Source organism: Kitasatospora sp. SUK 42, assembly GCF_015776785.2.
Lineage (GTDB): Bacteria > Actinomycetota > Actinomycetes > Streptomycetales > Streptomycetaceae > Kitasatospora.
This window is the reverse complement of record NZ_LFMD02000003.1, coordinates 113,434-169,976: the sequence shown is the minus strand read 5'-3', so window position 1 is coordinate 169,976 and position 56,543 is coordinate 113,434. Positions and strand designations below refer to the sequence as shown.

The following is a 56,543-nucleotide window of genomic DNA, read 5'->3' as shown; positions in this document are numbered from 1 at the left end:
TCGACAAGGCGGTGTTGACCGCCGCCCGGACCCTGAACCTGGACGTGCCCAGCCAGCCCTCGGCACAGCAGCAGGGCTGGCTCAAGCAGTTGGATGCCGCGCAGGGCGGGGAGTTCGACGAACTCTTCGCGAACCTCCTGCGCAGCGCCCACGGGCAGGTGTTCGCGGTCGTGGCCCAGGTGCGCGCCGGCACCCAGAACTCCACGGTCCGGGATCTGGCGAACACGGCCAACGGCACGGTGCTCGACCACATGAACGTCCTGGAGGACACCCGACTCGTGAAGTTCGACAAGCTCACCGCGCTGCCGACCGGTTCGGCCGCTCCGTCCGCGAGCAGCCCGTCGGCGCTCGCCGGATCGACCCGCTAGACGACGACCCAGATGACGGCTGTCCGCGGCCTGCTCGGCAGGCCCGATTCCGCCTGAGGAGTGCGAAGAACATGAAGTCTCATAAACGTGGCACGTCGAAGAGAAGGGCCGGCGCCCTGCTGTTGGCGGGAATCCTCGGTACCGGCGCTGCAGGGACGGTCGCGGCGGTGGCCTTCGCCGGTCAGCGTCCTTCGAGTGAGTGGTCGGCGTCCCCGCAGGTCGGTACCGTTGCCTGCGCCGACGCCGGGGTGGCCCTGAACGAGGTGCCGGAAGCGTCCCAGGACGCGGTGGACAAGAACCTCGCCGAGCTCGACGTCCAGGTGGCGGACGCGTACAACCGGCTGTCCGCGCCCCGGTCGGGTGACAACGAGGACCGTGTCCTGGGCGACCTCGCCAACAAGCGCGCGGAGACCCTGAAGAAGCTGTCGGGCAGCGCCGGCCCGGACTCCGGTCTGCCCCAGGACCTCTCGGGGATGGCGAAGTGCGTGGTCAGGCACGACCTGGTGGTCGAGGACTCGGCCACGGGGTACAGCGTCGACGGTGAGGGCGGGGTCCTCGCTCGGACCAAGCCGGCCGAGCAGGCGAAGTCCCTCCCCAAACGCGGGTTCGTCGACATACACAGCGTCTCCCCGAACGTCCCGACGACCGTCGGTAAGGGGCCGGCCACCGGCTCCTTCACCTCCCGGTGCGGGCGCAACGAGAACCGCCACCTCAACCCCGACAACGTGATCGTCGCCCCCGGCGTGAGCAACGGGGCGCACCACATGCACGACTACGTGGGGAACCTGGCCACGGACGCGTTCTCCTCCAACGCCAAGCTCGCCACCTCGGGCACCACATGCTCGAACGGGGACCAGTCGGCGTACTACTGGCCCGTGCTGCGGGTCTTCGACGGCACCAACGAGAAGGACGCCAAGGCTCCCGGCGGCGGCAAGGACCGGAACGTGGGACGGATCCTCACCCCGGCCGAGGCGGACATCACGTACACCTCCAGCACCGGGAACCCCGTCCAGCCGATGACCCGGTTCCTGCGCATCATCACCGGCGATGCCAAGGCCTTCACCAACGGGCCGGCGAACGTCCGGGCGTCGTGGAGCTGCACCGGCTTCGAGAACCGCCAGGTTGTCGGCAAGTACCCGATCTGCCCCCAGGGGAGCAGGGTCGTCCGGACGCTGAAGTTCCCGGACTGCTGGGACGGCAAGAACATCGACAGCGCCAACCACCGGACCCACACCGCGTTCTCCAACGCTTCGGGCGCGTGCCCGAAGAACTTCAAGGCGATCCCCCAGCTGGTCGAGCGCGTCGCCTACGACGTGCCGGTCGGAGTCCGGTACGCCGTCGACAGCTTCCCCGAGCAGCTGCACAACCCGATCACCGATCACGGTGACTTCATCAACAACATGAACAAGGGCCTGCTGGACCAGATGGTCAGTTGCATCAACCAGGGGCGTCGCTGCGGGTGACCCCTTCCGGGCCGGCCCGCGGCCCGCGCAGGGCAGGGCAGGGCAGGGCCCGGACCGGAGCGGAGCGGGGGAGCGATCGCGACTCCCCGTGCCGTCAGCGCCGGGATCCCGACATCCGATTCGACAGCAGGTTCAGGACGAGGCCGGAGGGCTCAGCAATGGTGAGAGGGCAGAGGCGGTGGCCGTCGCGGTTCGGCCCGGTACCGCGGGGCGTCGCGCGGGGCGTCGAGCGGGCCGGCCGGGCGCGCGCGGCGGCCGAGGGCGACCAGCCTGCGGAGGGCGGTCGCAAGCGGTCGAGCCCGTGGTCGCTCCTGCCGCCGCTGGCGGCGGGCCTGGGTGTGACGGCCGTCGTCGTCGACCCCAGACTGCAGTCGTTCCTGATGTACGCCGTCGGGGTGCTCGCACTCGTGTCGTTGACCTCCGCGGTCCTGTGGGGGCTGGCGGCGACCGACCGGCTGATCCTGAGCCCGGTCCACCGGCTCGTCGCGCAGACCGTCCACCGTGCGATGGGCGTCGCGGCCGTCGTCTTCCTGGTCCTGCACGTCTGGATGAAACTGATCATGGGACAGATCGGCGCGCTCGCTGCCTTCGTGCCGTTCGCCGACCCGGCCCGACCGCTGCTCCTGGGACTGGGGACCGTCGCCGGCTACCTGTTCCCCGCGGTGGCGCTCGCCGGGGCGGCCCGCGGGAGGCTCGCCCGCTCGGGTGACGCGCGCCGGTGGAGGGTCATCCACCTCGTCTCGTACCCGGCCTGGGGCGCGGGCCTGGTCCACGGGCTGCAGTCGGGCCGACTCGCGCCCTCCTGGGTGGTGCTGCTGTACGGCGTGGCCGTCGTGGGCGTGATCGTCGCGCTCACGCTCAGGCTGCTCCTCCAGGACCGCTCCGGCCCGCGCCAGGTCCCCGTCCGGCTGATCCCGCCGGAGGCCGGCGGCCCCGAGGTCGCTGTCCCGCGCCTGCCGGTGGTCACGAGCCCCGAGATCACCGTCCCGCGTGTTCCGGTGGCCGCCGGGCAGGCCATGGCCGCTGGTCCGGGCCTGGCCGTGGGGCGGGGCGTGGCCGCTGGTCCGGGCCTGGCCGGCATCGGACTCGGACGTCGGCGGCAGGACGGGTGAGCGCCTTCCCCCCACCCGTCATCTGGTTCGGACGGCCGGTCCTGTTCGCAGGCCTGGAGAGCCTGGAGCGGGTCGACTACCGCTCCCACCTCGTGGTCCACGGTCAGCTGCCGGCGCTGCGTGCGGAGGAGCTGGCCGAGCTGGCCGAGAACGTGGACCTGCGCGGCCGGGGAGGTGCCGGATTCCCCTTCGCCCGGAAGCTCAGGGCGGTCGTCAGGGCGGTCGCCCGGCGCCGCACCAGGCCGGTCGTGGTCGTCAACGGAACGGAAGGAGAACCGAGTTGCCTGAAGGACACCACGCTGCTCCTGCGGACCCCGCACCTCGTGGTGGACGGTGCGCTGATCGCGGCTGCCGCGCTGGACGCGGAACAGGTGGCGATCGGCGTCACGCGGACCGACACCGAGGAGTCCCTGCGCCGGGCGCTGGCCGAACGGAGGTCGGTGAAGCCGCCGGTGACGGTTGTGCGGCTGCCCGAACGGTTCGTCACGGGCGAGGGGAGCGCCCTCGCCCGCGGCATCACCAACGGGCTCGCCCTGCCCCGGGGAGGTGGCGTGCGCACCAGCGACAGCGGTGTCGGGGGAGCCCCCACGCTGCTGTCCAACGCCGAGACGTACGCTCAGCTCGCCGTGGCGGCCCGGTGGGGTGCGCTGCCCTACCGGGAGATCGGCACCCCCGAGGAACCTGGCACGGTGCTGCTCACGATCGCCGGCTCGACTGTGGTCGAGACCCCCACCGGTGTGCCGCTGGAGACCGTTCTGGCGGCGTGCGGCCTGGACGTCGGACAGGGGGTCCTGGTCGGCGGCTACCACGGGAAGTGGCTGACCCCCGAGGCCGCCCGCTCGGCCGTGGTGTCCCGCCAGTCCTTCCAGCGACTCGGAGGGGCGCTGGGCGCCGGGGCCGTCCTGCCGCTGCCGGAGACGACCTGTCCACTGTGGGAGGTCGTCAGGATCTCCCGCTGGATGGCGGACGAGACGGCAGGCCAGTGCGGGCCCTGCTACCTGGGGCTCCCCGACCTGACCGCGTCCCTTGAGGACCTGGTGCGCGGCGGTGGCCAGCGCGCGCTCGACCGGGTGCAGGCCAGGATGCGGGCGGTCACCGGTCGGGGGGCGTGCAGCCACCCCGACGCCGCCGCCCGTTTCGTGGCCTCGTCCCTGGCCGTGTTCGACGACGACCTGGTCGCGCACTCGTACCAGGGAGGGTGCGGACGGCCGTCGCAGGACGTCCTGCCGCTGCCGGAAGTCGAGAGCGCCGGCACCATCGTGGTCGACTGGACGCTCTGCGAGGCCCACGGCCTGTGCACCGGCGTCCTGCCCGACGTCATCCGGCTGGGCGCGGACGGATTCCCCGCCGCGGGCAGGATGCCCGTACCCGCGCGGTTGCTCTCCCGCGCGGCGCGAGCCGTCGACCGTTGTCCCGCGCTCGCGCTGCGGATCCAGTGAGGCCGGCGCGGCTCCGGGCGCTGCCGCTCCTTCCCGAGCGTGGCCCGTGTGGCCCGGGGCGCTCGTCGCCGCGACGGGCCGATCGAGAGGTTCCGGAGGGCTATCGACCCTGAAATCCACGTCCCGTGTCCGCGGACCGGCGTTCGACGCCGGACGGGATCACCGGAGACGCGCACATCCACGGAAGGCCGGATTCCACCGATGGAAAGGCAAGGAACATGTTGACGAAGCGATACGGACTGGTCGGGCTCTGCCTGCTGCTGGTCGGGCTCGTGGTGATGGCCCTGTTGAGCAGCATGAGCAGCAGCGCGAAGACGCCGTCCGGGTCGGGCTCCGACCAGCTGGTGGGCGCGCAGGACGCCGCGCCGGCCGGCAGCGGATCCTACGGCGCGTACGACTCCTACGGCGGTGGCGGAGCGTCGCCGTCCGCCGGAGGTCGCTCCAGCGGCGCGTCGGCGGTCGGGGGCCAGGGCGGGGGCCAGGGCGGGGGCCAGGCCGGGGGAGCGCTGACCGTGCGCAACGACGCCAAGCTCGGCATGGTCGTCACCGACGGCAATGGCTTCACCCTCTACCGGTTCGACAAGGACACCGCCAAGCCCCCGATGTCCACCTGCAACGACGGCTGTGCCAAGACCTGGCCGCCGGTCTCCACGGACGGCACGACCGCGGGGAGCGGGATCGACGCCGGCGCGATCAGCGAGGTCACGCGGGCCGACGGATCGAAGCAGCTGACGCTGGGCGGCTGGCCGGTCTACCGCTACGCGCAGGACACCGCGGCCGGCGACACCAAGGGCCAGGGCGTCGGAGGTACCTGGTTCGCCCTGGCGCCCGACGGCAAGAAGGCGGCCGCCGCGGCCACCGGTGCGTCGACCTACCCGTCGGACACGCCGACCGGTGCGGCGCCGAAGCCCGAGCCGGCGCAGCCCGCCCCGGGTGGGGCCCAGGTCTCCGTGACCGCCCAGCCGCAGCTCGGCTCGATCGTCGTGGACGCGCGCGGCATGACGCTGTACCAGTACGCCAAGGACCCGTCCTGGCCGATGCGTTCCCTGTGCGAGGGCCAGTGCGCGATGACCTGGAAGCCGGCGCCCGCCGTCGACCCGAGCCAGGTCAAGGGCGTGGACCCGAAGCTGATCGGCAAGATGCAGCGCTCCGACGGCACCTGGCAGTTGTCCGTCAACTGCAAGCCCGTCTACACCTACGCGGGTGACAACGCCCAGGGTGACGCCAACGGGAACGGCAAGGACAACCTGTGGTCGGCCATCAACCCCGCCGGAAAGCCGGTGACCGGTAAGTGACGGCCGGGGACTTCACCGTGGCGGCCGTCCGGTCGCAGAGGACCGTCCGTCGCGCGCTCCAGTGGCTCGCGCTGATCGTCCTGCTCGTCCTGGGCGTCGTCGAACTGCTCGGCGGTGCACAGGGGTTGCTCGCCCCGCCGCGGGCGTCGGCAGACGCCGCCCGGGCCTCGGTGGAGGACCTGGCCCAGCGGATCGGCTGTCCGGTCGACATCACCGCCGACACCGTGGACCTCCGCCAGGGGCTGTGCACCCTCGGCGACGACGAGGTCTGGATCGCCACCTTCCCGACCACCGGGGCCCAGACGGCCTGGACGTCGGGGGCCGAGGCGTACGGAGGCTCGTACCTGGTGGGCGACCGGTGGGTGGTCGTCCTGTCCGACACCACGGCGGACCTCCTGCACGCGAAGTTGGGCGGGGTGATCACGGGCGGCGCCGACCACACCGGGCACGCCGACCACGGCGATCGCGGCGACCGTACCGATGACACCGCCCACGACCCGTCCGGGGCCGACTGACCCTGGCGAGCGTTTGACCGATGGGGTGGTGGCGATGCCACGGAGACTCCCGCGGGCCCAGGCCCGCGGGAGTCTCCGTGGCATCGCTGTCCTGTCTCTGACGATCTGGTCCCTGTCTCAAATGATCTGGTCCGATTCGCTCGACGTCTCAGGTGATCTGGTCCGCCCGCCGGAGTCGCGGGACCGGCGCGACTCCGGCCAGGCCGGCCAGGCGATCCGAGCTGCCGTAGCGGGCTCATGTCGCCGGCGGTGGCGGCTAGGAACTCGCCGATGCCGGGCATGCCGGCGATCACCTCGGCGAGTCGGTGCCTGTCGCGTCGATGGTGATGAGTCGAACACGCCCTGGCTAAGTACTTTCTGACGATGCGACAGGTGACGGTGGCGGGTGCCGCCCTTCCGTCACAGTGTCATCGGTTGCGGTGCGCTGCCGATTCGGAACATGCCAAACCCGAACCGGCATTTCTGTTATGGCCATGGCGCCGGCCGTGAGGTGGGGACCGACGGGACCAGTGGGGTCTGCAAAGACACGGGCCGCCGAGCGACCCGGCGTCCTCGCGCACCGCCCGACGGGCGCCGCTCGCTATTCGGTTTGGGAATGGGCGGTTGGGCGGCGGGCAGGGAGACGTTTGCCCGAACGCCGCTCGGCTGGTGTGCTGTGGACCACTCTCCACCGCCTCCCGACGGCACGGCAGCCGTCCGGCACCGGTGTCGTCCAACCCGGTCAGGCCGAGGGCATCGACCGACGTCACGCCCGCCGCGACCGGATGCCCCCGCGCCCGTCCACCCAAGAGCCGCCAGGTGCAGTGCCGCGCCTGCCCGCCTCGCCGACAACCGAGCCACGCCCGACCTTCCCCGGCCCCGTGCTGCGGCCGCCGTACCCCTGGTGCGCGCGACCTGTCCGTCACGGGCAACCAGACCTGAGGAGAACACATTGACCGTGCGTTCCGACGACTACGGACTGGGTCTGAGTACCTTGAGCGACGTCGAGCTCTCCGCGGTCCTTCCCGCCACGACCGCCACCGACACCTCCCGTGTAGGAGAGGTGATGGCCGAGGCCTTCACCCGCCACCACGGCGCGGTGCTGGCTTACGCGCGCAGCTACTGCCGTGACCCGCAGACCGCGCAGGACCTCGCCGCCGAGGCCTACGCCCGTACGTACATGTCGGTGGCGCGTGGCCACGGACCGCGCCACGCCTGGCGTCCCTACCTGATGGCCTGTGTCCGCCGCACCGCGATGGAGTGGAGCAGGCACTTCGCCCGGCGCGTGTTGCTGCCGGAGGATTTCGAGACCTGGGTCGAACACCTTGCCGGGGACGCGGAGACCGAGGCCGCGCTGCTCGCCACCGAGGAGACCGCCCTGGTCACCAGGGCCTACCGCTCCCTTCCCGAGCGGTGGCAGGCGCTCCTCTGGCTCACCGTCGTGGAGGGGGAGCCGGCGGCCGCCGTCGCGCAACGGATGGGGATGACACCGAGCGGAGTGCGCTCCCTCGCCGCGCGGGCCCGGGAGGGACTGCGCGAGGCCTACCTGCGCGAGGACGTGGACGAGGCGGCCGAGCCGGCGTGCCGCTACTTCATCGCCCGCAGGGCCGAGGCCATCCGGTGCCCCGGCCGACGGCGCGGCCCCGAACCGGCCCGGCACCTGGAGAACTGCGAGGGCTGCGCCCGGGTGGCGGGGGAGGCCGACCGCGCCAACCACTGCGCGGTGGAGGCGGCGCCGACCGCCCCGAGCCCCGAGGCCGCGCGGCGAGGCCGGCGCCCGGTCCGGCGTCGGTGAGGAGCCGTCCTCGACACGCACGGCCAATGCGAGCGGTTCGACTGGAAGTCCCTCAAGGTCGACGACAGCCGCTGTGCCTGCCCGGACGGTGTAACTGTCCTCGCCGGTGCGCGTCCAGGTGACGCCTTCGTCGTTCGAACCAGTGCCATCGAGGCGAATCCGGAGGGCGAACTTCCAAGGCCGGCATCCCACCATGAAGTGACGGTTGGCCGGGGTCGGACCGTCGCTACGCCACCGCGTAGCACCCACTGAACTGCGAGAGCCGCACCGCGACCCGAGCCTGGTTCCCAGGAGTTGTGGTCATGGGCAACCATCACGGGCTCGGGTCGGACCAGCGCTCGGTGTGGGTGTCGGCCCGCGGCCGCCTGGGGTGACACCACCGCCCGGATCGGCAGGGAGGTCGGCCTGACCGCGGACGGCGTCAACCACCACCTCGCCCGGCTCAGCCGCCGGTGGCGCGTCCCCAACCGGACGGCGCTGGTGGGGCGGGCGTACGCGTTCGGCGTCCTCGTGGCCGCCGGCGCCTGCCCGCCGCACGTGACGGCTGTCAACCGGCCCGGCGCAGGTGTCGGGGCCGGACCGGGCGGGGTTGCGGACAGCGTCGGCGGCGCCGACAGCACGGGCTGCTCTCGCCGATCGCGGTCAACGGCAGGACCATCACGACCACCGCGGACGGCTGTTCGTCCACCTCCCCGGCGGCCGGCGTCTCGCGACGGCTCCCGTCCGGCTGATCGAGCCCGCTGCCGGGAACGGCTCGCGCGGCACGGAGAAACCATTCTAATCGCGAGGTCCCCAGGCCGAGCGCCTCCGCGAGCTGCTGGACGGAGCGGCGCTGTGGTCGGCGCACCCGGCCCCGCTCGATGTCGCTGATCGTCCTCACACTGACCTGGGAACGCCGGGCGAGTTCCTCATGTGTGAATCCCACTTCACGACGAAGCGTCCTCAGCATGCCCCCGAATGCCGAATCCCCTTGTTGTGCCTTCGACACGTCACCCCCAGAATCTTGGCGCGTGGGAGCGCTCCCACACCCATCGGGAGCGTAGCAGCACCTCATGCCCAGGTCAGCCGCGAAACGCGGCAGTGGCTCATACCGGAACAACGAAACGTGACGGACGTTCAGTTCGAAGCCGTCCGAGGCCTTCAGGCCGAGGCACGGACCGTCAGTTCGGTCGGAAGGATCACCTGGCGACGCGGCCGCCCGGGTTCGGCGATCTCGTCGAGCAGCAGCTGAACCATCAACCGCCCCATCGCCTCGGTCGGTTGGCGAACACTGGTGAGGGGCGGCTCGGTGCTACGGGCGATGACGGAGTCGTCGAAGCCGACGACGGCCACGTCTCCCGGCACGCGCCGCCCGGCCTCGCGCAGCGCCCGGAACGCGCCCACGGCCATCAGGTCGGAGGCGCAGAACACGGCATCGAGGGTGGGCATTTCGGCCAGGAGCTCGCACATCGCCGCGTAGCCGCCCGCCTCGGTGAAGTCGCCGTGGGCGACGAGCGCGTCCTCCGGAGCGAGGCCGGCCTCCGCGAGCGCCTCCCGGTACCCCGCCAGGCGTGCCCCGGCCGCCTCCATGGCGAGCGGCCCCGTGATGGTGGCCACTCTGGTGCGGCCGCGCCCGACCAGGTGTCGGACGGCCGCCCGGGCCCCGCCGGCGTTGTCGGCGTGGACGTAGCTCAGCGATTCGCGCTCGGACCGGCGACCGCCCAGCACGGCCGGCATCCCGAGCTGTTCGAGCAGGTCGGGCAACAGGTCGTCCTGGCGCACCGAGACCAGGAGCACCCCGTCGACCCGACGCGCGGTGAGGTAGCGCGTCAGACGCTCGCGCTCGTCCTCGTTGCGGACCAGGGTCAGCAGCAACTGAAGGTCGGTCGACGCGAGTTCGTCGGAGATCCCGGTGATGACGTCCGCGAAGTACGGCTCCGACCTCAGCCGCGCCAGGCTCTCCGGGACGACCAGGGCGACGACGTCGGTGCGCGAGGTCACCAGGGACCGTGCCGCCTGGTTGGGTACGTAGCCGAGCTCGGCGACGGCGTGCTCCACGGCCTCCCTCGCCCTGGCGCTCACCTTGGGCGAACCGTTGATGACCCGGGACACCGTTCCCCGGCTGACTCCCGCGCGGGCGGCCACGTCCTCCACCGTTGGTCGCGCGGCAGACCGGGCGTCTCCGGGGCCCGGCCTGTCAGTTCGGGTCATGATCACACTCCGGTGTGGCTCACTCTCGGGAGTGGCCATCCTACACGGAGTGAGAGCGCTCCCACCGGCGCTTCCACGGGCGCTTCCACGGGCGCTCCCACGGGCGCTCCCACGGGCCCGGCCCGTCGGCCGGTCGGGAGGGTGTCCGACCGGCCGACGGGACCGGCGGTCACAGGGGCATGCCCTGCCAGCCGCCGAGGTTGGTGGGCGTCGTGCCCGTGCGGTAGTAGACGCGGCCGTCCGTGCCGATGGCGAACACGTACAGGACGCCGCCGCCGTCGACGATCGTGGTCGGGTAGTCGAGGACGGTGCCGCCGAGGTCCTGCCAGGCGCCGTAGCCGGCGTTCGGGGCGGTCTGGGCGGTGGTGCTGACGCCGCCGCCGCCGTTGCGCTCGAACAGGACGACCCGCCCGCCGAGGTTGGCCATCGCCGGCTCGCCCACGCCCTTGTGGCCGCCGAGGGGTGCCGGGGACTGGCTCCACGGTCCGCCCGGCTGGGTCTGGTAGCTGACGAGCATCGCGCCGGTGCCGGCCTCGCGATAGGCGAGTTCGATGCGGCCGTCCTGGTCGAGCGCGGCCTTGGGCGGGCTGGCCGGCCGGGAGTTCGGGATCGGCCCCGGGCCGTTGATGGCGTCGTTCGGAGCGGTCTGCCACCAGTTGACGACCCCGTCGCGGGTGCTGGCGAAGACCTCGATCCTCCCGACGCCGTTGCGGATCGCGGTGACCGGGTCCTGGATGTCGGTGCCGTGCAGGTCATCCCAGGTGGTCGTCCAGGCGCCGTTCGGGCTGGTCTGCCGGATCGCGCTGAGGCCGCCGCCGCCGTTCTTGAGGAAGAGCTCCAGCCGGCCGTCCTGGGAGGCGACCACCGCGGGCACGCCGACCTGGCCCGCGTTGTTGAGCCCGGCGTTGGGGTTGCCGAGGTCGGCCCAGCTGTCCCGCCACACGCCGTTGGGCGTGGTCTGCGGGACGGAGACGATGTGGTGGTCGGTGAGGCGGCGGGCGAAGACCTCCATCCGGCCGTCCGCGTTGGTGCCGACGGCTATGCTCGGCGCCAGCCGCCCGCCCGGGTCGGCGAACGGTGCCGGGCCGCCCCAACTGCCGTCCCCCTGGCGCCAGTACGTGTAGAGGGAGCCCGCCCGGACGACGAAGACCTGCGGCCGGCCGTCCTGGTTCAGCCCGGCCCAGGAGGTGCCCCGCGACCAGCGGTAGTACATCCGGGAGAACCAGGCGGTTTCGTAGTTCCCCGAGTGGTCGTGGCTGGCGTACTCGGAGACGAACACGCCCTTGGCGTCGACCGTTGCCGGGTCGAGGTTCACCGGGCAGTCGCTGATGTTGTAGTCCCGGTAGTTCACCTGGATCAGCGAGCCGCCGTACTGGCTCGCCGCCACGCCCGCGAACTTCGCGGCGGAGATGTGGTCCGAGTGGTCGTCCTTGTAGCGGGTGTCCGGGAGTTCGTCCTGGGCCCGGAGCACGGTCGGCTGGTACGTCACCATGATCTGCCGCAGTACCTCGACGACGTCCGCCGCCGTGTAGGTCGACGGCCCGGACAGCGGGCTGTCCTTCGGGACGACCGTGGTGTCGGTGCCGCCGTTCAGCACGTTGGCGAGCCCGGCGTCGTGCAGGTTGAGGAAGATCAGGTGCACCGGCCGGTCCTTGAGCATGTACCGCTCGACCTGCTTGCCCGCGACCGTCCACGCCTCGACCGTCCAGTGCCCGATCTCGTCGGTCGCCGGGTCGTTGTCGCCGACCCCGGTCATCCGGGAGTAGGCGTTGACGGCGCCCATCTGGCGGTTCCAGGTGCGCAGTGGGTCGCCGGCGGGGTCCCAGCAGCCGCCCACGCACGGGTCACCGGTGATGTTCCCGGCGGTGACGAACACCGTGACGGACGGCGTGCCGTCGCCGAGGGCGTTGGACAGGTCCGGGTTCATGAACAGGATGTCGTCGTCCTCGTGGGCGACGACCTGCATGAACAGCGGCCCGGAGCCGGCGGCCATACGTGCGGCCGTACCCGTACCCGTACCCGTACCCGTACCCGTACCCGTGGCCGCGGAGGCGCGGGTCGCGGTCCCCTTGGCCAGGACGGGTGCGGCGAGGGCGGTCAGCGCGAGGGAGGTGAGGAGTTGCCGTCGTCCGATTGCCATGTGATTTCCCCTCATTCGAGATTCGAGGTCGGCAGGTGATCACGCCAGGAGGAGATTGGCGGATTGCAGGGCGGGAAGTGCCCGAGACGGTATATCGCAAATCCCGTCAGGCGCGACAGTCAACTGACGTGCAATCAAGTCACTCCGTCTGTTTCTCGCCGATCTTGCCTGTTCGGCACAGTTTCTGCTGGAACTTCCCCATGGTTTCCGCCTGATGTTCCTCCTGGCGAAATCCGGGGCGGCGGTGATTGCATGGTGGATGGCGAGCGGGCTCCGAGATTTCTCGGCGCATTCTCGGACCTCCTCCTTCGGGAAGCGGATCGCCGCCATTTCTTCGTCACCCGAGCCATGCGGGAAAATGGTTTTCCGTACCCGGCGAAAGGACTCCTGTGCACGTCGCCCACCGCCCACCGCGGGGCCGCCTGTCCGCCATGACGGCAGCCGCCGTCGTCCTCGGCGCGTTCGCCGCCCTGCCGCCCGCGGCCCCGGCGAACGCGGCCGCCGGCTGCGGGCCGGTCCCCGCCGCGCTCCCGTCGGGCCCGGGCGCGCCGCGCCCCGAGTCCTCGGCCTGGACGGGGAGTTGGGGTACCGCCATGAGCCTGGCCGGGCCGCCGGCATCCTCGGGCGTGACGGGGCAGCAGACCCTGCGCATGGTCGTCCACACCAGCATCGGCGGCAGCTCCGCCCGGATCCACCTGGTGAACACCTTCAGCCCGGACCCGGTGACCATCGGGCACGTCACCGTCGCGGCCCAGGACAGGACTTCCGCCCGGAACGGGAACCCGGCCACGGCGGCGGCCACGCCGGTCACCCTGACGTTCGGCGGTTCGGGCCGCACCGTCGTCCCACCCGGCGGCGAGGTCTACAGCGACCCCGTCGCCTTTCCGGTCACCGCAGACGAGAACCTGCTGGTCAGCCTCTGGCTGCCCGACGGGGTCACCACCGCGCCCTACCACCCGTACACGCTCACCACCTCCTACACCTCCGCCCCCGGCGACGGTGCCGACCGCACCCAGGACACGGGCGGCACCAACCTCTCCACCCCGTACGCCTACTGGGCCTTCCTCGGCGGCCTGGACGTCACGGCCGCCGGCAGCGGCGGGACGGTGGTCGCCCTCGGCGACTCGCAGGTGGACGGCGGGCACACCAACCAGGACTCCAACACCCGCTGGGCCGATGACTACGGGCGCGCCCTCAGCGCCCGACCGACGCCCGAGGGCATCGTCAACAAGGGCATCTCCGGCAACCGGATCCTCACCGACGGGACGGGAGGACGCGTCGGCTTCGGTCAGAGCGCGCTCAACCGCTTCGACCGGGACGTCCTCTCCCAGACCGGAGTGCGGAGCGTCGTGCTCTACGAGGGCATCAATGACATCACGATGGACGACGCCTCCGACTCCGCGCTCGAATCGGGGATCCAGCAGCTGGCCTCACGCGCGCACGCGGCCGGGCTGCGCTTCACCGTTGCCACCATCCCCGCCTTCCAGGGCTACACCGACTACACCGCCGCCCGCGACCGGGTGCGCCAGTGCGTCAACGACTGGATCCGCACGACGACGGCCATCGACGGCTTCCACGACTTCGACCAGGCGACCCGCGACCCGCTCAACCCGAGCGCCGCGTTCGCCGGTTACGTCTCCTCCGACCACCTGCACTTCACCACCAACGGGAACACGGCCCTCGCCGAGGTCCTCACCCCGCGGCCCGCCCCGACCAGCCCCTCCCACACCTTCTCCCAGACGACGGCCGGAGCCTTCCACGGCAAGGGCATCGGCGACCTCGTCGCCCGCGACGACTCGGACGGGCACCTGTACGAGTGGGCGGGGCTGGGAGACGGGTCCTTCACGGCCAGGACCGACCTGACGGCCGGCTGGGGCGCGTTCTCCCAGACCACCGCCGGCGATTTCCGGGGCACCGGCCGCGCGGACCTGATGGCGAGGGAGGACGCGACGGGCAACCTGTACATGTGGCCCGGTAACGGGGACGGTACCTTTGCCGGTCGCGTGCTCGTGACCGATGGGTGGGGTCCGTTCTCGCAGACGGTCGCCGGCGATTTCCGGGGGACCGGTCACGCGGACCTGATGGCGAGGGAGGACGCGACGGGCAACCTGTACATGTGGCCCGGTAACGGGGACGGTACCTTTGCCGGTCGCGTGCTCGTGACCGATGGGTGGGGTCCGTTCTCGCAGACGGTCGCCGGCGATTTCCGGGGGACCGGTCACGCGGACCTGATGGCGAGGGAGGACGCGACGGGCAACCTGTACATGTGGCCCGGTAACGGGGACGGTACCTTTGCCGGTCGCGTGCTCGTGACCGATGGGTGGGGTCCGTTCTCGCAGACGGTCGCCGGCGACTTCCGGGGCACCGGCCGCGCCGACCTCATCGCCCGCAACGACACCTACGGCGTCCTCGACGAATGGATGAACACGGGCGGAGCCTCCTTCTCCCACGCCTTCCGGCTCACCGACGGCTGGTGACCGGCCGGTCGGCCCGTCCAACTCGTCCAACTCGTCCTACCCGGCCCATGCGCTTGCGCGGGACCACCGTTCGCAGCGGTGGCCCACCGGGCGGGGCGGCTCGCCGATGGCGAGGAGGACGTCCAGCAGGTCGCCCGGGGCCTCGGCCGTGACGTCGTGTCCGGCGGGCAGGTCGTGCACCGTCCACCGCGGGTGATGGGCCAGGTGCCGGCCGCGGCCTTCCTGGGCAAGGGCCACCCGCCGACCGTCTGGAACCGCTCGGCCGGCAAGGCCGAGCAGCTCGTCGCCAAGGGCGCGACCCTCGCCGACCCGGTCAGGAGCGCGGTGGGTCCTAACAGAAGCCGCTGCGGGCGTGACTGTCGAGCTCGGTGCTCGTTGGTCGGTGCGTGGGGAAGAGGGTGTCTCGGCCTTCCTGCCTTCAGGGACGGGTCGGGAGAGACGGGGCCACGCGCTCTAGGGGCGGGTAGAGTTCGCCGGGCCAGTCAGCGTCGTCACGCAGCAGGGCGCGGGCCAGGCTGCGGTAGAAGAGCAGGACTCCGGGTTCCTTGGGGGAGAGGTGGCCGCGCTCGGCGAAGCGCGAGGCGGCGCCTCGTTGGACTGCCTCCAGGCCGTGTCGGTCCTCGCCGTTGATCCGGGCGGCATACGCCTCCGCTTCCTTGCGGACGGCCTCGCGGTCCTGGCCGTCGAGCAGGGCGGAGGGCATCAGCACCCCGCCGCGGACCAGGGTGCGGTCGATGGAAGTCGGAAGGAGGCTGAGCCAGATCACCATGTCACCAGAGGCGGCCAGGCTGCCCGACGGGAAGACGAAGAAGCCGTACAGGTGCGCGCGTTCCTCCTCGGTGAGGTCGAGGACCACCGGCTCCAGCGGCTCCGCGTAGCGCACCCGCATGCTGTCGGCCCACGGCGAGTCCGCGCGGACCGTCGTCCGCGCGCTCCCGGGCGTGGTCGGTTGCAGGGTCTCCGGGTGGAAGCCCATGACGTGGTAGTTCTCGTGCGCGTTCTCGACGGCGATCTTCCAGTTGCAGTGCCACTCCTCGGTCCAGCCGGCCACCTGGGTCAGCTCCGGCAGCCGGTAGTTGACCAGGTCCTCGCCGATCCGCCGCAGATGGGGCCCCAGCGGCTCGGCCGAGGCGTCCAGGTTGACGAACACGAACCCCTGCCACTCCTCCACTGCGAAGGCGGGCAGCCGGCACGCCGCCGGGTCGAAGGCCGGATTGCGCTTCATATGGGTGGCGCCGACCAGGCGGCCGTCCAGAGCGTAGCGCCACAGGTGATAGGGGCAGGTGAAGACGTCGGTCCGCCCCGTGCCCTCCTCCACCACCGGCATCAGCCGGTGCCGGCACACCGGCGAGAGCCCGTTCAACGCCCCGTCCTGGCCGCGTACCACCACCACCGGTTCGCCCGCCACCGACAGGGACACGTAGGACCCGGTCTCCGCCAGCTCGTCCACGTGCGCGACCAGCACCCAGGAGCGGCCGAACACCAACTGCCGCTCCACCTCCCACAACTCGGGCGACGTGAACGCCGCCGGCGGCAGGCTCAGATCTTCGGCGTCCGGCCCCAGATACCGCTCCAGCTCCGCCGTGATGTCCCCGATGTCCACGTCGGTCCTCCCTTCGGTCCGGCTTCGTCCGGTTCCGGCCGAGGGTGGCCGCGCGCACTCGTGAACCGGTCGGATCGCGATGGACCCGGCCTCGTCGCCGCCGCGCGCCGCCTCCATCCGCCCTGGGCGATTTCTCCAGCGCGGCTTCCGACGATCCGTTCATGTACGGGGCTGACCTCACCGAGATCCACGACCTGATCCACGAGAGCCGCGGCAAGGACTATGCGGCCGAGGCGCACGACCTCACCCGGCGGGTGCGCGCGTTGCGGCCGGACGCCGACTCCCTGCTCGACGTGGCCTGCGGCACCGGGGCGCACCTGCGCCACTTCGGCGGCCTCTTCGACCGGGTCGCCGGTCTCGAACTGTCCGAGCCGATGGTCCGTGCCGCGCGCCGGGCGCTGCCCGACGTTCCCGTCCACACCGGAGACCTGCGCGACTTCCGGCTCGAAACCCGCTTCGACGTGATCACCTGCCTGTTCGGGTCGCTCGGCTACGCCACCGACGCGGCCGAACTCCACGCCGCCCTGGCCGCGTTCGCCCGGCACCTGACGTCCGGGGGAGTGGTGGCCGTCGACCCCTGGTGGTTCCCCGAGACCTACCTCGACGGTTACGTCTCCGGGGATGTCGCCACCGTGGCGGGGCGCACCGTCGCCAGGGTCTCGCACTCCGCGCGGGCGGGCGACGCCTGCCGGATGGACGTGCACTACGTGGTGGCCGACGCCCGCACCGGCGTCCGGCACTTCACCGAGACCCACCGAATCTCGCTGTTCCCCCGCGCCACCTACGAGGCCGCGTTCCGGGCGGCCGGCCTCGACGTCACGTACGTCCCCGGTCTGTACGCCGGCCGCGGTCTCTTCCTCGGGACCGCCCCGGTGGTCCCGTGACACCCGCACCGCGCCCGACGACGACCGATCCGACACCCAACCTGGGAGCAGCATGCGCGTCCTGTTCGTGACCTCCCCAGGCCTCGGCCACCTCTTCCCGACCATCCCCCTCGCCCAGGCCTTCCGCGCCGCGGGCCACCGGGTCCGCTACGCCACCGGAGGGCTCAGCCTCGCCGCGGCCGAGGCCGGGTTCGACGTCGTGGACGTCACCCCGGACCTGGACTACCTGCCGGTCTACCTGCCCCAGGAGAGCGGGGACGGCGTTCCCACGGACCACCCGATGTTCGCGGAGGACCCCGACGACGCCGAACTCGCCACGCTCTTCGCGCGGGTCTCCGGGGTCATGGTGGACGGCGTCCTCGCGGTGGCCCGCGACTGGTCGCCCGACCTGGTGGTCGCGCCGCCCCTGCAGGCGGCCGGCCGGCTGGTCGCCGCCGCGCTGGGCGTGCCGCTGGTCGAGCCCCGGCTCGGTTCGTACGACAGCGGCGCCCGTCTGCGCACCCTGCTCCGCGCCGGGACGGCACCGCACTGGGACCGCCACGGCGTCACCGGCGAACCCACGGCCACGGTTGCGCTCACCACCCTCCCCCCGAGCCTCACCGCGTTCCTCCCCCAGGACCGCCGCACCCCCGGGGCCGGGCTGCTGCGCCACGTGCCCTACAACGGCGGGGCCGTGCTGCCCGGCTGGTTGACGGAACGCCCGCGGGCGCCCCGGATCGCCGTCACACTCGGCACCATCGAGGCCCAGTGGGGCGGCATCACCATCCTGGAGCCGCTCCTGAAGGCCGCCCGGGGCGTGGACGCCGAGTTCGTGGTCACGCTCGGGGGCGGCGACCCGGGGCTCCTGAGTGACGTCCCGCCCAACGTCAGGCTGGTCGAATGGGCCCCGCTCGACCTGCTCCTGGACACGTGTGCCGCGATTGTTCACCACGGGGGCAGCGGGACCCTGCTGACGGCGGCCGCCGCCGGGATCCCGCAGTGCGTCATCCCCCGCGGTTCGTACCAGCAGACCGGCGCCGACCTGCTGCCGGCCCGGGGCATCGGGCTCGTGGCCGAGGCCACCACCCTCGGTGCGGCCGAGTGCCGGGCCCTGCTCCGGGACGACCGCCTGCGCGAGAACGCCCGGCAGGTCCGGGCCGAGCTGCTCGCCATGCCCACCCCCGCCGAGACGGTGGCCCGGCTCGCCGAGTCGCTCGGCTGAACACCCGGCCCGCCATCCGTGCCCCCGCGCACCCGATCCAGGAAGCCGAACAGATGCAGACAACCACCGATCTGACGAAGGCCGGGCGGCCCACCGAGGAGGCCCTGCGCCGCTACCGGGACCAGGGCTTCGTCCACTTCAAGTCCGTGCTCCCCGCCGACGAGGTGGCCGTGTTCCGGGCCGCCGCCGACCGACTCCTCGCCGAGGAGGGCCCGCAGACCTGGGGCGCCTCCGAGGAACAGGCCCAGGTCCACTACGTGGAGGCGGCCTGGCGCAAGCACCCGGACCTGTGCCGGCTCGCCCTGCACCCCGCGGTCACCGGGCTCGCCGAGTCCCTGGCCGGCGGGCCGCTGCGCCTCTACGGCACCGACGTGCTGAAGAAGGAGCCTCGGGTCCACCTGCCCACCGTGGTCCACGACGACGAGCCGGGCCTGCCGCTCGCGGGCCTCACCCGGACGCTAACCGCCTGGATCCCGCTGGTGGACGTGCCCGCCGACCGCGGCTGCCTGGTCTACGTGCCCGGCTCGCACCGGCGCCCGGAGGAGCACCGCCAGGTCCACCTGGCCGGGTTCCAGGACTACCGGCCGATGGAGGAGGTCTGGCCCGAGTTCCCGTTCAGCCCCCGGGTGGCCGTTCCGATGCGCGCCGGCGACGTGGTCTTCCACGACTTCCGCACCGTGCACATGGCCGCCGTCAACACCGACGGCGAGCGCCGGCTCGCCTTCGCCGCCGTCTACATGGACTCCGACGCCACCTACCGCCCCGGGGTGCAGGACCACCCGGTGGCCCACCTGAAGCCGGGCGCGCCGGTCGACGGCGAGCTCTTCCCGCTGATCGCGGCCGGTCCCGGCGGCGCCTCGTGACCACGGCGTCGGCCCGGCTCGGGGAGCGGCTCCAGCACGAGCACGGACTGCTCTGGCTGCACCGGATGAAGGGCGACCCGTACGCGGCGCTGCTCTGCGACGTCGACGAGGACGCGGGGCCGCTGCGCGAGCGCGTCCGCGCCGCCGGACCGCTGTGGCGCTCCGCCACCGGCCCGTGGGTGACGGGGGATCCGGCCATGGGCGCCGCGCTGCTCGCCGACTCCCGCCTCGTGCCCGCGCCGGTCCTGCCCGGCGACGGCGACGACGGCGCCGGCCCGCGCCCGGCTGGGCCGGTGCCCCCGCCCGAGGCCGTCCGGGTTCGCGTACCGGACGCCCTGGGGCCGGAGTTCGACCTGGTCACCGAGGTGGCTGAACCGCTGGTGGCGGCGGCCCTGGCCGAGGCGTGCGGGATACCCGCGGACGAGTACGAGGGGTTCGCGCGGGCCGTCAGGGCTTGCGGCACCGCCCTGGACGCGACGGTGTGCCCCCAGCGGCTGGACACCACGCGGCGCCTGCACACGGCCGCCGATGCGCTCCGCTCCCTGCTGGCCGCGGTCCCCGGCGCCCCGGTACCGGCGACGGTGGTGGCCGCCGCCCGTACCGGCGCCGACCTGATCGTCCGGGCCCTGCTCCGGGCCCGGTTCCCGCTGCCGCCCGCCGCGGTCGGCCCAACGGTCGCGGACGCGTTGCGGGAACGGCCGCCGGTGTGGATCGCCCCGCTGGTGGCCCGCGCCGAGGTGCCGCTCGCCGGAGAACGGATCGCCGCCGGCGAGCGGGTGGCGGTGCTGATCGGCGACGGCGACGGCCACGGGCACGGCCAGGACCACGGCCAGGATCTCGCCCCGTTCCGCCGGGCCCTGGCCGAGGGCGCCCTCGCCGCGTTCGCAGCCCGGTACGCCGAGCTGCGCCCCGCCGGCCCCGCGGTGCGCCGCCCCCGGGCGCCGCTGACCCGGGGACCGGCCCGGGTGCCGGTCCGGGCCACCGCGGCCGCGACGGGCGGAGGCGGCCGATGAGGGTCCTGTTCGCCTCGCTGGAAGGCAGCCACTTCCAGCTGCTCGCACCGCTGGCGTGGGCGCTGCGCACCGCCGGGCACGAGGTCCGCGCCGCCTGCGTCCCCGACGTGGTGGAGACCGTCACCCGGACCGGGATCACGGCCGTCCCGCTCGACTGCCCGCCGTGGTACGAGGGCCTCGGGCCGTTCCACCAGGAGGCCATCGCCCACTTCGGCACCGCCGACCAGCAGCGGGAGCCGGACCGCCAGGACACCTGGGCGGACCAGCTCGGCTACGAGAGCGTCATCGTCCCCGCCCTGAACTCCCGCCTGAACTCTGACCAGCTGATCGACGAGCTGGTGGCCTTCGCCCGGCACTGGCGGCCGGACCTGGTCATCTGGGAGACGCTGTGCCTGGCCGGCCCGGTCGCCGCGCTCACGGTGGGGGCGGCCCACGCCCGCGTGGTGTCCGGCCCCGAGCTGGCCATGCAACTGGGCACCCGTCGGGAGTTCCTGCGACTGGCGGCCGAGCAGCCGCCCGAACACCGCGAGGACCCGACGGCGGAATGGCTGGACTGGACCCTGGAGCGCCTGGGCGCGTCGGCCCGCTTCGACGAGTCGGTGCTCACCGGCCAGTGGACCGTCGACACCCGCCCGGCCGGTCTGCGCGAGGACCTGGGCGTGCCCACCGTCCCCGCGCGCTACGTCCCGTACAACGGCCGCTCCGTCGTGCCCCGTTGGCTGCGCGAGCCGCCGGCGCGGCCCCGGGTCTGCCTCACCCTCGGGGTGAGCATCGACGGCGGCTACGGCCTGTGGGACCTCGACGCGGTGCTCGCCGGCATGCTGGACGCCCTGGCCGACCTGGACGTCGAGGTGGTCGCCGCACTCTCCGAACGGCAGCGCGCCCACCTGCCGCGGCTCCCGGGCACCGTGCGGGTGGTCGACCACGTGCCGATGCACGACCTGCTGCCGACCTGCGCGGCCGTCGTGCACCACGCCGGTTACCAGACCAAGGCCACCGCCGAGTTCCACGGCGTGCCCCAGGTCCTCCTCACCGGCTGGGAGTGGGTCACCGAGGCCATGGGTGAGGAGTACGAGAAACAGGGCAACCTCCTTGCCCTGCCGCTGCGTTCGTTCACCCGCGACCGCTTCCGGGAGACGGTCGCGCGGGTGCTCGACGAGCCGTCGTTCGCCGAACACGCACGACGGCTGCGGCGGGAGATCCAGGAGTTGCCGACACCGAACGAGGCCGTCACCGTCATCGAACGGCTCACGGCCCGTCACCGGAAGGGAGAAGGAGCGGCATGACGCTCACGGAGATCGTGGCGGAGCTGGGGCGGTACCTGGACGAGGACGCCCCCCGGGTGAGCCTGTCCCCGGCGGCCTTCACGTCGCCGGAGCTGTGGGCGGCCGAACGCGAACGGGTCTTCGGACGCTCGTGGCTGCTGGCCGGTCATGTCGGCGACCTGGCCGAGGCGGGCGCGTCGGTGACCCTCGCGCCCGCCGGCCGGCCCTTCACCGTGACCAGGGAGGAGGACGGGGTCCTGCGCGCCAGGTCCGCTACGGGCGCGCGCCGCCCGCCCACGTCGGTGGAGGAGTGGCAGGGCTTCGTCTTCGTCAACGCCGCCCCGGATGCCGAGCCCCTGGCACCCCACCTGGGCCGGATCGGCGAGGAACTCGCCGCCTACCGGCTGACGGAGATGACGCCGGTCACCGGCTTCACCGAAGTGTGGCGGTGCAACTGGAAGATCGCGGTGCAGAACGCCCACGAGAACTACCACGCGATGGGGCTCCACCCGACGACCGTCGCGCTGATCACCCCGCCCGGCGGAGCGATGGAGGTGCGCAGCGATTCCCGTTGGGTCACCCGGCTGCTCAGCCCGTTCCGGGAACCGTTGGCGTCCACGGCGCTGCCGCTCAGCGCCGATCAACGGGCCACCATGTACAACTGCGCGGTGTTCCCCTCCGCGAGCCTCGCGGCGTTCGGGGACTCGGTGGTCTGGATCAGCATGATCCCGCTCGCCATCGACCGGATCGAGGTCCGGGGCGGAGTGCTGACGCATCCGGCCGCGCTCGACGGCCAGGACCTGGACGCGCTCCGCGAGGAGAGCGCGCGCAGCGTCGCGGTGGTGAACCGGGAGGACCGGCTGGGCATGGAGGCCGTCCAGCGGGTGGCCGGCTCCCGGTTCGCCGAGCGCGGCCACCTGTCCCCGAAGGAACCCGGGGTCCTGGCCTTCTACCGCGCCCTCGCCCGCGCGCTGCTGGCCGGCTGACGCCGCGGGGCGTCAGCCGGTCGGCCGCTCGGCGGCCGCGGACTCTAAGGTGATGGCCTCGAAGGCCCTGGGGTCGAAGCCGCCGACCTCCGCCAGCGGGATCACCTCGAAGCGCAGGTGGGGGCTGAGCGGGTTCCCGTACAGCAGGGTGTTGAGCTCCTCGTGCGAGTCGACCCGGTAGATCAGCAGTCCGCCCGAGGCGCCGACCCGGATCCAGTTGTGCCGGATGACGCCCTTGTCCACCAACTCCTTGATGTACGCGAAGCCTTCGGGGAGCCGCCGGCGGAAGTCGTCGGCGGAAATGCCGGTGGGGGACTGGGTCGCCAGGACCGCGAACAGCGCCATCGCTCCTCCAGGATCGGGATCTCGACGTCCGAGTCTGGGCGGCCCCGGTCACCGATCGGTCGACGACCGCTGGAGCGGACGGTCCGGGGGCGACCAGGGCACGTCGCCGGATGCTCGACCGGGCGCGGGCAGGCTCGGCCGGGTGAACTCCTCGCTCCCTGCCGACCGCTGGCCCAAGACGCCCTTTCCGCGCCCGACGAGATGGCTCGTCACCGGGGCCGGCGGGCTGCTCGGGCACGAGGTGACGGCGGCGCTGGCCGCCGAGGGCGTGACCGCGGTCGCCCTGGACCGGCGGGCTCTGGACGTCACCGACCCCGACGCGCTCGTCGAGGCCTTCGCCCGGCACCGCCCCGACCTGGTGGTCAACTGCGCGGCCTACACGGCGGTGGAGGCCGCCGAGGCGGACGAGGCGCGGGCGCTGCGGGTCAACGGGGACGGGCCGCGGCAGCTGGCCGCACTGTGCGCCCGGCACGGCACCCGGCTGCTGCACCTGTCCACCGACTACGTCTTCCCCGGCGACGCCGACTCCCCGTACCCGGAGGGGCATCCGACCGCCCCGCGCAACGCCTACGGGCGCAGCAAGGCCGCGGGTGAGCGGGCCGTCCTCGCACTGCTGCCGGACCTCGGCGCGGTGGTCCGCACCGCCTGGCTGCACGGTGCGCACGGCCGCAGCTTCGTCGGGGTGATGGCCGAACGGGCCAGGGCCGGCCGGACTGTCGACGTGGTGGCGGACCTGGTGGGGCAGCCGACCTGGGCGGCGGACGTCGCGCGGCTGCTGCTCGCGCTCGGCCGGACCCCGGGCGCGCGGGGCGTCTTCCATGCCACCAACGCCGGCCGGGCCAGCTGGTACGAGCTGGCCCGCGAGGTGTTCCGGCTGGTCGGTGCCGATCCCGGCCTGGTGCGGCCGGTGCCCGCGGCGGCCGTCGCCGGCTCCGCCTCCCGGCCGCGGTACACCGTTCTCGGCCACGACCGCTGGCACGAGGTGGGCATCCCGGCCCCCCGGCCCTGGCGGGAGGCGCTGGCCGAGGCGCTGTCGGCGGCGCCCCGGGAGGAACCGGACCGGCCCCGCTGACGGCGGGGCCGGGTGCCGATTCGGCCGGCTCAGCCGGCCCAGGCGGCCCGCCGGTGCCGGTGGGTCAGCCCTTCGAGGACCGGGACCAGATCGGCGGGCGAGGGCATGGCCCCGATCTCGTCCCGGAGCCGCGCCGCCCCGCGCGCGAACGACGGGTCCTTGAGCACCCGGGTCACCAGCCCGTGCAGCTCCGCCGGGGTCAGCGGACCGGTGCCGGACCAGCGCACTCCCGCCCCTGACCACTCGATCAGCTCCGCCCGGGGGCGCAGGTCCCACAGGTCGTTGGGGACGACGACCTGCGGGACGCCGTGCACCAGCGCGTTCTGCGCGGTGCCGAAGCCGCCCTGGTGAACGATCGCGGAGCAGGACGGCAGCAGCGCGTCCAGTGGGACGAAGTCCACCGCCCGGACGTTGTCCGGCAACGGGCCGGCCTCGGCCAGCTGCGCCGTGTCCAGGGTCGCCACCACCTCCGCGTCCAGCTCGGCCAGTGCCTCCAGCAGCACCGGCACGGAGGTCCGTTCGCCGCCCATCACCTCGCGGAAGGAGATCCCGAGGGTCAGGCAGACCCGGGGCCGGCGCGATGGTTCTCGCAGCCACGGCGGCAGCACCGCCCGCCCGTTGTACGGGACGTGCCGCACCGGTACCCAGGGCAGGTCGGTGGGCGTGCGCAGCGCGGCCGGCGCGGGGTCGAGGGTCCACTGACCGGTCACCAGGTCTTCGCTGAACCCGCCGCCGTACCGGGCCGCCGTCCAGTCCAGCCACTCGGCGAGCGGGTCCTCGCGCAGCTCCCCGGGCCGGGCGGTCAGCGACTCCCGGTGCCGTCGCCGCATCGTGCCCACCAGGTCCAGGCCGTAGAGCAGGCGTGCGTGCGCGGCACCGGCGGCCCGGGCGGCGACGGCCCCGCCCATCAGCAGGGTGTCCCAGACGACGAGGTCGGGACGCCAGCGCCGGGCCAGCGTGACCAGGTCGTCGACGGTCTCCTCGGCCGAGAAGTTCTGGAAGATGGCGGAGGTCATCACGGTGAACAGGCCGTCGAGGAAGTCGGGCGTCAGGCGCTCGGGCCGGTCCTCCGTCATCCGCATGAGCTCCTGGGCGTCGGGAGGGTCCGTCAGGCGCGCGGCCGCCCGCTCCTGCCGGCGCCGCAGCTCCGCCACGGACTCCTCCTGGGCGAGCGGCGGTCCCACCGCGGTCGCGGGCAGGCCGGCCGCGACGATGGTGTCCAGCAGGTCGGGCTGGCTGGCCACGCGCACCTCGTGGCCGGCGGCGCGCAGCGCCCACGCCAAGGGCACCTGGACGTGGAAGTGGGCCTTGGCGGCCACGGTCACAAATAGCACTCGCATGGGGGCGAGCGTAGGAAGGCGGCCTCGACCTCTCCTCGACGCGTTCTCGACCTCCGTTCCCGGCCCCGTCCGTCGGGGGACGTCACCGGGCGGGCAGCCACGCCTCGTCGTCGGTGGCGTGCGCCAGCACCCGCTGGAGGAGCTCGCGCAGGGTCTCGACCTCGTCCGGGTCGAGGTCGCCGAGCAGGTCCGCCTCCACCCGCGCGAGCGGGCCGTCGATCCGGGTCAGCATGTAGCGGGCCGTGTCGGTGAGTTCCAGCCGGCGCGAGCGGTCGTCGGCTCCGGGCCGGCGGCGCACGTGGTCGGCCTCGACCAGTTCGTCGACGAGCCGGTGCACCGACTGCCGGGCGATGCCGAGCTGACGGGCCAGGTCCGCCATGGTCAGCCCGGGTTCGTGGGACAGCTGGGCGAGCAGGCCGTACTGACGGACCGTCAGATCGTAGTCGTGCAGGTGCTCGTCCACCCGGCGCGTCGCCACCGTGCTGGCCACGGCCAGGAGATAGGGGATGTGGGTCCTCAAGGGCGGTTCACCTCAACCGGGGGAGCCGTGATCGTTTCCCTTTCGACGGTACGTCATGTCCCGCTTTGGCGCCGACCGGCGCGGTGCTCGGCGACCAGGCGCTCCAGGACCGGCACCAGCTCCCGGGGGGCCGGCGTGCCGAGCAGCTCGGCCCGCACCCGGGCCGCGGCGCGCGCGAACGAGGGGTCCTCCAGGACCCTGGTCACCATCGCGCGCAGCCGGCCGGGGGTCAGCTTCTCCGGCGGGCAGGTCAGGGCCAGGCCGACGGCCCGGGCCCGCTCCGCCCGCGGGGTGTTGCACCACATCCGGGACGGCACCACGACCTGCGGCACCCCGTGGGCCAGCGCGGTGAGGAAGGTGCCGGCGCCCCCGTGGTGGATGACCGCGGAGCAGCTCGGCAGCAGCTCGTTCAGCGGGACGAAGTCCACCGCGCGCACGTTCGGCGGCAGCGGCCCGATCGAGGCCAGCTGTTCGGAGTCGAGCGTGGCCACCACCTCCACGTCCAGGTCGGCGACGGCCGCGAGGAGGTCGCCGACCGACGCCTGGTCCCCGCCGACCACCTCGCGGAACGAGACGCCCAGGGTGAGGCAGATCCGGCGCCGGCGGGGCGCCTCGTCCAGCCAACCGGGCACCGCCGCCGGGCCGTTGTACGGCACGTAGCGGACCGGGACGCGGGGCGTGCGGAGCGGCAGGGCCAGGGAGGTGGGCACCGGGTCGATCGTCCACTGCCCGACCACCAGCTCCTCGTCGAAGCCGCGGCCCGGACCGGTCATCCCGTACCGCTCCAGGACCTGCCCCAGCCACTCCTCCAGCGGATCGTCCCGCAGCTCGGCCGGCCGCCGGCCGAGCACGGCCAGATAGCGCTCGCGGAGCAGGCCGACCAGGTCGAGGCCGAACATCAGCCGGGCGTGGGCGGCGCCGCAGACCCGGGCGGCGACCGGTCCCGCGAAGGTCATGGTGTCCCAGACCACCAGGTCCGGCCGCCAGTCCCGGGCGAACGCGACCAGGTCGTCGATCATCCGGTCCGGCACCGTGTTGCGGTGCACCAGCGGCGTCCAGGTGGCGAAGACACCGTGCAGGTGGTCGGCGGACAGCCGGGCCGGGCGGATCTCGCCCGGATCGAGGACCCGCAGCCAGGCGTCGTCGCGCAGTTCCTCCGGCAGGCCCGACTCGTCGGGGTTCATCTTGGCCGCGACGTACAGCGGTTCGCCGACCGGCACCGCGCTGAGGCCGGCCCGCGCGATGGACTCCGCCGCGTCGGGCTGGGTGGCGACGCGGACCTCGTGCCCGGCGGCGCGCAGCGCCCACGCGAGCGGCACCTGGGCGGCCACGTGGGTGGCGGCGGCGAACGGCTGGAACAGGACCCGCATCTGGGCGTTCCCCTCTCGGACGGGCCGGCGCGGTGGTCGGCGGTTCGGCGGTGGTCGGCGGTTCGGCGGTGGTCGGCCCGGGTCTAGGTGAGCGAGAGGCCGCCGTCCACCGGCAGCACCAGGCCGTTGGTGTACCCGGCCTCGGGCCGGGTGAGCTGGACGATCCACCAGGCGATCTCCTCGGGGCGGGCGACCCGGCCGCTCGGTGTCCGGGCGGCGGTCTGCTCCAGGAACGCCGCGTACCGCGGATCGGCGCCCGGGCCGCCCGGCGCCGGCTCGGGGGCGGTGTCGGTCACCCCGGGTGCGAGGCCCACCACCCGGATGCCGCGCGGGGCCAGTTCGACGGCCCAGGACCGGGTGAGGAAGTCCAGGCCGGCCTTGGTGGCCCCGTACAGGCTGTTCTCCGGCCAGGAGCGCAGGCCGAGCGCGCCGGCCGAGCCGATGTTCACCACCGTGCCGGAGCGTGCGGCCAGCGGCGCGAGCGCGGCCCGGGTGAGCAGCACCGGCGCCAGCAGGTTGGTGTCGAGCTGGCGCCGCGCCTCGGCCCGGTCCAGGGCATCGAGCGGGCGGTACCCCAGCGCGGCGGCGTTGTTGACGAGGACGTCGATGCCGCCGAGCTCGCGCACGGCGGCGTCGACGATCCGCTCCGGGGCGTCCGGGTCGGTGAGGTCGGCGACCAGGGTGTGGACGCCCGGGTGCCCGTCGGCGGCCTCGGCCAGGGTGGTCGCGGTGCGGCCGACGACGAGCACCCGGTCCCCGTGCGCGGTGAAGGCGCGGGCGGTGGCCCGGCCGATGCCGGTGCCGCCGCCGGTGACGACGATCCCGCGCGGGGCATCGGCCCCGGACCGGCCCGGGTGGTCGGTGTTCTCGGTTCGTGTGGTCATGCCGGACAGGATCGGGAGCGGGCCTCGCATCCGCCTCGACCCTCGCGCAGCGGCGGGGCGTGTCCGACGATTCCAGTCGGGCTCGCGAATCGTCAGACACGCCCCAGGACCCGGTGGTCAGCCGCCGGCCGCGAGCCCCGCCAGGTCGGCGGCGAGCTCGGCCGGGGTCGGGGCCGCCGCCACCTCCTCGCGCAGCCGCCCGGCCGCGGCCCGGTACGAGGGGTCGTCGAGCAGTCGCTCGATGCCCGACCTGATCGTCGCCTCGTCGGCGAGTTCCCCGGAGACGTGCAGCGCGGCCCCGGTGCCGGCCACCCGCTCGCCGGAGATCCGCTGCTCGGCGGCGAAGCTCGCGATGAACTGCGGCACCCCCGCCCACATGGCCGTCAGCGAGCTGCCGCCGCCCCCGTGGTGCACGACCGCCGAGGCGCCCGGCAGCAGGGTGGCCAGCGGTAGGCGCTCGGCCACCCGGACCGGGGGCGGCACCGGCCCGAGCTCGGCCAGGTCCCGGGCGGTGGCGGTGACCAGCACCTCCGCGTCCAGGCCGTCGAGGGCGGCGACGATCCTGGGGAGCAGGCAGGAGTCCGGCCCCGAGACGGTGGACAGCGCGGTGGACCAGGTGACGACGACCCGGGGCCGCTCCGGGCGCCGCGCGGTCCACGCGGGCGCGGCCGCGGTGCCGTTGTACGGGACGAAGCGGACCGGCAGCCGTTCGGCCTCGACCGGCACCTTCAGCGACCCCGGGTTCGGGTCCACCACCCGCTCGATCATCGACACGTCGAACGCGCCCAGGCCGTACCGGGGGAACGAACCGCTGTGGTCGGTGGGGACGATCCGCATGTGCTCGGGGTCGTGCGGGCTCGCGGGCCCCCACAGGCACAGCGCTGACGGCACCCCGAGCAGCTTCGCCACCAGCAGCCCCTCCAGACTCCCGGGGTCGTGCAGGACCAGCTGTGGCCGCCAGTCCCGGGCGTGGGCCACGGCCGCGTCGAAGCCGCGGGCGGTCGCCTCGGCGAGCCCCGGAGCGGTCCGGGTCTCGAAGTGCGCGAGGTCGAACGCGTCGAGCCGGTCCAGCCGGTCACCCGTCACCGGGTGCGGCGGCAGCCACGGGTACGGCCAGATCCCGGCCACCGCCTCCGCGTGGTACTGCAGCCGCAGCCGCAGGACCTCCGGCATCCCCGACAGGACAGGCACGGGCAGCAGCCCGCACCGGGCGACCGGATCGGTCTGGGACGGGTCGCACAGCACCCGCACCTCGTGGCCGGCCGCCTGGAACGCCCACCCGAGCGGCACCAGCGCCGCGTACTGGGTGGGCCAGGAGGACACGGTGAACAGCACCCGCACGGTCGGTCCCCCCGTCTCACTTCGCGCCGAGCGCGGTCCACACGTCGGCGTCCATCCACCGGGGCAGGGTGTCCTCCCCGTTGGTGCCCTTCTCGACGAAGACGATGTTGTGGTACGCGTGCACCCCGACCACGCTGCTCTGGGTGGGGGTGGGGTTCGTGACGGTGGGGTCCCGGTGCTCCCGGTGGTGCAGGTCGTCGATCAGCTCCTTGACCAGCCCGAGCGAGGTGTCCGGGCCGGCGACGCCGCCCGGGCTGCCGCCGAAGTCGGAGTAGTAGGCGGTCTGCAGGTCCTCGACGACGTACAGGCCGCCGGGCCGCACGTGCGGGAAGAGGGCCCGGAACGAGGTGCGCACGTGCTCGTTCAGGTGGCTGCCGTCGTCGATGACGATGTCGAACGGGCCGTGCTCCCGGGCCAGTTCGGTCAGGAAGTCGGGGTCGTTCTGGTCGCCGACCAGCGCCGTGAGCCGGGGTTCGGAGAGCGAGGTCTTGTCGTACAGGTCGAGCCCGAAGACGGTGCCGCGGGGGAAGTAGCGCTTCCACATCTTCAGCGAGCCGCCGCCGAGGTCGTCCTCGAACCCGCCGATCCCGATCTCCAGCACCCGCACGGGCTGGTCCCGGTAGCGGGCGAAGTGGCGCTCGTAGTGCGCGGTGTACCAGTGGAAGCTGGCCCACTTGTCGGAGCCGTACCGGATGGACAGCTCCCCGAGCTCCGGGGCGCGCCCGGTGCAGCCGGCCGTCAGGGTGGCGGTGGCCTGGGCTGCCGCGCGCAGCACCGTGTCCATCTCGCCGAGGAGTTCCCGCAGTTGACCGGGGTCCTCGGGGGTGGGCATGAAGGTGTTGTGGAAGTCCCCGGTGCGCGGGGAGTCCACCGGCCCGAAGAGCCGGCGGAGCAGCCCCGCGGCGGTGAAGGTGATGCGCGAGCGGACCTTGGCGGACTCCTCGGCGACCAGCCGGACCGGCTCGTCGCGCACCACGCGCAGCGTGGCCGAGTGCCGCTCCCCGCCGTGGGTGAGGTCGAGCGCCACGTCGACGGGGGCGGTGTTGGCCGGCTCCGGGCAGCGGAACCGCACCTCGTCGACGAGCACCCGGGCCACCTCGGACAGGCCGACGTCCTTCAGTAGGGCGTCGATCTCGTCGTCGGAGTCGGCTCCGGCTCGGATCAGGCGTCGGATCAGGGCGTTCTCTGCGGCATCCACCATGGCGGCGTCCCATCGGTCCACGAAGCGGTCCCGACCACCGTCGACGGAACGCCTGGAGAGCGGCTCGACCGCCGCTGAACGCCGCCGGGCCCCGGCCTCAGAAGTCCGCGCGGTGGTCGGCCACCCACTGCGCGAAGGTGCGGGCGGGCCGGCCGGTGACCCGCTCGCAGGTCGGGCCCACCGGGACGTCCACCGGGTCCTGGAGCAGCCAGTCCACGGCCTCGGCCGGCATGCCCTGGCCGAGCCACAGTTCACGGGCCGCGGGCACGGTCAGCTCCTCGAAGCCGATGTGCCGGCCGAGGACCTCGCCGAGCACCCGCACCTGCTCGTGCTTGGACAGCGACTCCGGGCCCGCGAAGGCGTACGCCCGTCCGGCATGTCCCTCCTCCAGCAGGGCAGTCAGCGCCACGTCGGCGATGTCGGCCTCGTGCACCGGGGCGCTGCGGGCCGCCCCGAACGGGGCGCGGACGGCGTTCTCGGCCCGGATGGTGGGGGCCCACCAGGACAGCAGGTTGGTCATGAACTCGCCCGGTCGGACATGCGTCCACTCCAGTCCGGAGGCCTCCACGGCCCGCTCCACCACGCTGTGGTGGTCGCCGCTGTAGTCCCCGGCGGCGTACTCGGCCGCGATCGACGAGAGCACGACGATCCGCCGCACCCCGGCCTTGGCGGCCCGGGCGGTGAACTCCTCGGCAGTGCCGGGGAGCGGGAACAGGAAGGCCCGGTCCACCCCGGCGAGGGCCGCGTCCAGGCTCGACGGATCCGCGAGGTCGCCGCGGACCACCTCCACTCCCGCGGGCAGTGTGGCGCGCTCCGGCGTGCGGGTCATCGCGCGCACCGGCACGTCCGCCGCCAGCAGGCCCGCCACCACGTGCCGGCCTACGTTGCCGGTGGCTCCGGTCACCAGAACGGTCATGGTCTCGTCTCCTTCTGCTTCTTCTCGGGTACTGAGCTTCGTCGTGTTCAGGAGGCTTCGGGCGCGGCTTCCGCCGCGACTTGAGCGCCCGTCGAGCGGCCGTTGCCATCGTCGTGGCGCCTACGTACGTTCCACGTCACGATCCGGGAGGAACCATGAGCGGCACGGATGGACGGGTGGCCGTCGTCACCGGGGCGACCAGCGGGATCGGCCTCGCCGTGGCCCGAGCGCTGGGCGCCGGGGGACTGCGGGTCTTCCTCTGCGCCCGGGACGGTGCGGCAGTCGCCGACACCGTGACGCTCCTGCGGGAGGAAGGGGTGGACGCCGATGGGCGGAGCTGCGACGTGCGTTCCACCGAGGAGGTGGACGCCTTCGTGCGCGCCGCCGTCGACCGGTTCGGCCCGATCGACGTCCTGGTCAACAACGCGGGCCGCAACGGCGGTGGGGCCACCGCCCAGTTGACGGACGAGCTGTGGCTGGACGTCGTCGACACCAACCTCACCAGCGTGTTCCGGGTGACGAGGGCCGCCCTGACCAGCGGCGGCATGCTGGACCGCGGCCGGGGCCGGATCGTCAACATCGCCTCCACCGGCGGCAAGCAGGGCGTGGTGCTGGGCGCGCCGTACTCGGCCTCGAAGCACGCCGTGGTCGGTTTCACCAAGGCGCTGGGCCTGGAACTGGCGAAGACCGGCATCACCGTCAACGCGGTCTGCCCCGGCTACGTGGAGACGCCGATGGCCGAGCGGGTCCGGGCGGGCTACGCCGAGGTGTGGGGCACCACGCCCGAGGCGGTGCTCGAACGGTTCGAGGCGAAGATCCCGCTGGGCCGGTACACCACGCCCGAGGAGGTCGCGGGGCTGGTCGGCTACCTGATCACGGACACGGCGGCGCCGATCACCGCCCAGGCCCTCAACGTGTGCGGCGGGCTCGGCAACTACTGAGCGTGGCCCGGTCACGGCAGCTCGTCCCCGCCCCCGTCCCCGGTGCCGACGTCTGGTTCCGGGGGCGCGGGCGTTCCCTTGAGCTCGTGGAAGCCGGGGGTGCCGGCCAGCAGCAGGATGGCGTCCCACAGCCGGCCCGCCTCCTCTCCGCGGGGCACGCGGGAGAGGACCGGCCCGAAGAAGGCCACCGGAGGACGGCCGGGCCGTGCCGGGTCGGTGACGGCCACCACCGGGGTGCCGGTGCGCGGGCCCAGCAGGCCGAGGGCTTCGGCGTGTGAGGCGCGCAGCGCCGCGTCGTGCCCGGTGGAGGTGCCGGCCGCCGCCAGGGCGGCCGGCAGACCGGCGGCGGCAAGCGCCGTGGCCGGGTCGGTGATCCAGCGCCGGCCGCTGCCGGCCCACAGGGCGCGGTGGAAGCGGACCAGGGCGTCCTGGCCGTGGGCCTGCCGGACGGCGGTGGCGATCCGCACCGGGACCAGGAGGTAGCCCTCGGGATCCCCTTCCGGGTCGTCGTCGCGGCCCTCGTTGAGGAGCGCCAGGCTCATCAGGTGCCAGCGCGGCGCCAGCGGGCGGACCCGGGCCGCCTCCCGCAGCCAGCGGGAGGTCAGCCAGGTGTAGGGGCAGGCGGGGTCGAACCAGACGTCCACGGTGCGGGCGTCGGGGCCCGGCGCGCTGCGGTCGGTCACGGTGGCTCCTTCAAAGGAGATGATGCTTCGTCAGAAGTGGCTACTACGCTGAGGCGTTGCGCATGCCGCGGATCCCGGCCGTGACGCCCAGCATGGCGATGGCGCCGGCCGCGAGGAATCCGTACAGCACCACCGATTCGATCAACTGCCCGTCGAACAGAGCGCGTTCGGCCTCGACCACGTGGGTCACCGGGTTGATCCGGCTCAGCACGTAGAGCCAGGTCGGCGCGGCCGCCTCGGTGATCGGCAGCAGCACCCCGGAGAGCAGCAGCAGGGGGAAGAAGACCACCTGCTGTACCCCGTAGAACAGGGTCTGCCGGCGGCGGGAGTGGAGCGCCAGGGTGAAGGACAGCGCGCCGATGCCGACGCCGAAGACGCCCAGCAGCACGAGCCCGGCCAGGGCGCCCGGCAGGTGCAGCCGGAAGTCGGTCGGCAGCAGCAGGAGGAGGATCAGCAGGGCCTGGGTGAGCAGGACCACGACCTCCTTCAGCGTCCGGCCGACCAGCATGGCGGCCCGGTTGAGCGGGGTGACGAGCAGCCGCTCGAAGGCGCCCGAGGAGATCTCGTTGAGCAGCGAGGCGCCCGCCCCCGCGGTGGCGGACAGGCCGAGCAGGACGAGCATGCCGGGGACGAACCACTGCCAGGGCGAGCCCGCGCCGGCCGGCCCGCCGCCCGCGCCCGGGCCCGCGCCCGAGTTGGAGAGCAGCGGCGCGAAGAGGGCCAGCAGCAGGAACGGCAGCATCATCGTGAAGAGCAGGCCGACGGGCTGGCGCAGTTCGGGCTTGAGTTCGCGGGCGAACGCGGTGCGGGTGTCGGTGAGCACCTTCATGGTCAGGCTCCCTGGTGAGGGGTGGTCGGGATGTCGGCGTCGGCGCTCTCCCGGAGGGTGCGGCCGGTCAGGGTGAGGAAGACGTCGTCGAGGGTGGGGCGGGCCAGCCGGGTGCTGTGCACCCGGATCCCGGCCGCGTCGAGGTCGCGCAGCAGCTCCGGCAGCCGGACGTCGCCGTCGGAGGTCCGGACCCGCACCTCCCGGTCCTCGACGGTCACCTCCCGAACGGCCCGCAGGGTGCGGGCTCGGGTGGCGGCCGGGCCGGTGTCGGCGGGGTCGGCGGTCGTGAAGGTGATGAGGTCACCGGCGAGTTCGGCCTTGAGGCGTTCCGGGGAGTCGTCGGCGATCACTCGGCCGTGGTCGACGACAAGCACCCGCCCGGCCCACAGGTCGGCCTCCTCCAGGTAGTGGGTGGTGAAGACGATGGTGGCGCCGAGGTCCTTGTGCAGGCGCAGCACGTGCTCCCAGATGTTGGCGCGGCTGTGCGGGTCGAGCCCGGTGGAGGGCTCGTCGAGGAAGAGCAGGGCCGGTTCGTGGACCAGGGCCATGGCGATGTCGAGCCGGCGGCGCTGGCCCCCGGAGAGGGTGCCGACCGTCCGCCGGGCCAGCCCTTCCAGTTCGAGGGCGTCCAGCAGGCGTTCGGCCCGGGCGTGCGCCTCGGCACGGCGCAGGCCGTACGCGCGGCCCTGGGTGACGAGTTCGTCCATGACTCGGAAGCCGGTGCCGGCGCTGTTGCCCTGGCCGAGGTAGCCGATCCGGCGGCGCACCCCGGCAGGGTCGGCCACCACGTCGTGCCCGGCGACGGTGGCGGTGCCCGCGGTCGGCGGGAGCAGGGTGGTGAGCATCCGCAGACTGGTGGTCTTCCCGGCGCCGTTCGGGCCGAGGAAGGCCACCACGGAGCCGGCCTCGATGTCGAGGTCGAGACCGCGGACGGCTTCGACGGTCTCTCCCTTGGCGCGGAAACTTCGGGTGAGTCCGCGGGTGTGGATCATGAGGTCTCCCGTACGGGGGCGTGGAGGGGGCGCGGAGGTCACGGCTGCCGGGCGGGGCCGATCGGAGCGGCCCCGGGCAGGCGGAGGAGAAGTCAGCTGCTCCGGGCTCTTGACTTCTGAGAGCTTAGAAGCGTCAATAACGTCACTGTCAGGACCGCTGACAGTCTCCTTCCCGCCCTCGGAATCCCGTTCGAGCGCGCCGCGTACCAGCGACCCTCCACCGGCCCGCCAGCGACGGACCCCAGGCTGATCGCCGACGGACGATCGGCCGCAGGCCGCACGGGAAGGTCGGTGAACCCCATGGCAGGACTCACGCGCAGACGGTTGATGGAACTCTCCACGATGGCCGGGGGAGCCACGCTGCTCGGCGTTCCGGCCGTCGCCGCCACGCCGGCGGCCGCAGCGCCGGTCACCCTGGGGCCGGTGGTCCTCGGCCCGGACGACCCCCGCTACACCGAACTCACCACCCGCGGGCACAACGGCCGCTTCACCGGCTCCCCGGACGTGGTGCACCTGGTCGGCTCGCCCGGGCAGGTGGTTGCCGCGGTCGGGCAGGCCGCGCGGGACCGCAAGCGGATCGCGGTCCGCAGCGGCGGCCACTGCTTCGAGGGTTTCGTCGACGACCCGGCCGTCCGGGTCCTGATCGATGTCTCGGAGATGACGGACGTCTCCCACGACCCGGAGCGGCAGCTCTTCGCCGTCGCGGCCGGCGCCACCCTCGGGCGGGTCTACCGCACGCTCTACCTGGGCTGGGGCGTGACCCTGCCGGGCGGCAGCTGCCCCGGCGTCGGGGTGGGCGGCCACGTCGCGGGCGGCGGCTACGGGGCACTGTCCCGCCGGTACGGGCTGGTCGTCGACCACCTGCACGGTGTCGAGGTCGTCGTCGCGGACCGGTCCGGCCGGGCCCGCCTGGTCACCGCCACCCGGGACTCCACCGGGCCCGAGCGTGAGCTGTGGTGGGCCCACACCGGCGGCGGAGGAGGTAACTTCGGGGTCGTCACCCGCTACCTGTTCCGGTCGCCGGGCGCCGCCGGCGCGCCGGGCGACCTGCTGCCGAAGCCGCCGACCGCGGTACGCTCGGTGTCCCTCGGCTGGCAGTGGCAGGACCTGAACCAGGAGGCGTTCGCCCGGCTGCTGCGCGCCCACGGGGACTGGCACCAACGGCACGCCGGTACGGACACGCCCTACGCCGACCTGTCGAGCGGCCTCACCCTCGGCCACCGCGCCGCCGGGCGGGTCTCGGTGGACGCCGCCCTCGACGCCTCCCGCCCCCGCGCCCGGGAACTCCTGGACGCCTTCGCCGCCGAACTGACCGTCGCGGCCGGCGTCCCGCACACGGCGACCACCGCCGTGACGCCGTGGCTGAAGTCGGTGCTGGGCGTGGTGCAGTGGCCGGGCGGCGCCCGGTTCAAGTCCAAGTCCACCCTGCTGCGCAAACCCTGGTCCGACCGGCAGATCGCGGTCCTGCACGACCACCTGAACCGGGGCGGCGAGGAGTTCTCCACCGCCGGCGTCTACCTCACCTTCCTCGGCGGACGGATCAACACCGTGCCCCAGGACGCCACCGCCCTGCCCCACCGGGACAGCCTGTTCAGCGTCGTCCACGAGACCCTGTGGGGCGAGCCGGAGCAGACAGAACGCCACCTGGCCTGGGTGCGCGGCCTCTACCGGGAGCTGCACGCCGACACCGGCGGCGTCCCGGTGCCGAACGAGGCCAACGGCGGCGCCTACGTCAACTACCCGGACACGGACCTCGCCGACCCCGGCTGGAACATCTCGGGCGTGCCGTGGAGCGCCCTCTACTACCGGGACAACCACCGGCGGCTGCAACGGGTCAAGGAACGCTGGGACCCGCTGGACCTGTTCCACCACGACCTGGGCATCCGGCCGGCCGGCTGACGGACGGCGGTGAGCCCAGCCCAGCGGTTTTCGAGTCACCGACCAGAGCCGGCCCCGACCCTGGCTCCGCTGACCGACAGCGGAGCTGGAGGAGGACCATGTCACGTCCCGGAACCCACCACACCGAACACTCGATCACCGTGTCCGCGTCCCCGTGGCGCGTCTACGACCTGATCGCCGACGTCGGCCGCTGGCCGGAGACCTTCCCGCCCACCGTGCACGTCGAACACGTCGAACGGGGCGACACCGAGGAACGCATCCGGATCTGGGCCACCGCCAACGGCGAGGTGAAGACCTGGACCTCGCGGCGGCTGCTGGACCCCAGCCGGCTCAGCGTCCGCTTCCGGCAGGAGGTCTCCCAGCCCCCGGTGTCCGCCATGGGCGGGGAGTGGATCGTCGAGCCGCTCACCGGCACCGAGACCCGGGTGCGTCTGCTGCACGACTTCCGGGCCGTCGACGACGACGCCGAGAACGTCGCCTGGATCCAGCGGGCGGTCGACCACAACAGCGGCGCCGAACTCGCGGCCCTGCGCACCGCCGTCGAACGCGAGGAGGCCGGGGCCGGCCTGGTGCTCACCTTCGAGGACACCATCGCCTTCGACGGCGACGTCAAGGCCGCCTTCGCCTTCATCGACGAGGCGCACCGCTGGCCCGAGCGACTGCCGCACGTGGCCAGCGCGGAGCTGACGGAGAATCAACCAGGCCTCCAAGTCCTGGAGATGGACACCCGGGCGCCGGACGGCTCCACCCACACCACCCGGTCCGTCCGGATCTGCTTCCCGCACGACCGGATCGTCTACAAACAGCTGCGCACCCCCGCGCTGATGACCGCCCACACCGGACAGTGGCTGTTCCGGGTGGACGGCGAAGGGGCCCGGATCACCTCCGTGCACACCGTGGTCCTCAACGAGGAGGCCGTCCCGGCCGTCCTCGGACCGGATGCCACCCTCGCCGACGCCCGCGCCTTCGTGCGCGACGCGCTGGGCCGCAACAGCACCACCACCATGGAGCACGCCGTGGCGCACGCCGGCCGACCGCGGGCGTAGCACGACCAAGGGTGAGGGGAGGGCCGGGACAGCCGGCCCTCCCCTCACCCGTCACTCACGCCTTCGGGCCGCCGAGCACCGCCTCGGACAGCCAGTCCACCGCGTCGGGATAGGTGAACGGGTGCATGAACGCGCCCGCCCGCACGTCCCGGTAGAGCCGCGACAGCGGATGCGCCCCCGCGTAGGAGGCGCCGCCGATCACCACCAGGCAGTCCGAGACGATGTCGGGCGCCAGCCGGTTCACCATCAGCTTGGCGCACTGGAAGTCGGCCATCATGCGCCGCCCGCGCTCCGCCGGATCACCGTCGAAGCCGTACGCCAGCCAGTCCGCCACCGACAGCGTGCCCGCCACCGTCGTGCGCAGCGCGTACAGCCGGGCCTCGATCTCCGCGAGCAGCGTGCGCGTCGCGGCCCCCGCCGCCGAAAGCCCGCCCCGCTTGGCGAGTTCGGCCACCACGACGTCCCGCGCCGCCTGTGCCACCCCCGCGTAGATCCCCAGCATGGTGATCGAACTGACCGTCTGGCCCGCCAGGGACGCGTCCGACTGCTCCCCGACAGGCCCGCGCAGGAACACGTCCCCGGCCCGGATCGGACAGTCCTCCAGCACGACGTCCACGGTGCCGGAGGCCCGCATACCCAGCCCGTCCCAGTTGTCCAGGACGGTCAGGCCCGGGGTCCCGCGCGACAGCACGGCCGCCGCCGAGCGGGCCACGCCGGCCACCTCCACCTGCGCAGAGACGACGAAGTCGGTCGCGAACGGCGCCATGCTCGCCAGGGTCTTGCGGCCGGTCAGCACCCAGCCGCCGTCCGGGGCCGGCCGCAGCCTGGTCACCACCCGGCCGCCGGGGGCGTCCTTGACGGTGGTGCACACCACGGCCTCGCCCGAGCCCATGCCGCGCAGCAGCCGCTCCGCCAGCGCCCGCGGCCCGTCGTCGCCGTGCCGCCACTCGTGGGTGAAGGTCAGCCCCCGGCTGAGCTGCATGTGCAGCGCCAGCGCGGTCGACGCGTCCGCCTCGGCGACCGTCGTCAGTGCCAGGGCGACGTCGTGCAGGGAGGTGACGCCCAGGCCGCCCAACTCCCGCGGCACGGTGGCGCCGAGCACGCCGCCGGCGCGAAGGGCCGCGAACACCTCGGTGCGGAAGACCCCCTCCCGGTCGGCCTGCCGGGCGCCGTCCCGGATCGCGTGCAGGTGCCCGGTGAGCTGGTCCATCAGGGCCCGGCCGGCCGCGGTCCTCGGCGTGCGCAGGTCCGCCGTGACCGCCCGGTACCCGTTGTGTGTCGCCATCGCGTTCCCGCTTCCTTCGCTCGACATCCGGCCGCCCGGTGCGATCGGGACGGCCTCGATGATGTCCGGTGCGGTTCGACGACCGTTCGAAAGCCGCTGCCCCGTCCTGGAGTTCGGCCGGTCCGGCCGGTCAGGCACCGGTCTCCCGCAGATAGCGGTCCAGCGCCCGCCGGTGGTAGCCGGGCCCGAAGGGCGGCCCGGCCGACCCGGGCACCAGCCGCCGAAGCTTCGCCACCGACGGGCAGTGCGAGAAGGCGCTGTCCCCGCCGCCGACGAGTTCCTCGGCCGCCTCCAGGCCCAGCCGCCGCTTCAGGTGGACCACCAGGTCCCGGACGTCCACGCAGTCGCCGGAGGCCACGTTCACCGTCTCGTTGCGCACACCCGCGGCGAGCAGCCCGTCCACGAGCCGGACGAAGTCCGCCACGTGCAGCAGGTCGCGCCGGGCCCCCGGGTGCACCCGGACCAGCCCCGCCCTGACCTGCGCCAGCAGGGCCGGCACCAGCCGGAAGTCGGGCTCGTGCGGCCCGAGGACGTACGCCAGGCGCAGCACCAGGTGTTCGACGCCGGACTCCCGGATCACGGTCTCCAGAGCGTGCTTGTGCCGGCCGTAGCGGGTGCTGGGGACGAGCGGGTCGTCCTCCCGCCCCCGGCAGCCCGGGCCGCCGTACATGCTCACCGTGGAGAGAAAGACCAGCAGGTCGCCCCGGTTGCGGCAGCGCGCGACCGTGTCCCGCACCAGCGCGGCCTCCCGCTCGTGCTCGGAGTCCGGCAGGTGCTGGCGGGGCACGCCCGCGGCCAGCACCGTCACCCCGGGGTGGGCCTCGCGCAGCGGCCACAGGTACCGGGCGATGAATCCCTTGCCGATGATGTCCATGACCGCGTCACCCTAGGGCGTGGGTGCCACGCCCCCCTCGTGCCCGGCTCGAAGGCCCGCCCGGACCCGGCCACGGGAAGTCGAGGGGTGATCGAGGGGGCCTGCCTAACGTCCTTCCTCATGACAGCGAGCATGACCGACGGCGAGTTGGGGCGTGTGCTGCTGACCCTGCGCGGCGTGCAGTGGATCCTGGGCACCAAGGGCGATCCGTACGCGCTGCTGCTCCGTGCGGCCGGCGACGACCGCGCCGAACTGGGCCGGCGGGTCCGCGAGCGCGGCCCCCTGTACCGCAGCAGTGCCGAGGCGTGGGTGACGGCGGACCACGAGGTGGCCACCGCCGCGCTGGCCGACCGGCGGCTGACGCCCCGGTCCCCGGGGGCCGCCACCCCGGCCGGTGAGCCGGCCGGCGAACCGGCGCCCTGGGACGTTCCCGCCCTGCACGAGGTGCTGCCGCTCGCCGAACTGCCCACCGGACTCGACCGCGAGGAGTACGAGCGGCTGGCGCGCTGGGCCGAACCGGTCCTCGGCGAACGGGCCGTGGGCCGCCTGCGGGCACCGGCCGTACGGGCCTACCGGAGCCGGGCGGCTGCCCTCGGCGAGCGGTTCGACCTGGTGGACGACCTGATCCGGCCGGCCACCACCGAGACGGCTCGGGTGCTGCTCGGGCTGCCGCGGCACCGGGCCGAGCGCTTCGCCGAACTGTGCGGCGCGACTGCCGGAGCGCTGGACGCGACGCTCTGCCCGCCCAGGCTGGACACCGCCCGCCGGCTGGGCGCCGCCCTGCCCGAACTCCGCGCCCTGCTCGCCGAGACGGTCGCGGACGCCGAGAAGGCAGTCGCCGGGAACACGTACGCCGGGAAGACGGTCGGGCGTGCGACCGGGGGCGGCCTGTCCGGCCGGCTGCTGCGGCTCCCGTCGCCGGACGGGCGTCCGGCGGCCGCAGCCGACGAAGTGCTGACCGTGAGCGTCCTGCTCGCGACGGTCGGCGTCGACGTCACCACCACGCTGGTCGGCAACGCGCTTGCCCTCCTGCTGGACCACCCCGAGCAGTGGCGGGCCCTGGTCGAGGACCCCGGGCTCGCCACCGCCTGCGTCGCCGAGACCCTGCGGCACGCGCCGCCGGTCCGGCTGCGCCGCCTGCACGCCCGGCAGGACCTGGAACTCGCTGGGACCGGGGTGGCCGCCGGTGAGGAGGTGGTGGTGCTGGTCGAGGCCGCGCACCGCGACCCCCGGCGGCACCCCGACCCCGACCGGTTCGACCTCCGCCGGCCCGCCCACGACCGCCGGCTGCTTCCCGAGGACGGCCACCACGGTGGTCTCGTCGGCCCGGCGGCGCGGCTGGCGGCCGACGCGGCCCTGCGGGCCCTCGCCGCGGAGCTGCCCGACCTGACCCGTACCGGCGAGGTGCTGCGCCGGCTCCGCTCACCGATCACCAGCGGGGTGCTCCGCTTCCCCGCCGCCCGCCACGGAACCGTCCGGCGGCAGATCCTGCCCCGGGCCCGATGAATCCCGAGGAAGGCCCCATGTGCCGTGTCTGTGGAGGACCCGTCCGTCAGTTCTTCGACTTCGGGCGCCAACCACTGTCCGACGCCTTCGTGGACCCGGAACGGGTCGACGAGGAGTACTTCTTCCGGCTCGCCGTGGGCATCTGCGAGTCCTGCGGCATGACCCAGCTCCTGGAGGAGGTCGCCCGGGACCGCATGTTCCACGAGGCCTACCCCTACCACTCGTCCGGCTCGGCCCACATGCGGCGGCACTTCGAGCAGACCGCCGCCCGGCTGTCCCGTGACCACCTGCGCGGGCCCGACCCGTTCGTGGTGGAGATCGGCTGCAACGACGGGGTGATGCTGCGCGCCCTGGCCAAGGAGGGCATCCGCCACCTCGGCGTGGAGCCCTCCGGCGGCGTGGCCGAACTCGCCCGCCAGCAGGGCGTCCGGGTCCGCTCCGAGTTCTTCGAGGAGGCGACGGCGGCCGCGATCCTGGCCGCCGACGGCCCCGCCGACCTGGTCTACTCCGCCAACACCATCTGCCACATCCCCTACCTCGACTCCGTCTTCCGGGGCCTCGACACCCTGCTGGCCCAGGACGGCGCCTTCGTCTTCGAGGACCCGTACCTCGGTGACATCCTCGAACGCACCACCTTCGACCAGATCTACGACGAGCACTTCTACTTCTTCACCCTGACCTCGGTGCGGAACGCGGCCGCCCGCCACGGCTTCGAGGTCGTCGACGTCGAACGGCTGCCGGTGCACGGCGGCGAACTGCGCTACACCCTCAAGCGGGCCGGCCGCGGCACCCCGAGCCGGGCCGTGGCCGAACTGGCCGCCGAGGAGCGGCGCAGGGGGCTGGACAACCCCGAGGTGTTCGACGAGTTCGCCGTCCGCATCGAACGCATCCGCACCGAACTGACTACGCTGCTACGGAAGTTGCGAGCGGAGGGCAAGCGGGTCGTCGGCTACGGCGCCACCGCCAAGAGCGCCACCGTGACCAACTACTGCGGCATCGGACCCGAGTTGATCGAATGGGTCTGCGACGTGACCCCGGCCAAGCACGGCAAGCTCATGCCCGGCTCGCACATCCCGGTCCGCCCCAGCGAGGCCCTGGCCCACCCCTACCCGGACTACGTGGTGCTGTTCGCCTGGAACCACGCCGAGGAGATCACGGCCAAGGAGCGGCTGTTCCGCGAGTCCGGCGGGCGCTGGATCGTCTACGCGCCGGAGGTCCGCGTCATCTGACCCCGCACCACCCCACCGCCGGTCCCCGCCGGCGCCACCACCAGCAACGAGGACGGTGACATGGAGTCGCGACAACTCGCCGTGGCCGGCGCGTTCGAGTTCCGGCCGGAGGTCTTCACCGACGAACGGGGGCTCTTCGTCTCCCCGTTCCAGGAGACGGCCGCCCGCGAGGCCCTGGGGCATCCCCTGTTCCCCGTGGCCCAGACCAACCACAGCCGCTCCCGGCGCGGCACGATCCGGGGCGCCCACTACACCCTCACGCCCCCGGGGGTCGCCAAGTACGTGTACTGCGCGCGCGGCCGGGCGCTCGACCTGGTCATCGACGTCCGGGTCGGCTCGCCCACGTACGGCCGCTCGGACGCCGTCCTGCTCGACCAGGAGGACTTCCGCGCCGTCTACTTCCCGGTCGGCGTCGCCCACGCCTTCGTGGCCCTGGAGGACGACACCGTGATGTCGTACATGCTCTCCGGCGAGTACGTCCCCGAGCACGAGCTGTCGCTCTCCGTCCTCGACCCGGCGCTCGGCCTGCCGCTGCCGCGCGACGTCGACCCGGTCATGTCCGAACGGGACCGGGCCGCGCCGACCCTGGAGACGGCCGAGAAGAGCGGCACCCTCCCGGAGTACCGCGCGTGCCTCGACCTCGAACGGGCACTGTGCGGCCGCCCGGCCCGATGACCGCCGGGCCGCGGACGGGCGCCGTCGCCGTGATCGGCGCCACCGGCTGGGTCGGCGGCGCGGTGACCGCCGCGTTCGGCCGGGCCGGCCGGCCCGTGGTCGAGGTCGCGCGCCGCCGTCGGCCCCCGGACACCGCCGGCCGGCGCTTCCACGCCCTCGACGTCGCCGCCGCGGACCCGGCCGAGCTGGCCGCACTGTTCGCCGAGGCCGACGTGGACACCGTGGTCAACGCGGCCGGCGGCTGGGTCACCGGAGCGGCCGAGAACGAGCGCGCCCACGTCCGGCTGGTGGAGAACCTGCTGGCCGCGTGCGCGCGCACGCCCCGGCCGCCGCGCCTGGTGCAGATCGGCTCCGTGCACGAGTACGGACCGCTGCCCGCCGGCACCGCCGTCGACGAGGTCCGGGCGCCGAACCCCGGCTCCGTCTACGCCCGCACCAAACTGGCCGGCGCCGAGGCGGTACTCCGCGCCACCCGCGAGGGCGCGGTGGACGGCGTGGTGCTGCGCGTCGTCAACCTGTGCGGCCCGGGCGCCGCGGCGGGGTTCCTGGGCGCCGCGGTCCGCCTGCTGCGCGCCGCCACCCCGGACCGCCCGGCCGAGCTGACCGTGGCCGACGCCCACCGCGACTACCTCGACGTCCGGGACCTGGCCGGCGCCGTCCTCGCGGCCGCCACCGCCCCGGTGACCGGCCAGGTGATCAACGTGGGTCGCGGCGAGGTGGTACCCGTGAGCCGTCTGATCGACCTGCTCGTCGCCGCCGCGGCCCCGCCGCCCGGCGCGGTCCGGCGGCGCACCGCCCCGGTCGACTCCCGGGGCGGTGACTGGACCCTCGCCGACATCGCCCGCGCGGCCCGGCTGCTGGGATGGCGACCGCAGGTGGAGCTGCCCGCCTCGATCAAGGACATGTGGAACGCGTCCCGTACGGACCACCTGGAGCGAGCATGACCGAAGCAACCGCACGACCCGCGAGCCGGCGGCGCACCGCCGCCACCCCCCTGCGCGTCGCCGCCTCGGCCCGCGCCCGGCCCGACGGGCCCGCCTTCCGCCAGGACTTCCACGACTGGTTCGCCGAGGCCGCGAAGCGCACCTTCACCTGGGTGGAACGGGTCCCGCTGGACGAACTCGCCGGCTGGCGGACCGACCCCGGCACCGGCAACCTGCGCCACCACACCGGTGGCTTCTTCACCGTGGAGGGCCTGGAGGTGCGGATCCCGGACGGCCCGGTGCCGGCCTGGAGCCAGCCCATCATCAACCAGCCCGAGATCGGCGTCCTCGGCATCCTGGTCCAGGAGTTCGACGGGATCCTGCACTGCCTGATGCAGGCCAAGGTCGAACCCGGCAACGCCAACGGGCTGCAGATCTCGCCGACTGTGCAGGCCACCCGCAGCAACTACACCGGCGTCCACGGCGGCCGGCCCGTACCGTACCTGGAACTGTTCCGGGACCCAGGCCCGGACGGCCCGCTGGTCGACGTGCGCCAGTCCGAACAGGGCTCCGCCTTCCACCACAAGCGGAACCGGAACATGGTGGTCGAGGCGTACGGGGACGTGGAGGTGCACGAGGGCTTCCGCTGGTTCACCCTCGGCGAGCTGCACCGACTCCTCGCCGAGGACGACCTGGTCAACATGGACGCCCGGACCGTGCTGTCCTGCCTGCCGTTCGCCGACGCCCGGCTCGCCCGCGAACTTGGCCCGCCCGACGACGAGTTCCGGGCGGCCCTGTTCCGCTCCTGCGACCCGTCCGCCGGGGCCCGGCACTCGCTGGACTCCGTGCTGAGCTGGATCACCGAGGCCCGCACCCGCACCGAGGTTCGGGTGCGCCGCGTCCCGCTCGCCGGACTGCCCGGCTGGCACCGCACCCCGGAGCGGATCTCGCACGAGAGCGGCGCCTTCTTCGACGTCATCGGCGTACGGGTGGAGGCCGGCGGCCGGGAGGTCGCCCAGTGGGCCCAGCCGATGATCGAACCGCACGGCACCGGCGTGGTCGCCTTCCTGACCCGGTCCATCGACGGGGTGCTGCACGTCCTGATGCACGCCCGGGTCGAGGCCGGCTACACGGACGTGGTGGAACTGGCCCCCACCGTCCAGTGCACCCCCGACTCCTACGCGCACCTGCCGGGCAGTGCCCGGCCGCGCTTCCTCGACGCGGTGGAGGCGGCGGACCCGGGCCGGATCCGCTTCCGGTCCGTGCTCTCCGAGGAGGGCGGACGCTTCCACCACGCCCGCAACCGCTACCTGATCGTCGAGAGCGACGCCGACACCGACGTCGCCCCCGACGATCCCGACTACCGGTGGATGACCGTGCACCAGCTCGTCGAGCTGCTGCGCCACAGCCACTACCTGAACATCCAGGCCCGCAGCCTGGTGGCCTGCCTGCAGAGCCTGCTCGTCCCCGGCGAGCCGGCGCCGACCGTGGAGAGGAAGGTGCCGTGATGCACCCCGACAACGTACGCCCGGTCACCCGGTGCCGGGTCTGCGAAGCCTCGGACTGGCAGGAGGTGGTCTCCTTCGGCGACGTGCCGCTGGCCAACGCCTTCCTGGAACCGGCCGCCTCCTACGTGGACGAGCCGGCCTACCCGCTGGGCGTGGTGTCCTGCCGCTCCTGCCGGCTGATGAGCGTCACCCACGTGGTCGACGCCGAGGTGCTGTACCGCACCTACAGCTACGTCACCTCGGACTCCGAGACCATGACCCGGCACATGGCGAGGGTCGCCGACCTGTGCCGGGAGCGGGCCGGCCTCGCCGCCGGCGACCTGGTGGTGGAGCTCGGCAGCAACACCGGCCAGCAGCTCGCCGCCTTCGCCCCGCACGGGGCCCGGCTGCTCGGCGTGGACCCGGCCCGCAACCTGACGGCCGCCGCCGACCGGCTCGGAGTCCCCACCGTGCCCGAGTTCTTCACCGCCGCCACCGCCGGGGCCGTCCGCCGGGACCACGGCCCGGCCCGGATCATCCTCGGCCGGCACGTCTTCGCCCACATCGACGACCTCGCCGGGGTGCTCGCCGGAGTGCGGGAGCTGCTCGCGTCCGACGGCGTGTTCGTCATCGAAGTCCCGTACGCGGTCGACCTGTTGGAGAAGAACGCGTTCGACACCATCTACCACGAGCACCTGTCGTACTTCCTGGTCCGCACGCTGGACACGCTGTTCACCCGGCACGGCCTCAGTCTGTTCGACGTGCAGCGACTCCCGGTGCACGGTGGTTCCCTTCTCGCGTTCGTGGGACGCACCGAGCAGGGGCGGCCGGTCGGCGCGACCGTCGGGGCGCTGATCGCGGACGAGGAACGGGCGGAGCTCGGCAGCGAGGCCGGCTACCGGGAGTTCGTCCGCGGCGTCCAGGTCGTCCGGGAGGAACTGCCCACCCTGGTGCGGTCCCTGGTCGAGGAGGGCAACCGGGTCGCCGGGTACGGGGCGTCGGCCAAGGGCACCACGATCCTCAACATCTGCGGGCTCGGCCCGGACGAGGTGGCGTACTGCACCGACACCACCGTCCTCAAGCAGGACAAGGTGCTGCCCGGCACCCACATCCCGGTGCGCAGCCCCGACTGGGCGCGGACCGACCCGCCGGACGTCTACCTGATGCTGGCGTGGAACTACGCCGACGAGATCCTGCGCAAGGAGGAGGCCTTCCTGCGGGCCGGCGGCCGGTTCGTGCTGCCGTTCCCGAAGCCCGTCATCGTCTCGGCGGACTCGCTGCGCTGACGGCACGCCGGCGCCGGCGGCCGGACGAGCGAGGCCCGGCGGAACGTCACCAGGACGTTCCGCCGGGCCTCGCTCCGTGCTCAGGGCCGGTCGTCGCGGGTCACGTACCGTTCGCGCACCCGCCACTGCCCGTCCTCGACGACCAGCAGGTCCTCGCACACGCACATCAGCAGCAGCCGGGGGTCCTCGCCCCGGCGGGTCGCCACCACCTGCACGTACGAGCGCACCCGCACCGAGCCGTCCGGCGCCGGGTGCTCCACCGCCGCCGTGGACAGCACGTGCCGCCGGACCTCGCCCCCGGCAACCAGGGCCGCGTGCGCGGTGCGCACCCCGGCGGCCAGGGCGGCGCGGCCGCGGACCGGCTCGGGCAGCGACGGCGGCGCGAACAGGCCGTCCGCGGTGAAGGTGGCGGCCCACGCCTCGGCCTCGCCGGAGTCCAGCAGCTGCATCTGCCGGGCGTAGAAGTGCCCCAGGTCGGCGCAGAGCGCCGGGTACGCCTGCTGCGCCGGGCTGACGGTGTCCGTCATGGTTCTCCCTCCTCGCCCGCGGGATCGCGGGACGCTGCCCGGATGTTCGCGCCCGCGCTTGGAGCCGGGCTGGTGCCCGGGCCCGCCTCCGGCTCCAGCGCGGCTCCACCGTTGTTCCGGAGCCGGCCGGGAGGATCCGGAGCCCGACGCCGTGGCCGGCTCAGACCCGAGGCCCCGGCCAGAGGTTGCGGCCCCGAGGTTGCCGCCCCGAGGTTGCCGCCCCGACCCGATGGAGGTGCCCTGTGCGGCTCATCGACCTGTCCTCGCCGGTGGACGCCACGCTCTGGGAACCCGATCCCGTGGAGCACGAGGTCCTCACGCCCCGCGAGGGTGCCGTGCACATGAGCGAGGAGATGCGCACCCACTTCGGCATCGAGGTCGGCCCCGACGAACTGCCCGACGGTGAGTTCCTCTCCCTGGACCGCCTCACCCTCACCACCCACACCGGCACCCACGTGGACGCGCCCTCCCACTACGGATCGCGGGCCGGCTACGGCGACGGTGTGCCGCGGCACATCGACCGGATGCCGCTGGACTGGTTCCTGCGGCCCGGCCTGGTCCTCGACCTCACCGACGCGCCCACCGGCGTCATCGGCGCGGACCGGCTGGAGCGGGAGTTCGCCCGGATCGGCCGCCGCCCCGCTCCGCTGGACATCGTCCTGCTGCACACCGGGGCCCAGCGCCACCAGGGCACCCCGAAGTACTTCACCGAGTTCGCGGGCCTCGACGGGCCGGCCGTCCACCTGCTGCTGGACCTCGGCGTCCGGGTCATCGGCACGGACGCGTTCAGCCTGGACGCGCCGTTCGGCGACATCATCGCCCGCTACCGGGCCACCGGGGACCGCTCGGTGCTGTGGCCCGCGCACGTGATCGGCCGGGACCGCGAGTACTGCCAGATCGAGCGGCTCGCCAATCTGGAGGCGCTGCCCGGCCCGGACGGCTTCCGGGTCTCCTGCTTCCCCGTCAAGGTGGCCGGGGCCGGGGCCGGCTGGTCCCGCGCGGTGGCGATCGTCGACGAATGAGCGGCCGCCGCCCGTGACCGCACCCGCACGCCTACCCGCACCCGCACGTGTACCCGCACCCGCATCGAAGGAGTCCGATGTACGGTCAGGACCTGGCGGAGGTCTACGAACTGGTCTACCGCTCGCGCGGCAAGGACTGGGCCGCGGAGGCCGCCGAGATCACCCGCCTGATCCGGGAACGGCTGCCCGGGGCGGACTCCCTGCTGGACGTCGCCTGCGGCACCGGCGCCCACCTGGAGACCTTCGCCGGGCGCTTCGGCCACACCGAGGGCCTGGAACTCGCCCCGGCGATGCTGGAGCGCGCCACCCGCCGGCTCCCCGGGGTGCCGCTGCACCGGGGCGACATGCGCGCGTTCGACCTCGGGCGCCGCTTCGACGCGGTGGTCTGCCTCTTCACCGCCATCGGCTACCTGCCGAACCTGGCCGGCTTGCGGGCGGCGGCCGCCGCGATGGCCCGCCATCTGCGGCCCGGCGGGGTGCTGGTGGTCGAACCCTGGTGGTTCCCGGAACGGTTCCTCGACGGGTACGTGGCCGGTGACCTCGCCAGTGACGAGCGGCGCACCGTCGCCCGGATCTCGCACTCCACCCGACACGGCCGTACCACCCGCATGGAGGTCCGGTTCGTGGTCGGCGAGGCCGACGGCATCCGGGAGTTCACCGAGATCGACCTGCTCACCCTGTTCACGCAGGAGGAGTACCTGGCCGCGTTCGCGGACGCCGGCTGCCCGGCGGAGTACCTCCGGCCGGACTGGACGGCGCGGGGGCTGTTCGTCGCCCGCCGTGACTGACACCGGCGGCGGTGTCGAACCGGGTGCGAGACGGATGCGAGTGCCGTCGGCTGGGATCGGAGCCTGCCGGCGCCCGTCCGAGCCCGCCGGAGCTTGTCGGAGCCTGTCGAAGACGAAAGGAAGAGAGTTCCTGTGACCACTCGCGTATGGGGATATCTGGACGAGTACGCCGCGGAACGGGAGGACATCCTCGACGCGGTGGACACCGTCTTCGGCTCGGGCCGGCTGGTCCTCGCCGACGGCGTCCGGTCGTTCGAGGAGGAGTTCGCCGCCTGGCACGGCGTCCCGCACTGCGTCGGGGTGGACAACGGCACCAACGCCGTCAAGCTCGGCCTGGAGGCCCTCGGGGTGGGGCCCGGGGACGAGGTGATCACCGTCTCGAACACGGCCGCCCCGACCGTGGTCGCCATCGTCGGCACCGGGGCGACCCCGGTCTTCGTCGACGTGGGCGAGGACTACCTGATGGACGTCTCCCAGGTGGAGGCCGCCATCACCCCGCGGACCCGCTGCCTGCTGCCGGTCCACCTGTACGGCCAGTGCGTGGACATGGCGCCGCTGGAGGAACTCGCCGAGCGGTACGGCCTGGCCGTGCTGGAGGACTGCGCCCAGGCCCACGGCGCCCGTCATCACGGCCGCCCGGCCGGGACCATGGGCCGGGCCGCCGCCTTCTCCTTCTACCCGACGAAGGTCCTCGGCGCGTACGGCGACGGCGGCGCCGTCCTCACCTCCGACGCCGAGGTCGACGGCGCGCTGCGCCGGCTGCGCTACTACGGCATGGAGGAGCGGTACTACGTGACCGCTCTGCCCGGCCACAACAGCCGGCTGGACGAGGTCCAGGCCGAGATCCTGCGGCGCAAACTCCGACGCCTGGACAGCTATGTGACGGCTCGTCAGGACATTGCCCGACGCTACGCCGTGGGGCTCGCCGACACCGAGCTGGTCCTCCCGGAGACGGCCCCCGGCAACGAGCACGTGTACTACGTCCACGTGGTGCGCCACCCGCGCCGGGACGAGATCATCGAAGCGCTGCGGCCCCGGGGCATCGAACTCAACATCAGCTACCCGTGGCCGGTGCACACCATGACCGGCTTCGCCCACCTCGGTCACGGGGAGGGCTCGCTCCCCGTGACCGAGCGGCTGGCCGGTCAGATCTTCTCGTTGCCGATGTACCCCTCGCTGACCGCGGACGCCCAGGACCGGGTGATCGAGGCCCTGCGCGAGGTGCTCAAGGATCTGTCCTGACCGGCCGGTCCGTCCCGTCCGCCGCCGGCCGGGAGAGCCGGGCCGCGTAGAGCCCGTTCTCGCTCCGGCTCAGCGACCGCAGCGCGGTGGCGTGCGGGACGAAGTCCGGGTGCCCCACCGCACGTCGGAAGGAGTCCCGGTCCCGCCACACGGCGAGGTTCACGTAGCCGGCCGGGTCGTCCACCTCCCGCAGCAGGGTGTGCCGGACGAATCCCGGCTGCCGGGCCATGAAGGCGGAGGTGCGGTCGAAGACCTCCTCGAACTCCTCGGCCGGCCCGTGCACGGTGAACCGGTTGACGAACGTCACCTCGGCGCCGCCGGGTGCTTCGGGGGACACGTGCTCTTCGTTCGGCATGGCGGGATCGTCCTCGTCTCGTGTGGGCGGATCGGTGGGCGGGGTGTCCGGCACTCCGCCCGGGCGTCTGCGCGCGGCAGCCGCGGACGCGTGCCGCCGAGCCTGACGGCCGGCTGTGGAGGATGCCTCGACAGCCGCTGACCGCCGTCGCGGGCCCGGCGGGACCTGCCGGACGCGCCTCAGCGCACCGCCGCCTGCTGGACCAGCGGCCGGGCGACCAGCGCGTCCTCCCGCCGCTCCCGCGCGTAGGCGCGGGCCAGCCGGTCGAAGACGTAGCGGCCGATCCCGTCCCCGCACCGGTCGGTGGCCAGCAGGTGGTGGTCCGCCAGCTCCTCCAGGATGGTCTCCAGGTCCTGGGCAGGGCGGCACAGCAGCTCGGCGGCCCGGCTCGCGGTGAACGGCGTCTCGTCCACCTCGCTGAGCAGCCGGAAGACCTCCTGTTCCGCGCTGGTCAGCCCGTGGTAGCTCGCCTCGAACCGGGAGCGCACGTCCAGCTCGCCGAGCCGGGCCACGTCCAGGATCCGGGGCGTCGCCCCGAGCCGGTCGGCGAGCACCGCGAGCGAGAGGCCCGGCCCCGCCGCGAGCCGCCCGCCCACGCAGCGCAGGGCGAGGGGGTGACGGCCCAGCAACTCGACGATCCGCAGCGCGGCCTCCGGCTGCCGCTCGACGCGCTGGCGGCCGGCCAGGGCCGCCAGGATCTCCAGGGCCTCCTCCCGGGGCGGCGCGTGCAGTTCGACGTGCTCGGCCTCCACCAGGGCGGCCATCCGGCGGCGGCTGGTGACCAGCAGCGCGCAGCGCGGGTCGGCGGGCAGCAGGTGCCGGATCCGGGCCGAGGACTCGACATCGTCCAGCAGCACCAGAATGCGCCGCCCGGAGGTGCGGGAGCGGAACAGCGCCCCGCACTCCTCCAGGCTCTCCGGGATGCGTGAGGCCGGGACTTCGAGGGCCCGCAGGAAGCCGCGCAGCACCTCGGCGGGGTCGCGCGGCTCGGTGGAGGAGCCGCGAAGGTCCGCGTACAGCTGTCCGTCGGTGAAGCGGGTGCGGAGCATGTGGGCGAGGTGCACGGCCACCGCGCTCTTGCCGATCGCGGGCGATCCGCTGATCACGCCGATGCGGGCCGCGGTGCCGTGGGCCTCGGGGCCGTCCGGCTCGCGCAGCGCCGCCTCCAACTCCTTGAGGACGGCCTGCCGGCCGACGAACCCGGCCAGTCCGGCGGGCAGTTGGGCGGGTATCCCGATGGACTCCGGCGGCGCGAGGGGCGGCGCCGGGAAGACCACGGCGGGCGGCAGGAGGGTGGGGGAGGGGGCGGGCGCGGGCGCGGGCGTGCGCTCGCCGGCCGGGGCGAGGGCGGGCGCCACCGGTGCGGGCTGCGGGCCGCGCGGCTCCGGGGGTTCGGCGGGCGAGTCGGAGAGCAGGGTGTACTGGAGCCGGGCGAGGTCGCTGCCCGGTTCGAGCCCCAGCTCGTCGATCATCTTCTGGCGCAGGATCCGGTACACCTCCAGTGCCTCGTGCCGGCGGCCGGACCGGTGCAGGGCCACCATCAGCAGCCCGTGCAGGTGTTCGTGCAGCGGGTGGGCCAGGACCAGCGCCTTGAGCTCGCTGATGAGTTCGCGGTGCCGGCCGGTCTCCAGGTCGGCCTCGATCCGCAGTTCGAGGATGCGGAAGCGCAGTTCCTCCAGCCGGGTCACGTAGGAGAAGAGCCGTCCGCCGGTCTCGACGTCGGCGAGGGCGGGGCCCCGCCACAGGGCCAGGGCCCGCTCGAAGCTCTCCAACGCCGCCGTGGAGTCGTTCCGCAGGAGGAGCTCCTGGCCCCGCTCGGCCTCCCGCTCGAAGAGGCTGACGTCGAGGCTGTCCTCCGGGATGCTGAGGATGTAGCCGCCCGGCTGGGTCTGCAGGAGGTTCCCCAGGCCCTGCTTCAGTAGGAGCTTGCGGAACTTGTAGATGTACGTCTGGAGGGTGGTGACCGCGCTCGGGGGCGGGAGTTCGGGCCATAGCTCGTCGATCAGTTCGGGCGCCTGCACCACGGTGTCGTGCCGCAGTATCAGCAGGGATATGACCTGACGCGGCTTGGGCGCGGTCGGCATGATGTTGCGCCCCCGCCACAGGATCTCGACGGGGCCCAAAAGCCGGAACTCCAAGATGTTCCTCCTGTTCAGGTGGGTCCTGGCATCTTGTCGTGCTCGAAGCGGAGGGTTGGGGGCGCTCCGGATGAGATCGAGCACGCACCTCATCATCAGGTGATCGTCGTGACTTCACCGTAAGTCCTTGAATACACCTGGTCAATGACGGGCAGCGGGCCCGGAGGTGACGGGCGGAATCGCTGACAAAAGGGCTAGATGTCCCGTTTGTCTGGTTTGGTATTTCCTGTCGAAGGAAAAGTTCCCGTAAAGTCCAACCGATCAGGCGGTGGCGGATATTCGATCCGGCGGGCGCGCGGCCGCGGTCGCCGCTCGGTGCTCGCCAGCTCGTGGGTTCCGTCCTTCGGCAGGGGTCGACAGTTCGAACGCCGAGCGATCCCTTCCCGCCGCCACCGCCACGTCCGCCACCCGCCACGACCGGCGTGGGCACCGCCTTCCCGGCCCCGGGCCGCATCGCCGCGCAGGCGTAGTCTCCGGCCAACGGGCCTCGTGTGCCCGCCTGTTCGAGTGGTCCTCCAGCGGGATTCGAACGGGGGAGCGTCCCACCGGACGACCGGATCGGACGTCAGGGCCGCTTCCGGAGCCGCCGCCGGGCCCCCTGACGACCCTCCACGGGCCATTGAGCCGAATGCGAGCCGGTCCGCGCACGATCCCTCCGTGGACATTACCGCTGACGCCGGCCCGGAGATCCGCAGCGTCGGGACCGGAGCAGAGAATGCGGATGAACGACCGAAGGTAAAGGGAGGGGCGGAATGAGAGCGCCGGAGAATCGCCGCGCGGTCATCACCGGAATCGGGATCGTGGCACCTGGTGCGATCGGTGTGAAGCCGTTCTGGGAGCTGCTGACGTCCGGTCGGACCGCCACCCGCACCATCACCGCGTTCGACCCCTCGCCGTTCCGGTCCCGAATGGCGGCGGAATGCGATTTCGACCCGGCGGCGGAAGGGCTCACGCCCCGGCAGATCCGGCGGATGGACCGGGCCGCGCAATTCGCCGTCGTCGCCGCCCGCGAAGGAATCCAGGACAGCGGCATCGACCCGGATGCCCTGGACCGTTCCCGGGTCGGCGTCGTCATCGGCAGTGCCGTCGGCTGCACCACCAGTCTGGAGAACGAGTACGTCGTCGTCAGCGACAGCGGGAGCCGGTGGCTGGTCGACCACACCTACGCGGTGCCACACCTGTTCGACTACTTCGTCCCCAGTTCGATCGCCGCGGAGGTCGCGCACGACCGCATCGCGGCGGAGGGCCCCGTGTCCCTGGTGTCGACCGGCTGCACCTCCGGCCTGGACGCGGTCGGCCGGGCCGCCGACCTCATCGTGGACGGCACCGCCGACGTGATGGTGGCCGGCGCCACCGAGGCCCCCATCTCGCCCATCACCGTGGCCTGTTTCGACGCCATCAAGGCGACCAGCCCCTACAACGACCGGCCGGCCGAGGCGTCCCGGCCCTTCGACCGCACCCGGCGCGGCTTCGTCCTCGGCGAGGGCGCCGCGGTCTTCGTTCTGGAGGAGCGGGAGCACGCCCGCCGCCGGGGCGCCGAGGTCTACGCCGAGATCGCCGGGTTCGCGGCCCGCTGCAACGCCTTCCACATGACCGGACTGTCCCCCGACGGACGGGAGATGGCGGAGGCGATCCGGGCGGCACTGGCGGAGGCCCGGACCGACCCGTCGGAGATCGACTACGTCAACGCCCACGGCTCGGGCACCCGCCAGAACGACCGGCACGAGACCGCGGCCTTCAAGCTCAGCCTCGGCGAGCACGCCCGCCGCACCCCGGTCAGCAGCATCAAGTCCATGATCGGTCACTCGCTGGGCGCCATCGGCTCCCTGGAGATCGCCGCCTGCGCCCTCGCCATCCGGCACGGCGTGGTGCCGCCCACCGCCAACCTGCGCGAGCCCGACCCGGAGTGCGACCTCGACTACGTGCCGTTGGAGGCCCGTTCGGTGGCCGTGTCCGACGTCCTCACGGTCGGCAGCGGCTTCGGCGGCTTCCAGAGCGCCATGGTGCTGACCGAGCCCGGCAGCCGGGGACGGGCCGCCGCGTGAGCGGGGCCGACCCGGTCGTCACCGGGATGGGCGTGCTGGCCCCGACGGGCCTGGGCCGTGACGAGCACTGGACGAACACCCTGGACGGCGCCTCGGCGATCGGCCCTGTCACCCGCTTCGACGCCGACCGCTACCCCAGCCGGCTCGCCGGCGAGGTCCCCCGGTTCGTCCCGGAGGAGCACCTGTCCAGCCGGCTCCTGCCGCAGACCGACCACATGACCAGGATGGCGCTGGTCGCCTCCGACTGGGCGCTCGCCGACGCCGGGGTCGATCCGGCCGCCCTGCCCGAGTACGGGGTCGGAGTCGTCACCGCCGCCTCCGCGGGCGGGTTCGAGTTCGGCCACCGGGAGCTGGAGAACCTGTGGGGGCGCGGCCCCGAATACGTCAGCGCCTACCAGTCCTTCGCCTGGTTCTACGCCGTCAACACCGGACAGATCTCCATCCGGCACGGGCTGCGCGGCCCCGCCGGCGTGCTGGTCACCGAACAGGCCGGCGGCCTCGACGCCCTGGGCCAGGCCCGCCGCGACCTGCGCCGCGGCCAGCGGATGGTCCTCGCCGGCGCGGTGGACGGATCCCCCTGCCCCTGGGGCTGGGTGGCCCAGCTCAGCACCGCCCGGATGAGCCGGCGGACCGACCCCACCCGGGCCTACCGCCCCTTCGACCCCGAGGCCGACGGCTACGTGCCGGGCGAGGGCGGCGCGTTGCTCGTCCTGGAGCGCGAGGACGCGGCCCGCGCGCGGGGAGCCCTGGACGACGGCCGCTGGTACGGCCGGATCACCGGCTACGCGTCCACCTTCGACCCGCCGCCGGACTCCGGCCGGCGCGCGAACCTGCTGCGCGCCGCCCGAGCGGCCCTCGACGACGCCGGGCTGCGGCCCGGCGACATCAGCGTGGTCTTCGCCGACGCGGCCGGCACCCGGGCGGAGGACGCGGTCGAGGCCGAAGCCCTGCGCAGCCTCTTCGGCCCGTACGGCGTACCGGTCACCGCCCCCAAGACCATGACCGGGCGGCTGAGTTCGGGTGGCCCCGCGCTCGACGTGGCCACGGCGCTACTGGCCCTGCGCGACGGCGTCATCCCCCCGACCGTCAACGTCGCCCGGCCGCTGCCCGATCACACCCTCGACCTGGTGACGAGCCCGCGCCGGGGCCCGCTGAGTACGGCGCTGATCCTCGCCCGCGGACACGGCGGGTTCA

Annotated in this window: 50 protein-coding genes (2 of these 50 only partly in view); 29 read left to right on the top strand and 21 right to left on the bottom strand. The window is 73.4% G+C overall.

What is annotated here, in order from left to right; genetic code table 11:
* The 7 genes from RZ50_RS10340 to RZ50_RS10310 all read left to right on the top strand — a co-directional run.
* Window positions 1-368: the 3' portion of a DUF4142 domain-containing protein gene (locus tag RZ50_RS10340; protein WP_196948154.1), read on the top strand. Its footprint begins 367 nt before the window's first position; only the last 368 of its 735 coding nucleotides appear in the window; its start codon lies beyond the left edge, outside the window; it ends in the stop codon at window positions 366-368.
* A gap of 167 nt (window positions 369-535) precedes the next feature.
* The gene (locus RZ50_RS10335) at window positions 536-1,831 is read left to right on the top strand and encodes a DUF1996 domain-containing protein (RefSeq protein ID WP_308271577.1); all 1,296 of its coding nucleotides are present in this window, start codon (window positions 536-538) and stop codon (window positions 1,829-1,831) included.
* A 158-nt stretch (window positions 1,832-1,989) separates the two neighbouring features.
* The gene (locus tag RZ50_RS10330) at window positions 1,990-2,943 is read left to right on the top strand and encodes a ferric reductase-like transmembrane domain-containing protein (RefSeq protein WP_196948152.1); all 954 of its coding nucleotides are present in this window, start codon (window positions 1,990-1,992) and stop codon (window positions 2,941-2,943) included.
* Complete coding sequence (locus tag RZ50_RS10325; RefSeq protein WP_196948151.1) at window positions 2,940-4,382, top strand: NADH-quinone oxidoreductase subunit NuoF family protein; 1,443 nt, start codon at window positions 2,940-2,942, stop codon at window positions 4,380-4,382. The genes RZ50_RS10330 and RZ50_RS10325 overlap by 4 nt, the downstream gene beginning before the upstream one ends.
* A 218-nt stretch (window positions 4,383-4,600) precedes the next feature.
* The gene (locus RZ50_RS10320) at window positions 4,601-5,677 is read left to right on the top strand and encodes an SCO0930 family lipoprotein (RefSeq protein WP_254802442.1); all 1,077 of its coding nucleotides are present in this window, start codon (window positions 4,601-4,603) and stop codon (window positions 5,675-5,677) included.
* Window positions 5,674-6,192 (top strand): hypothetical protein, encoded by a 519-nt coding sequence (locus RZ50_RS10315; RefSeq protein WP_196948150.1) that lies wholly within the window; start codon window positions 5,674-5,676, stop codon window positions 6,190-6,192. The genes RZ50_RS10320 and RZ50_RS10315 overlap by 4 nt, the downstream gene beginning before the upstream one ends.
* A gap of 937 nt (window positions 6,193-7,129) precedes the next feature.
* Window positions 7,130-7,966, top strand: a complete 837-nt coding sequence (locus RZ50_RS10310; RefSeq protein WP_308271772.1) for a sigma-70 family RNA polymerase sigma factor — start codon at window positions 7,130-7,132, stop codon at window positions 7,964-7,966.
* A gap of 547 nt (window positions 7,967-8,513) precedes the next feature.
* Here the strand turns inward: RZ50_RS10310 and RZ50_RS10305 are convergent.
* From RZ50_RS10305 to RZ50_RS29855, 3 genes are all read right to left on the bottom strand, one after another.
* Entirely contained in the window at window positions 8,514-8,915 is a 402-nt protein-coding gene (locus RZ50_RS10305; protein WP_196948156.1) for a helix-turn-helix domain-containing protein, read from the bottom strand.
* 191 nt (window positions 8,916-9,106) lie between these two features.
* Window positions 9,107-10,156, bottom strand: coding sequence for a LacI family DNA-binding transcriptional regulator (locus RZ50_RS10300; RefSeq protein WP_196948148.1), 1,050 nt, complete (start codon window positions 10,154-10,156; stop codon window positions 9,107-9,109).
* A gap of 169 nt (window positions 10,157-10,325) precedes the next feature.
* Window positions 10,326-12,296, bottom strand: coding sequence for an FG-GAP-like repeat-containing protein (locus RZ50_RS29855; protein ID WP_196948147.1), 1,971 nt, complete (start codon window positions 12,294-12,296; stop codon window positions 10,326-10,328).
* A 431-nt stretch (window positions 12,297-12,727) separates the two neighbouring features.
* On the opposite strand from RZ50_RS29855, the gene RZ50_RS10290 reads away from it, so the two are divergent.
* The gene (locus RZ50_RS10290) at window positions 12,728-14,773 is read left to right on the top strand and encodes an FG-GAP-like repeat-containing protein (RefSeq protein WP_217680479.1); all 2,046 of its coding nucleotides are present in this window, start codon (window positions 12,728-12,730) and stop codon (window positions 14,771-14,773) included.
* Between the two features lie 36 nt (window positions 14,774-14,809).
* Here RZ50_RS10290 and RZ50_RS10285 read toward each other — a convergent pair whose 3' ends face one another.
* The gene (locus tag RZ50_RS10285; protein WP_196948145.1) at window positions 14,810-15,010 is read right to left on the bottom strand and encodes a hypothetical protein; all 201 of its coding nucleotides are present in this window, start codon (window positions 15,008-15,010) and stop codon (window positions 14,810-14,812) included.
* Between the two features lie 181 nt (window positions 15,011-15,191).
* Window positions 15,192-16,376: an aromatic ring-hydroxylating dioxygenase subunit alpha gene (locus RZ50_RS10280; RefSeq protein WP_308271576.1), complete on the bottom strand. Its 1,185-nt coding sequence runs from the start codon at window positions 16,374-16,376 to the stop codon at window positions 15,192-15,194.
* Window positions 16,377-16,537: 161 nt separating this feature from the next.
* Between RZ50_RS10280 and RZ50_RS10275 the strand changes: the two genes are divergently transcribed.
* Genes RZ50_RS10275 through RZ50_RS10250 form a run of 6 tightly spaced genes read left to right on the top strand, consistent with a single transcriptional unit; the run spans window position 16,538 to window position 22,588 of the window.
* Window positions 16,538-17,260, top strand: coding sequence for a bifunctional 2-polyprenyl-6-hydroxyphenol methylase/3-demethylubiquinol 3-O-methyltransferase UbiG (locus RZ50_RS10275; RefSeq protein ID WP_196948143.1), 723 nt, complete (start codon window positions 16,538-16,540; stop codon window positions 17,258-17,260).
* 52 nt (window positions 17,261-17,312) lie between these two features.
* Window positions 17,313-18,461 carry a nucleotide disphospho-sugar-binding domain-containing protein gene (locus RZ50_RS10270; RefSeq protein WP_196948142.1) on the top strand — a complete coding sequence of 383 codons (1,149 nt, stop codon included), beginning with the start codon at window positions 17,313-17,315 and terminating at the stop codon, window positions 18,459-18,461.
* Between the two features lie 53 nt (window positions 18,462-18,514).
* On the top strand, window positions 18,515-19,324 hold the full coding sequence (locus RZ50_RS10265; protein WP_196948141.1) for a phytanoyl-CoA dioxygenase family protein: 810 nt from the start codon (window positions 18,515-18,517) through the stop codon (window positions 19,322-19,324).
* On the top strand, window positions 19,321-20,337 hold the full coding sequence (locus RZ50_RS10260) for a hypothetical protein (RefSeq protein WP_217680478.1): 1,017 nt from the start codon (window positions 19,321-19,323) through the stop codon (window positions 20,335-20,337). Before RZ50_RS10265 ends, RZ50_RS10260 begins: the two co-directional genes overlap by 4 nt.
* Complete coding sequence (locus RZ50_RS10255) at window positions 20,334-21,623, top strand: activator-dependent family glycosyltransferase (RefSeq protein ID WP_217680476.1); 1,290 nt, start codon at window positions 20,334-20,336, stop codon at window positions 21,621-21,623. The genes RZ50_RS10260 and RZ50_RS10255 overlap by 4 nt, the downstream gene beginning before the upstream one ends.
* Entirely contained in the window at window positions 21,620-22,588 is a 969-nt protein-coding gene (locus RZ50_RS10250; RefSeq protein ID WP_217680474.1) for an SRPBCC family protein, read from the top strand. The genes RZ50_RS10255 and RZ50_RS10250 overlap by 4 nt, the downstream gene beginning before the upstream one ends.
* Window positions 22,589-22,600: 12 nt before the next feature.
* Here RZ50_RS10250 and RZ50_RS10245 read toward each other — a convergent pair whose 3' ends face one another.
* A complete protein-coding gene (locus RZ50_RS10245; RefSeq protein WP_217680472.1) occupies window positions 22,601-22,933 on the bottom strand; it encodes a muconolactone Delta-isomerase family protein in 333 nt (110 codons plus the stop codon).
* Between the two features lie 142 nt (window positions 22,934-23,075).
* Here RZ50_RS10245 and rfbD point away from each other — a divergent pair, with 142 nt between their 5' ends.
* Window positions 23,076-24,005 (top strand): dTDP-4-dehydrorhamnose reductase, encoded by a 930-nt coding sequence (gene rfbD, locus RZ50_RS10240; protein WP_308271575.1) that lies wholly within the window; start codon window positions 23,076-23,078, stop codon window positions 24,003-24,005.
* A gap of 29 nt (window positions 24,006-24,034) precedes the next feature.
* On the opposite strand, the gene RZ50_RS10235 is transcribed toward rfbD, so the two are convergent.
* The 7 genes from RZ50_RS10235 to RZ50_RS10205 form a co-directional block, all read right to left on the bottom strand.
* Entirely contained in the window at window positions 24,035-25,345 is a 1,311-nt protein-coding gene (locus RZ50_RS10235) for an activator-dependent family glycosyltransferase (protein ID WP_217680468.1), read from the bottom strand.
* Between the two features lie 82 nt (window positions 25,346-25,427).
* A complete protein-coding gene (locus RZ50_RS10230) occupies window positions 25,428-25,865 on the bottom strand; it encodes a MarR family winged helix-turn-helix transcriptional regulator (protein ID WP_217680466.1) in 438 nt (145 codons plus the stop codon).
* Window positions 25,866-25,918: 53 nt separating this feature from the next.
* Window positions 25,919-27,235, bottom strand: coding sequence for an activator-dependent family glycosyltransferase (locus RZ50_RS10225; RefSeq protein ID WP_217680463.1), 1,317 nt, complete (start codon window positions 27,233-27,235; stop codon window positions 25,919-25,921).
* Between the two features lie 83 nt (window positions 27,236-27,318).
* Window positions 27,319-28,119 (bottom strand): SDR family NAD(P)-dependent oxidoreductase, encoded by an 801-nt coding sequence (locus tag RZ50_RS10220; protein WP_217680461.1) that lies wholly within the window; start codon window positions 28,117-28,119, stop codon window positions 27,319-27,321.
* 117 nt (window positions 28,120-28,236) lie between these two features.
* Window positions 28,237-29,460 carry a nucleotide disphospho-sugar-binding domain-containing protein gene (locus RZ50_RS10215; protein WP_217680459.1) on the bottom strand — a complete coding sequence of 408 codons (1,224 nt, stop codon included), beginning with the start codon at window positions 29,458-29,460 and terminating at the stop codon, window positions 28,237-28,239.
* A 16-nt stretch (window positions 29,461-29,476) separates the two neighbouring features.
* Window positions 29,477-30,661: a class I SAM-dependent methyltransferase gene (locus tag RZ50_RS10210; protein ID WP_217680457.1), complete on the bottom strand. Its 1,185-nt coding sequence runs from the start codon at window positions 30,659-30,661 to the stop codon at window positions 29,477-29,479.
* A gap of 97 nt (window positions 30,662-30,758) precedes the next feature.
* The gene (locus RZ50_RS10205; RefSeq protein WP_217680455.1) at window positions 30,759-31,577 is read right to left on the bottom strand and encodes an NAD(P)H-binding protein; all 819 of its coding nucleotides are present in this window, start codon (window positions 31,575-31,577) and stop codon (window positions 30,759-30,761) included.
* A 155-nt stretch (window positions 31,578-31,732) separates the two neighbouring features.
* Between RZ50_RS10205 and RZ50_RS10200 the strand changes: the two genes are divergently transcribed.
* Window positions 31,733-32,518, top strand: a complete 786-nt coding sequence (locus RZ50_RS10200) for an SDR family NAD(P)-dependent oxidoreductase (RefSeq protein WP_217680453.1) — start codon at window positions 31,733-31,735, stop codon at window positions 32,516-32,518.
* An 11-nt stretch (window positions 32,519-32,529) separates the two neighbouring features.
* Here RZ50_RS10200 and RZ50_RS10195 read toward each other — a convergent pair whose 3' ends face one another.
* Genes RZ50_RS10195 through RZ50_RS10185 form a run of 3 tightly spaced genes read right to left on the bottom strand, consistent with a single transcriptional unit; the run spans window position 32,530 to window position 35,022 of the window.
* Window positions 32,530-33,201 (bottom strand): DsbA family protein, encoded by a 672-nt coding sequence (locus RZ50_RS10195; RefSeq protein WP_217680452.1) that lies wholly within the window; start codon window positions 33,199-33,201, stop codon window positions 32,530-32,532.
* Between the two features lie 43 nt (window positions 33,202-33,244).
* A complete protein-coding gene (locus tag RZ50_RS10190) occupies window positions 33,245-34,030 on the bottom strand; it encodes an ABC transporter permease (RefSeq protein WP_217680451.1) in 786 nt (261 codons plus the stop codon).
* A 2-nt stretch (window positions 34,031-34,032) separates the two neighbouring features.
* On the bottom strand, window positions 34,033-35,022 hold the full coding sequence (locus tag RZ50_RS10185) for an ATP-binding cassette domain-containing protein (protein ID WP_217680450.1): 990 nt from the start codon (window positions 35,020-35,022) through the stop codon (window positions 34,033-34,035).
* 300 nt (window positions 35,023-35,322) lie between these two features.
* Between RZ50_RS10185 and RZ50_RS10180 the strand changes: the two genes are divergently transcribed.
* Window positions 35,323-36,921 carry an FAD-binding oxidoreductase gene (locus tag RZ50_RS10180; protein ID WP_217680449.1) on the top strand — a complete coding sequence of 533 codons (1,599 nt, stop codon included), beginning with the start codon at window positions 35,323-35,325 and terminating at the stop codon, window positions 36,919-36,921.
* Window positions 36,922-37,019: 98 nt separating this feature from the next.
* The gene (locus RZ50_RS10175; protein WP_217680448.1) at window positions 37,020-37,967 is read left to right on the top strand and encodes an aromatase/cyclase; all 948 of its coding nucleotides are present in this window, start codon (window positions 37,020-37,022) and stop codon (window positions 37,965-37,967) included.
* Window positions 37,968-38,022: 55 nt separating this feature from the next.
* Here RZ50_RS10175 and RZ50_RS10170 read toward each other — a convergent pair whose 3' ends face one another.
* The gene (locus RZ50_RS10170) at window positions 38,023-39,252 is read right to left on the bottom strand and encodes an acyl-CoA dehydrogenase family protein (protein ID WP_217680447.1); all 1,230 of its coding nucleotides are present in this window, start codon (window positions 39,250-39,252) and stop codon (window positions 38,023-38,025) included.
* Window positions 39,253-39,382: 130 nt separating this feature from the next.
* Complete coding sequence (locus RZ50_RS10165; protein WP_217680446.1) at window positions 39,383-40,126, bottom strand: NAD(P)-dependent oxidoreductase; 744 nt, start codon at window positions 40,124-40,126, stop codon at window positions 39,383-39,385.
* A 120-nt stretch (window positions 40,127-40,246) separates the two neighbouring features.
* On the opposite strand from RZ50_RS10165, the gene RZ50_RS10160 reads away from it, so the two are divergent.
* The 6 genes from RZ50_RS10160 to RZ50_RS10135 are packed head-to-tail and all read left to right on the top strand — an operon-like array spanning window position 40,247 to window position 47,232.
* A complete protein-coding gene (locus tag RZ50_RS10160) occupies window positions 40,247-41,632 on the top strand; it encodes a P450-derived glycosyltransferase activator (protein ID WP_217680445.1) in 1,386 nt (461 codons plus the stop codon).
* A gap of 17 nt (window positions 41,633-41,649) precedes the next feature.
* Entirely contained in the window at window positions 41,650-42,861 is a 1,212-nt protein-coding gene (locus tag RZ50_RS10155; RefSeq protein WP_254802441.1) for a class I SAM-dependent methyltransferase, read from the top strand.
* 60 nt (window positions 42,862-42,921) lie between these two features.
* Window positions 42,922-43,536 carry a dTDP-4-dehydrorhamnose 3,5-epimerase family protein gene (locus RZ50_RS10150; protein ID WP_217680443.1) on the top strand — a complete coding sequence of 205 codons (615 nt, stop codon included), beginning with the start codon at window positions 42,922-42,924 and terminating at the stop codon, window positions 43,534-43,536.
* A complete protein-coding gene (locus RZ50_RS10145; RefSeq protein ID WP_217680442.1) occupies window positions 43,533-44,480 on the top strand; it encodes an NAD(P)-dependent oxidoreductase in 948 nt (315 codons plus the stop codon). Before RZ50_RS10150 ends, RZ50_RS10145 begins: the two co-directional genes overlap by 4 nt.
* Complete coding sequence (locus RZ50_RS10140; protein ID WP_217680441.1) at window positions 44,477-45,967, top strand: NDP-hexose 2,3-dehydratase family protein; 1,491 nt, start codon at window positions 44,477-44,479, stop codon at window positions 45,965-45,967. The genes RZ50_RS10145 and RZ50_RS10140 overlap by 4 nt, the downstream gene beginning before the upstream one ends.
* A complete protein-coding gene (locus RZ50_RS10135) occupies window positions 45,967-47,232 on the top strand; it encodes a class I SAM-dependent methyltransferase (RefSeq protein ID WP_217680440.1) in 1,266 nt (421 codons plus the stop codon). Before RZ50_RS10140 ends, RZ50_RS10135 begins: the two co-directional genes overlap by 1 nt.
* 80 nt (window positions 47,233-47,312) lie before the next feature.
* On the opposite strand, the gene RZ50_RS10130 is transcribed toward RZ50_RS10135, so the two are convergent.
* Window positions 47,313-47,759, bottom strand: coding sequence for a nuclear transport factor 2 family protein (locus tag RZ50_RS10130; protein ID WP_196952150.1), 447 nt, complete (start codon window positions 47,757-47,759; stop codon window positions 47,313-47,315).
* A gap of 242 nt (window positions 47,760-48,001) precedes the next feature.
* Here RZ50_RS10130 and RZ50_RS10125 point away from each other — a divergent pair, with 242 nt between their 5' ends.
* The 3 genes from RZ50_RS10125 to RZ50_RS10115 all read left to right on the top strand — a co-directional run bounded on the left by RZ50_RS10125 (window position 48,002) and on the right by RZ50_RS10115 (window position 50,811).
* Window positions 48,002-48,781 carry a cyclase family protein gene (locus RZ50_RS10125; RefSeq protein ID WP_196952149.1) on the top strand — a complete coding sequence of 260 codons (780 nt, stop codon included), beginning with the start codon at window positions 48,002-48,004 and terminating at the stop codon, window positions 48,779-48,781.
* A 77-nt stretch (window positions 48,782-48,858) separates the two neighbouring features.
* On the top strand, window positions 48,859-49,569 hold the full coding sequence (locus RZ50_RS10120) for a trans-aconitate 2-methyltransferase (protein WP_196952148.1): 711 nt from the start codon (window positions 48,859-48,861) through the stop codon (window positions 49,567-49,569).
* Window positions 49,570-49,701: 132 nt separating this feature from the next.
* Window positions 49,702-50,811, top strand: coding sequence for a DegT/DnrJ/EryC1/StrS aminotransferase family protein (locus tag RZ50_RS10115; RefSeq protein WP_196952147.1), 1,110 nt, complete (start codon window positions 49,702-49,704; stop codon window positions 50,809-50,811).
* Here RZ50_RS10115 and RZ50_RS10110 read toward each other — a convergent pair.
* Window positions 50,795-51,166: an antibiotic biosynthesis monooxygenase gene (locus RZ50_RS10110; protein WP_196952146.1), complete on the bottom strand. Its 372-nt coding sequence runs from the start codon at window positions 51,164-51,166 to the stop codon at window positions 50,795-50,797. The genes RZ50_RS10115 and RZ50_RS10110 overlap by 17 nt on opposite strands.
* Window positions 51,167-51,345: 179 nt before the next feature.
* Window positions 51,346-53,304 (bottom strand): AfsR/SARP family transcriptional regulator, encoded by a 1,959-nt coding sequence (locus tag RZ50_RS10105; protein WP_196952145.1) that lies wholly within the window; start codon window positions 53,302-53,304, stop codon window positions 51,346-51,348.
* Between the two features lie 752 nt (window positions 53,305-54,056).
* Between RZ50_RS10105 and RZ50_RS10100 the strand changes: the two genes are divergently transcribed.
* Window positions 54,057-55,349, top strand: a complete 1,293-nt coding sequence (locus RZ50_RS10100) for a beta-ketoacyl synthase (RefSeq protein ID WP_196952144.1) — start codon at window positions 54,057-54,059, stop codon at window positions 55,347-55,349.
* A gap of 26 nt (window positions 55,350-55,375) precedes the next feature.
* A protein-coding gene (locus RZ50_RS10095; RefSeq protein ID WP_196952154.1) for a ketosynthase chain-length factor crosses the window boundary here: on the top strand, window positions 55,376-56,543 show its 5' portion. Its footprint extends 59 nt past the window's final position; the window shows 1,168 of its 1,227 coding nt (coding positions 1-1,168); it begins with the start codon at window positions 55,376-55,378; its stop codon lies beyond the right edge, outside the window.

Excerpts from the sequence above, each read along its gene's own strand:
- RZ50_RS10330 (WP_196948152.1), top strand. The coding sequence starts at position 1,990 with ATGGTGAGAGGGCAGAGGCGGTGGCCGTCGCGGTTCGGCCCGGTACCG.
- RZ50_RS10320 (WP_254802442.1), top strand. The coding sequence starts at position 4,601 with ATGTTGACGAAGCGATACGGACTGGTCGGGCTCTGCCTGCTGCTGGTC.
- RZ50_RS10305 (WP_196948156.1), bottom strand. The coding sequence starts at position 8,915 with ATGCTGAGGACGCTTCGTCGTGAAGTGGGATTCACACATGAGGAACTC.
- RZ50_RS10300 (WP_196948148.1), bottom strand. The coding sequence starts at position 10,156 with ATGACCCGAACTGACAGGCCGGGCCCCGGAGACGCCCGGTCTGCCGCG.
- RZ50_RS29855 (WP_196948147.1), bottom strand. The coding sequence starts at position 12,296 with ATGGCAATCGGACGACGGCAACTCCTCACCTCCCTCGCGCTGACCGCC.
- RZ50_RS10290 (WP_217680479.1), top strand. The coding sequence starts at position 12,728 with ATGACGGCAGCCGCCGTCGTCCTCGGCGCGTTCGCCGCCCTGCCGCCC.
- RZ50_RS10275 (WP_196948143.1), top strand. The coding sequence starts at position 16,538 with ATGTACGGGGCTGACCTCACCGAGATCCACGACCTGATCCACGAGAGC.
- RZ50_RS10270 (WP_196948142.1), top strand. The coding sequence starts at position 17,313 with ATGCGCGTCCTGTTCGTGACCTCCCCAGGCCTCGGCCACCTCTTCCCG.
- RZ50_RS10265 (WP_196948141.1), top strand. The coding sequence starts at position 18,515 with ATGCAGACAACCACCGATCTGACGAAGGCCGGGCGGCCCACCGAGGAG.
- RZ50_RS10255 (WP_217680476.1), top strand. The coding sequence starts at position 20,334 with ATGAGGGTCCTGTTCGCCTCGCTGGAAGGCAGCCACTTCCAGCTGCTC.
- RZ50_RS10250 (WP_217680474.1), top strand. The coding sequence starts at position 21,620 with ATGACGCTCACGGAGATCGTGGCGGAGCTGGGGCGGTACCTGGACGAG.
- RZ50_RS10245 (WP_217680472.1), bottom strand. The coding sequence starts at position 22,933 with ATGGCGCTGTTCGCGGTCCTGGCGACCCAGTCCCCCACCGGCATTTCC.
- RZ50_RS10235 (WP_217680468.1), bottom strand. The coding sequence starts at position 25,345 with ATGCGAGTGCTATTTGTGACCGTGGCCGCCAAGGCCCACTTCCACGTC.
- RZ50_RS10225 (WP_217680463.1), bottom strand. The coding sequence starts at position 27,235 with ATGCGGGTCCTGTTCCAGCCGTTCGCCGCCGCCACCCACGTGGCCGCC.
- RZ50_RS10220 (WP_217680461.1), bottom strand. The coding sequence starts at position 28,119 with ATGACCACACGAACCGAGAACACCGACCACCCGGGCCGGTCCGGGGCC.
- RZ50_RS10210 (WP_217680457.1), bottom strand. The coding sequence starts at position 30,661 with ATGGTGGATGCCGCAGAGAACGCCCTGATCCGACGCCTGATCCGAGCC.
- RZ50_RS10205 (WP_217680455.1), bottom strand. The coding sequence starts at position 31,577 with ATGACCGTTCTGGTGACCGGAGCCACCGGCAACGTAGGCCGGCACGTG.
- RZ50_RS10200 (WP_217680453.1), top strand. The coding sequence starts at position 31,733 with ATGAGCGGCACGGATGGACGGGTGGCCGTCGTCACCGGGGCGACCAGC.
- RZ50_RS10190 (WP_217680451.1), bottom strand. The coding sequence starts at position 34,030 with ATGAAGGTGCTCACCGACACCCGCACCGCGTTCGCCCGCGAACTCAAG.
- RZ50_RS10185 (WP_217680450.1), bottom strand. The coding sequence starts at position 35,022 with ATGATCCACACCCGCGGACTCACCCGAAGTTTCCGCGCCAAGGGAGAG.
- RZ50_RS10180 (WP_217680449.1), top strand. The coding sequence starts at position 35,323 with ATGGCAGGACTCACGCGCAGACGGTTGATGGAACTCTCCACGATGGCC.
- RZ50_RS10175 (WP_217680448.1), top strand. The coding sequence starts at position 37,020 with ATGTCACGTCCCGGAACCCACCACACCGAACACTCGATCACCGTGTCC.
- RZ50_RS10170 (WP_217680447.1), bottom strand. The coding sequence starts at position 39,252 with ATGGCGACACACAACGGGTACCGGGCGGTCACGGCGGACCTGCGCACG.
- RZ50_RS10165 (WP_217680446.1), bottom strand. The coding sequence starts at position 40,126 with ATGGACATCATCGGCAAGGGATTCATCGCCCGGTACCTGTGGCCGCTG.
- RZ50_RS10160 (WP_217680445.1), top strand. The coding sequence starts at position 40,247 with ATGACAGCGAGCATGACCGACGGCGAGTTGGGGCGTGTGCTGCTGACC.
- RZ50_RS10155 (WP_254802441.1), top strand. The coding sequence starts at position 41,650 with ATGTGCCGTGTCTGTGGAGGACCCGTCCGTCAGTTCTTCGACTTCGGG.
- RZ50_RS10150 (WP_217680443.1), top strand. The coding sequence starts at position 42,922 with ATGGAGTCGCGACAACTCGCCGTGGCCGGCGCGTTCGAGTTCCGGCCG.
- RZ50_RS10145 (WP_217680442.1), top strand. The coding sequence starts at position 43,533 with ATGACCGCCGGGCCGCGGACGGGCGCCGTCGCCGTGATCGGCGCCACC.
- RZ50_RS10140 (WP_217680441.1), top strand. The coding sequence starts at position 44,477 with ATGACCGAAGCAACCGCACGACCCGCGAGCCGGCGGCGCACCGCCGCC.
- RZ50_RS10135 (WP_217680440.1), top strand. The coding sequence starts at position 45,967 with ATGCACCCCGACAACGTACGCCCGGTCACCCGGTGCCGGGTCTGCGAA.
- RZ50_RS10130 (WP_196952150.1), bottom strand. The coding sequence starts at position 47,759 with ATGACGGACACCGTCAGCCCGGCGCAGCAGGCGTACCCGGCGCTCTGC.
- RZ50_RS10120 (WP_196952148.1), top strand. The coding sequence starts at position 48,859 with ATGTACGGTCAGGACCTGGCGGAGGTCTACGAACTGGTCTACCGCTCG.
- RZ50_RS10110 (WP_196952146.1), bottom strand. The coding sequence starts at position 51,166 with ATGCCGAACGAAGAGCACGTGTCCCCCGAAGCACCCGGCGGCGCCGAG.
- RZ50_RS10100 (WP_196952144.1), top strand. The coding sequence starts at position 54,057 with ATGAGAGCGCCGGAGAATCGCCGCGCGGTCATCACCGGAATCGGGATC.